Origin of the sequence: Kitasatospora sp. NPDC001527, from assembly GCF_040298605.1 — a bacterium.
Classification (GTDB): Bacteria; Actinomycetota; Actinomycetes; order Streptomycetales; family Streptomycetaceae; genus Kitasatospora.
In genome coordinates, this window is record NZ_JBEPAM010000001.1 from 56,028 (window position 1) to 113,473 (window position 57,446).

Below are 57,446 nucleotides of genomic sequence, written 5' to 3' on the forward strand. Positions count from 1 at the left end.
CGCGGCCGGGGCCGAGGTGCCGGCGGCGGTGTCGGGTGCGCGGCCGCTGCGGGTGCTGATGGACGCCTTCTCGGACGGCGTCCACCTGCGCAACGACCTGTTCTCGTACCAGCGCGAGGTCGAGGACGAGGGCGAACTCAGCAACGGCGTCCTGGTGCTGGAGAAGTTCCTGGAGTGCACCACGCAGGAGGCGGCGGACGCCGTCAACGACCTGCTCACCTCGCGCCTCCAGCAGTTCGAGAGCACCGTGTTCACCGAGCTGCCGCAGCTGTTCGCGGACACCGGGCTGGACGCGGAGGGCTGCGCCCGGGTGCTGGCCTACGTCAAGGGCATGCAGGACTGGCAGGCCGGCGGGCACGAGTGGCACATGCGGTCCAGCCGGTACATGAACGGCGGCGGGGCGGCGGCGGGCACGGCCACCTGGTGGGACCCGTTCGCGATCGGCGGGGTGGGAACGTCGGCGCTGGACGTGCTGAAGCCGGGCGGGGCGCTGGACGGCCTCGCCGGCGAGCTGGGCTCGTTGAGCCGCTCCGGGCCGGTGACGCGGGCCTGGTCGCCGACGGTCGGGCAGTCGCCGGTGGCCGGGCTGCTGGAGGCGCTGCGGGCGGGGACGCCGGGGTCGGGTGCGTCGCTGGAGTCGCCCGGGACGGGCCTGATCGGCGGTTCGCGCGGGGACGTCGACCCCGGGGTGCGGCGGGCGCGCTCGCACGCGCACGTGCCGTTCCAGGCCGTCGGTCCGTCCCGGCTGCCGCGGTTCCGGCTGCCGTTCACGGTCGAGCTGAACCCCTGCCTGGAGGCCTCCCGGCTGCACACCCTCGCCTGGGCGGAACGGACGGGTCTGCTGACGGCCCGGCCGGACGACCCGACCGCGGGGGTGTGGACCGCCGAGAGCATGGCGGACTACGACCTCGCGCTCTGCGCGGCCGGCATCCACCCGGACGCCTCCGCCGACCAACTCGACCTCACCACCGACTGGTTGGCCTGGGGCACGTACGCGGACGACTACTTCCCGGTGGCGTTCGGCCGGACCGGCGACCTGGCCGGCGCCAAGGCGCAGAACGCGCGCTTCGGGCTGCTCATGCCGGTCGACGGCGAGCCGGCCGCGGAGCCGCTCACCGCACTGGAGCGCGGGCTGGCCGACCTGTGGGAGCGGACCGCCGGACCGATGACCGCCGAGGCGCGCGGGAAGCTGCGCGAGGCCGTCGAGACGATGACGCTGAGCTGGATCTGGGAGCTGCACAACCAGGTGCAGAACCGGATCCCGGATCCGGTCGACTACCTGGAGATGCGCCGCGCCACCTTCGGCTCCGACCTCACCATGAGCCTCTCCCGGCTGGCGCACGGGAACGCCGTGCCGCCGGAGGTCTACGCGAGCGGGCCGATGCGATCGCTGGAGAACGCGGCCGCCGACTTCGCCTGCCTGATGAACGACCTGTTCTCGTACCAGAAGGAGGTCGAGTTCGAGGGCGAGGTGCACAACGCCGCCCTGGTGGTGCAGAACTTCTTCGGCTGCGACTACCCGGCGGCGGTGCGGATCGTCGACGACCTGATGCACGCGCGGCTCGACCAGTTCCGGCACGTGGTGGCCGAGGAGTTCCCGGTGATGTTCGAGGACTTCGGGCTGGACGGGCCGGCCCGGGCGGTGCTCGCCGGGTACGTCAGGGAGCTGGAGAACTGGCTCGCGGGGATCCTGATCTGGCACGAGGGCTGCCGGCGGTACCGGGAGGAGGACCTGCTGCGGCACTTCGGGCGGGAGGCGGCCGGGGTGCCGGAGACCGTCGCGCGGGAGGCGGTCGAGCCGGGCGGCGGGGTGCTGGGCGCGCTGCTGGTGCGGCCGACCGGGCTGGGGACGTCGGCGGCCACGCCGGCGGGTGCGGTGACGGGCGTAGCCGGCTAGCGGGCGGGCAAGGGCGGCGGCGGTCCGTCGGGGGTTCCGGCCCCGACGGACCGCCCTCTCTGCGCGCGCGGACGGGTGGGGGACTGGCTAGGGTGGCGAACCGGGACAAAACGTCACACGAGAGGGCTTCGTCATGGCTGTGCTACCCGAGGGAACCCCCTGCTGGGCCGACGCGATGTTCGCCGACCTGGAGGGCGCGAAGGCGTTCTACGGCGAGGTGCTCGGCTGGACCTTCGGCGAGTCCTCCACCGAGTACGGCAACTACACCCAGGCGTACTCCGACGGGAAGGCGGTCGCCGCGATCGTCCCGCCGATGCCGAACCAGGAGGGCGAGGTGACCTCCGCCTGGTGCCTCTACCTCGCCTCGCCCGACGCCGCCGCCACCGCCGAGAAGATCCGCGGCAACGGCGGCGAGGTGCTGATGGGCCCGATGACGGTCGGCGAGTTCGGCTCGATGGTGATCGCCAAGGACCCGGCGGGCGTCGTCTTCGGCGTCTGGCAGGCCGGCACCCACGAGGGCTTCGAGAAGCAGGGCGCGTCCGGCGCGTACACCTGGGCCGAGATCGTCACCCGCGACGGGGCCGCCGCGGATGCCTTCTTCCCCGCCGTCTTCCCGTACACGGTGAAGCGGATGGACTCCGGGGAGGTCGACTACAAGATCTTCGACGTCCGGGAGCAGCCGGTGCTCGGCCGGATGCAGGCGGGCCCGGGCGACCTGCCGCCCCAGGCGCCCAACTACGTCAGCGTGTACTTCGCGGTGGACGACTGCGACGCGACGATCGCCAGGATCACCGAGCGGGGCGGGAAGCTCTACTTCGGCCCGATGGACAGCCCGTTCGGCCGGTTCGCGGCGGTCGGCGACCCGCAGGGGGCCGCGTTCGGCGTGATCGACCTCGGGAAGACGGCCGGCGAGATGCCGGCCCTGGCGGCGGAGTGAGCTCCGGCGGCGCCGTGCTCCACGGCGAACGGGCGGATCTGCTGCAGACGCTGGACAAGCACCGCGGCTTCCTGCGGTACACCGTCCGCGGCCTCAGCGACGAGCAGGCCGCCCGGCGCACCACACCCAGCGAGCTGTGCCTCGGCGGGCTGATCAAGCACGTCAGCGGGGTGGAGGCGCGCTGGATGCGGTTCGCCGTCGGCGGCGCGGCCGCGATGGAGGCCGCCGGGCCGGGCGGACCGGCCGAGTGGCAGGCGCAGTTCCGGATGACCGACGGCGAGACGCTGGCCGGGCTGCTCGCCGCCTACGAGCGGGTGGCCGCCGAGACGGACGCGCTGGTGGCGAGCCTGCCGGACCTCGACCAGGAGCACGCGCTGCCGTCGGCGCCCTGGTTCGAGCCCGGCGCGGCCTGGTCGGTGCGGCGGGTGCTGCTGCACGTCATCGCCGAGACGGCGCAGCACGCCGGGCACGCCGACATCATCCGGGAGGCGCTGGACGGGGCGAAGACGATGGGGTGAGCGGGTGCGGGTGCGGGACCCGGGGGGCTGCCGAGGGGGCGGGGCCTCAGAGTGTGACGCCGAGGAGGTCGCGCAGGGCGCGTTCGCCGTCCGGCGTCACCCGCAGGGCGCGGCCGGTGCCGATCCGCTCGACCCAGGAGCGGTCCAGCGCCGTCCGGAAGAGCACCGCGCCGAACGCGCCGCCCAGGTGGCTGCGCCGCTCCGTCCAGTCCAGGCAGGTGCGGACCACCGGGCGCCCGCCCGGGCGTCCGGCCCGCGCCGGAAGTTCCGCGCCCAGCTCGGCCAGCCAGGACCGGCCGCGCCCGGTGAGGGCCGGGCCGTCCTCGTCCGCCACCAGGCCGCGGGCGAGGGCGGCGTCGCGGACGGCCACGCCCAGGCGCCCGGCCAGGTGGTCGTAGCAGGTGCGGGCGCGGGCCTCGGCGCTCATCCGGGTGGCCTCGCGCAGCGAGCCGGGGGCGGGGGAGGAGCGGCCGGCGGACTCGGCCGGGACCGGGAAGGACGCCAGGTCCTCGATCAGGGTGGCGACCTCCGGGCCGGCCAGCCGGACGTACCGGTGGCGGCCCTGGCGCTCCTCGGCCAGCAGGCCTGCGGCGATCAGCCGGGAGAGCTGCTCGCTCGCCGTGGACGGCGCCACCCGCGCGTGGCGGGCCAGCTCACCGGCGGTCCAGGCGCGGCCGTCGAGCAGGGCCGTGCAGAACGCGGCGCGGGTCGGGTCGGCGAGCAGACCGGCGAGGTGGGTGAGTGACATGCGTCCATGGTGCCGCGGACACGGTTCGGCGGGCGCCGAAACGTCCGGCTCCTAGCGTGGGGCCCATGGCCGATCCCACCACTCCCACCGTCACCGCCGGTCTCTCCTTCACCCGGCACGAGGACGTCACCGCCGCGCTCGCCGATCCGGCGCTGGTGCCGCCGCCCGCCGGGTCCGGGCCGGTCGGCGGCGTGGCCTGGCTGCGCGCCACCGTGGCCCGGTTCAGCGCGGGCGAGCGCCACGCCGCCCGGCGGGCGTTCGTCGAGGCGGACCTCGCCGGGCTCGATCCGCACGCGCTGCGGCTCGCGGCGGCGGCCGGGTTCGAGGCGGACGTGCGGGTGCGGGCGGTGCGCGTCCTCGCGCAGGCGCTCGGGCTCGCGGAGCCGGAGGAGGTGGCGCGGGCGGTCGGGGTGGTCGCCCGGGCGTACTTCGTGGAGCGGCCCGAGGACCCGGAGGCCGACGCGGCGGTGGCCTGGCTGCTGCCCCGGATGCTGCCGGGGAGCGAGGGGGCGGCGGACGCGGGGGATGCGGGGGACCTGGAACGCGCCGCCGGCCGGATCGGCCTGCTCGTCCAGGCCTGCGACGCCACCGCCACCCTGGTGGAGCACGCGCGCCGGGCGGGCGGGGCGGACCCGGTGGCCGGTGCGCTGCGGCACGACCCGCCGGTGCGGGTGATGCGCCGCCGCGCCGTCCGGGCGACCGCGGTGGGCGGGGTGGCCGTCCCGGCCGGGGCGGACGTGCTGCTCGACGTGGCCGCCGCCCAGGCCGGACGGCCCGACCTGCCGCCGCTGACCTTCGGCGCCGCGCCGAGGCTCTGCCCCGGCCGGACGCACGCGCTCGCCATCGCGGCGGGCATCCTGCACGGGGCCTCGCCCGTCGTGCGGGAGGCCGGGGCCGGGCCCGCCGGATCCGGACCGGTCGAGGACGCGCCGGTCGAGGACGTGCCGGTCACCGACGACCGGGACCCCGCCGGGCTGGTCCCCGCCATGGTCGAGCACGTCCTCGCCCTCGCCGCGACGTGGACCGGGTGGGACGGCCGCCCGGCCACCACCGACGGCCGCACGTACACCCCGCACAAGGCGATCCGCCGGGTCACCGACCATCTCCTCGACCACCTGGCGGAGTTGGAGGCGCGTCTGGCCGGCGAGCCGACCCAGCCCGACCACTGGCACGCCTCCGCCGCCACCACCCCCGCCGACCTGGCGCCGTTCACCGCGGCCGACCTGGACGAGGCCCGCAGCCGGCTCACCCGGCTGGCCCGGATCTGGTCCGTCCGCCTCGCCGCACTCACCCCGGACCAGCTGGACCGCACGCCCGACACCGCCTGGTCGTTCCGCCAACTCGCCTTCCACGTAGCCGAGTCCGCGTACTACGCGGATGCCGTCGGCGACCTCCGTCCGCACGGGAGGACCACCGCCCGATGAGCCCGATGAGCCCGATCGACCGTTCCCCGCTCGACACGCCGTTCGCCGCCCTGCACCGCCGCCCCGAGCCGCTGCTGCTCCCCAACGCCTGGGACCACGCCTCCGCCGCCGTCCTCGCCGAGCAGGGATTCGCCGCCGTCGGCACCACCAGCCTCGGCGTCGCGGCGGCGGCCGGGCTGCCCGACGGCGCCGCCGCCACCCGCGAGGAGACGCTCCGGCTGGCCCGCCGCCTCGGCCGCTCCGGGCGCTGCCTGCTCTCCGTCGACGTGGAGAACGGCTTCAGCGACGACCCGGACGAAGTCGCGGCGTTCGCCGTCGAGCTGGCGAGCGCGGGGGTCGCCGGCATCAACCTGGAGGACGGCCGCCCGGACGGCACGCTCACCCCGGCCGCCGTGCACGCCGCCAAGATCGGCGCGGTCAAGGCCGCCGCCCCGGACCTGTTCGTCAACGCCCGCACGGACACCCACTGGCTCGCCCTGCCCGATCCCGCGGAGGAGACCGACCGCCGCCTCGCCGCCTACCGGCGGGCGGGTGCGGACGGCCTGTTCGTCCCCGGCCTGAGCGACCCGGCCGCCATCGCGCGGCTCTGCGCGGGCCTGGACCTCCCGCTGAACATCCTGTACAGCCCGACCGGCCCTGCCCTGCCCGACCTCGCGGCGCTGGGCGTCGCCCGGGTCAGCCTCGGCTCCTACCTCTACCGCACCGCGCTCGCCGCCGCCGTCTCCACGGCCCTCGCCGTCCGCTCGGGCAGCCCGGCGCCGGCGGCTTCCACCGGCACCCCCGGGTACGCCACCGTCCGGGCGCTGTACGCCGACGGGCGGTGAGCGGGGGAGCCAGGGGGTGAGCGGGAGCCGGGCGCGGACCGGGACGGGGCGCCGGCGTCAGCCGTTCGTCAGGTAGCGGCGGCCGGGGATCTGCTCGAAGATCAGGTTGGTCCTGGTCTGCGCCACCGCCGGGTGGGTGGTGAGGTGGTCCACCACGAAGTCGCGCAGTTCCTCCGGGCCGGCCACACCGACGTGCAGCAGGTAGTCGTCCGACCCGGCCATGTGGAACACGGCGAGGACGCCCGGCAGGTCGGGCGCGCTGCTCCGGAAGCTCTCGTTCTGCTCGCGGGTGTGCGCCCGGAGCCGGACCGAGATCATCGCCTGCAGCGGCAGCCCGATCGCGGCCGGGTCTATCTCGGTGCGGAAGGCGCGGATGATGCCGCGTTCGCGCAGCGCGCGCACCCGGGCCAGACAGGTCGAGGGGGCGATGCCCACGGCCTCGGCGAGCGCGTTGTTCGGCGTGCGGGCGTTCTCGGCGAGGACCCGCAGGATCGCGCGGTCGGTGTCGTCGATGGGCGCCCGGTGGGCCTGCGGAAAATTCGGCACACCGGCCAGGGTCCCGGACCGTGCCGCAGATCCGCAAGGCGGGAGCGGGTGAATCCGAATCTTCTGCGGAAGACTTTCGCCCGGGCGGTGGAAAGTTCCATGCTGGCGGGCGAGCGGCCCCGGGCCGACCCGTCCCAGCCGACCCCGCCCAGCGAATCCGGAGCGCCGCCCCCATGAGCCCCACCACCGTCCGAGCCGCTCACGGCCGCGCCCACGTCGACGTCGACGCGGAGCCGGAGCACGGGGACTTCGCGATACCCGCCGAGGGGCTCACCGACGGCGAGCGGCTGCGCGCGCTCGACCGGATGGACGGCTACCTGACGCGCAAGCGCCGGCACCTGGTCGGCTACCAGGCCACCCAGGAACTCGCGGGCAGCGCCCTCGACCTCGCCCGCTTCATGCTGAGCAACATCAACAACCTCGGCGACCCGTTCCAGAGCGGCGGCTACAAGCCCAACACCAAGACCGTCGAGCGCGCCGTGCTCGACTACTACGCGCGCCTGTGGCACGCCGGGCGCCCGTACGACCCGGCCGACCCCGAGTCCTACTGGGGCTACATGCTCTCGATGGGCTCGACCGAGGGCAACATGTACGCCCTCTGGAACGCCCGCGACTACCTGACCCGCCCCGGTGCGCCCCGCCCGGTGGCGTTCTACTCGGAGGACACCCACTACTCCTTCGCCAAGGCCGTGCGGGTGCTGGGCGTCGACACCTTCCACGCGGTGGGCACGGCGGACTACCCCGGCGAGTGCCCGCTCGGCGGCGACTGGCCCGCCGAGGTGCCCTCGCTGCCCGGGCCGTCCGGCCACTCCTGGGACGGCCCCGGCGCCGTCGACGTGGACGCGCTGGCGGTGCTGGTGGAGTTCTTCGCGGCCAAGGGCCACCCGGTCTTCGTCAACTTCAACCTCGGCAGCACCTTCAAGGGCGCCCACGACGACGTCCGCGGCGCCTGCGAGCGGCTGCTGCCGGTCTTCGAACGGCACGGGCTGCTGCCGTCCGCCGGGAGCGCCGAGCGCCGGGGCTTCTGGATCCACGTGGACGGGGCGCTCGGCGCCGGTTACGCGCCGTTCCTGCGGATGGCCGCCGACGACCCGGCGGCGTACGGCTGGGCACCGGAACCCGGCGCCGTCCCCGCGGAGTTCGACTTCGGCCTCACCCTGCCGAGCCGGGCGTCCGGGGACGTCGACCCCGTCGCCTCGATCGCGATGAGCGGCCACAAGTGGGCCGGCGTGCCGTGGCCGTGCGGCGTCTTCATGACGAAGGCCAAGTACCAGCTCGAACCGCCGACCCAGCCCGAGTACATCGGCGCGCCGGACAGCACCTTCGCCGGATCCCGCAACGGCTTCTCCCCGCTGGTCCTCTGGGACCACCTGTCCCGGCACTCCTACCGGGACCAGGTCGACCGGATCCGCCGCTCCCAGGAGCTGGCCGGCTACCTGGACCGCCGGCTCCACGAACTGGAGGAGGAGACCGGCGCCGCCCTCCGGCCCGCCCGCACGCCCGGCGCGATCACCGTGCGCTTCCGCAAGCCCGGTGAAGCGCTGGTCGCCAAGTGGTCACTGTCCTGCGAGAACGTCCTCACCACCCCCGGCGACCCGACGACCCTGCGCGGCTACGCCCACGTCTTCCTGATGCCCTCCGTCGACCGCGCCAAGCTGGACGCCCTCCTGGCCGACCTCGCCCACGACCCGGTCGCCCTCACCGCCCCCGCCTGACCGGCGTTCCCGGCCCGGGGAAATTCGGTGGCAGGCCGGTGGTGGGGTTGGTTACGCTCGCCGCTCCGTTTGTTCGCGTCTGCTGTGGGCCGTTCGTGCCCGCCGAGAGGGTGTCTTGATGTCCCGGACCGCGCCGAGTGCGCCTCGCCACACTGTCTGACGGATCGTCGTCGGGGCCGCTCGGCCTGCTCTTGCTGTCATCGTTGACCTCCAGCAAGGAGCACCCCGGGTGTCCAGCACCAACACCACCAGCAACACCCTGAAGACCGCCACGTTCGCCTGCGCGTGGTGCGGTCTGACCGTGTCCGCGTTCGCCGTCGACGGTGCGCGGCGCAACCACTGTCCGTCCTGTCTGCACTCGCGGCACGTCACCGACCACGTCGAGGGCGGGCCGAGCGGGTGCCACGGGCGGATGTCGCCGATCGCCATCGCCGTGCTGCGCACCGGAGACTGGATGGTCGTCCACCGCTGCGTACGGTGCGACGAGTTGACGTCCAATCCGGTCTGCGCGGACGACAACCAGCTCATCCTGATGCGCATCGCCGTCCGGCCGCTGGCCCAGCCGCCGTTCCCGCTCGAAGCGTTCGGTTCGCTCTGAACCGCCCGGTGGGAGAGGAGGGCGAACCGTGCCACGACAGAAGAAACGCGATGACCACCGCCGGCGCCGGCAGCGGCCCAAGGACGTGCTGCACGCCCGGGGCGGGCACCGGGCGAACGACTTCCGGTGCGTCGGCTGCCGGTTGGACGTCCCCGTGGACGCCCCCGGGACGGCGCACCGCAACCACTGCCCGAACTGCCTGGCCAGCCTTCACGTCGACCGCCGGATCCCCGGCGACCGGGCCGCCGACTGCCGCGGCCGGATGGAGGCCCTGGGCATGTCCGTCCGCGCGGACGGCGAGTGGCTGATCGTCCACCAGTGCCTGTCCTGCGGTGAGTTGAGCACCAATCGGATCGCCGGCGACGACAATCCGGTGCCGCTGCTGAGGCTCGCCCTCAAGCCGCTGCGGGACGCGGGCTTCGCCCGTCGCACCCTGCTCAACCTGTAGGACCGCCGGGGGAGCGGCCGGAGGGAGGGAGGCGGGCCGGGGCAGGGAGCGGGGTACCGGGGCCGGGACGCGGCGGGAGCCGGGTCCTCCTGCCGTCGGGCGATGCCGGGCAGGGGGCCCGCTCCCTAGGGTCAGGAGCGTGATCACGGCGGTCCGCCCGCCCGGCGGGCACCGCCGTCACCTCACGCTTCCTCCCCCTTCCGCGCCCTCGTCGCGCCGTACCCAAGGAGTTTCCGCATGTCCGCTCGCCCCTCCCGCCACCCCCTGGGCGGCCGTGCCGCCGCCGTCACGGGCATGCCGCCGCGGCGCGCCCTCGCCCTGCTGCTCGCGACGGCCGCCGCGCTCGGCGTGGCCGGCACGGTCCCCGCCGCGGCGGCGCCGTCCGCCGGCCCGAAGGACGGTGTGCGGGCCGGACTCGAGCGGCTGGTGGAGGAGGACCGCTACCCGGCCGCGATGGCCGCGGTCACGGGATCCGACGGGCGCACCCGCGGCTACACCGCCGGCGTCGCCGACCTGCGCACCGGGGCGAAGGTGCCGGTGGACGGTCAGGTGCGGGCGGGCAGCAACACCAAGACCTTCGCCGCCGTGGTCGTCCTGCAGCTGGTCGGCGAGGGCAAGGTCGAACTCGACGCCCCGATCGACCGCTACCTGCCCGGCCTGGTCCGCGGCGAGGGCATCGACGGCCGGGTCATCACGGTGCGCCAGCTGCTCCAGCACACCAGCGGGCTGCCCAACTTCACCGACGACATATTCGACGCCGTCTTCGGCGAGGGACGCCACCGCTACTACCAGCCCCGCGAGCTGCTCGACATGGCGCTCTCCCACAAGGCGCTCTTCGCGCCCGGCACCGACTGGTCCTACAGCAACACCAACTACGTCCTGGCCGGTCTGCTGGTCGAGAAGGTCACCGGTCGCCCGCTCGCCGAGCAGCTGACCAAGCGGGTGATCGACCGCATCGGGCTGCGGCACACCTACTTCCCCGGAGTGGGCGACGAGAGCATCCGCGAGCCCCACCCCCACGGGTACGCGGCCGGGCCGGACGGGTCGCTCGCCGACGTCACCGAGCTGGACCCCTCCTGGGCCTGGGCCGCCGGGCAGCTGATCTCCACGCCGGGCGACCTGAACCGCTTCTTCTCCGCCCTGATGGGCGGCAAGCTGCTCAAGCCCGCCCAGCTCGCCGAGATGCGCACCACGGTGAAGATCCCGGAGGGCCCCGGCGTGTCGAAGGGCGAGGAGTACGGGCTCGGGCTCATCCTCCGGCCGCTGAGCTGCGGCAAGGTCGCCTGGGGGCACGGCGGCGCCACGCCGGGCTTCCACACCCTCCCGGGGGTGACCGAGGACGGCCGCGCCGTCACCATCGCCGTCACCGCGAACCTGGCGCCCTCCCCGCAGGGGTTCGAGCACGCCCAGGCGTTGTTCGACGAGACCCTCTGCGCGAAGCGGTGACCGGGCCCTAACCCCTCCCGCCGGCCTGGTCGCCGCCCCCCGTACGGGCGGTGACCAGGCCGGTCTCGTAGGCCGCGATGACCGCCTGCGCCCGGTCGCGGACGTCGAGCTTCCCGAACAGGCCGGTGATGTGGTTCTTCACCGTGGACTGGCTGATGTCCATGGCCCGGGCGATCCCGGCGTTGTCGAGGCCGGTGGCCATCAGCCGCCACACCTCCACCTCCCGGGGCGTGAGATCCCCCGCCGTGACGGCGGGCGGCGGCTGCGCGGCCCCGAGCGGCGCCCGGACGTAGGCGGAGATCAGCCGGGTGAGCAGGCGCGGGGCGACCACCGCCTCCCCGGTGTGGACGGTACGGATCGCCGCGCCCAGGTCCTCCGGCGAGACGTCCTTGGGGAGGAACCCGTACGCGCCGGCGCGCAGCGCGGCCACCACGTACTCGTCCATGTCGAAGGTGCTGAGCGCGAGGACCCTGCACCCGGGCAGGGTGCGGGCCAGCTGCTCGGTCGCGGCGACCCCGTCCAGGACCGGCATCCGGATGTCCATCACCACGACGTCCGGGCGCAGCCGGTGGGCGAGCGCGACGGCCTGCTCGCCGTCCTCGGCCTCGCCCACCACCTCGAAGGACGGGTCCGGCGAGAGGATCAGCGACAGGCCGCGCCGCACCAGCGGCTGGTCGTCCACGACGAGGATCCGGATCACCGGGGCTTCGGCGCTCATCGGTACGCCTCCCCGCGCTGGACGGCCGCCTCGGCGTCCTCCTCCGGGGCCAGCGGCAGTTCGGCCCGCACGGCGAAGCCGCCCTGCGGCCCCGGCCCGGTCTCCAGGGTGCCGCCGTGCAGGGCGACCCGCTCGCGCATGCCGACCAGGCCGTACCCGCCCCGGTCCCCGGCCGCGGGCCCGGTGCCCTGGGAGGGGACGACGCCCGCGCCGTCGTCCCGCACCTCGACGGTGACCCCGTCCGGGCGGTACGTCAGCCGGACGGTCGCCCGGGCCGGGCCCGCGTACTTGCGGGCGTTGGTCAGGGCCTCCTGGACGATCCGGAACACGGTCAGGCCGACGGTCGGCGGCAGCGGGCGCCGGGCCCCGTGGACGTCGAGACCGGTCGGCAGCCCGGCCCGGCAGGACTCGTCGACCAGCCGGTCGAGGTCCTCCGCCCCGGGCTGGGGCGGGGTCGGGCCGGCGTCCGGTTCGTCACCGGCGCGCAGCACGTTCAGCAGCTGGCGCATCTCGCGCAGCGCCAGCCGCCCGGAGGACTCCAGGGTGACCAGGGCGTCGCGGACCACCTCGGGGTTCGCGAGGTTGGCGCGGGCGCCGCCGGCCATCAGCTGCATGGTGGTGATGTGGTGGGCCACGATGTCGTGCAACTCCCGTGCGATGCGGCGGCGTTCCTCGGCCACCGCGCGGTCGGCCAGCAGCTTGCGGTTGGCGGCCACCTCGCGCTGCCAGCGGGCGACCGCGAGGCCTGCACCGGCCACCAGCGCCGCGGAGAAGGGCGCGGCGATGATCCCCTCCCAGGTCGGAACCCGGAAGTGGCTCTGGCTCAGCGCCGTCGCCACCGCCGTCGCCAGGGTGGCGGCCGCCGTCACCAGGGGGCTGCGGTGCCGGGCGACCGAGTACACGGCCACCATCAGGACGGCGCCGAAGTGGGTGCCCATCGGGGCCAGCAGGTCGATCGCGCCCTCGAACACCAGGACGGCGGCGAGCGCCCACACCGGACGGTGGCGCCGGGCGAGCAGCGGCAGGCCCGAGAGCACGACGAGGACGAAGCCCGGCACGTTCACGGCGCGGGTGCCGTTCACCTCGTTGAACAGCAGGTAGGCGACCAGGTCGAGGGTGCCGGCGCCGACGGCCACCAGCGCGTCGGCCTGGGTCCACGGCGGGCCGCCCGTGCCGCCGGCCGCGGTGCTCCGCGGCGTATCGGCCACGTCGTTCCGTGGCGCGTCGTCCACGGCTTCCCCGGGGCGCTGACGCCCGTCCATCCCTGTCCTCCCGGCCGACCAGCGCTGATGCCCTCATTCTGGCACCGGCCCGGCCCGCCCCGGATGCTCCCTCCGGCCGAGGCCGGGCGGGCGGACCAGGAGCAGGGTCCCGGTCGCGGCCCACCGGGGGGACCGGGGGCCCCGGCGCGGATCGTCCGCTGCCCGGACGCCCGGCACCCCCTCCACCTGATGGTCTGGAGACCGGCCGGGAACCCCCGGCGACAAGGCCGAAGCTCGCGACCATCCGCCGGAGGGCACCGTGATCCGCGCACTGACCGGATTCTCCACCAGACACGCGTGGAAGGTCATCGCCCTCTGGGCGGTGCTGGGCCTGGCACTGGCCGGGCTGAGCCCGATGCTGCTGGGCCGGGTCACCGAGGCCCAGACCGGCGACTTCCTGCCGAAGAGCTACGACTCGGCCGCCGCGCTGCGGATCGCCGAGGAGCGGTTCGGGGTGAAGCCCGACGCCACCACGGTCACCGTGCTGGTCGCCCGCACCGACGGCAAGGCGCTGAGCGCCGCCGACCAGCAGCGGATCGAGGCCGAGGCGGCGGAGCTCGGCAAGCGCCGGGTCGTCATGCCCAGGAAGGACGACGAGCCGGCCTTCCTCAAGCCCGACCGCTCGCAGACCCCTCGGGTGGCCCCCGCGATGACGGCGCCCGACCGGAGCTTCGAGCTGCTCTCCGTCGAACTGACCGGCAGCGCCGTGGACGAGGGCGTCCAGGAGGTCTACCGGACCTTCCGGGACTCCGCCCGCGCGCAGTTCGCCGGCGCCGGGATGCGCACCGGGTTCACCGGCGGCCTGGCCGAGGCCGCCGACAGCGCGGACGACAACCGGACCGCCGCCGTCGTCGGCAGCAGTCTGGTCACCGGGCTGATCGTCCTGCTCAACGTGCTGGTGTTCCGCAGCGTGCTCGCGGCCGTGCTGCCGCTGCTCGCGGTCGCCCTGATCGGCGGCGTGGCCACCGGAGCGGTGGCCGGCGCCGCGGAGCTCACCGGTCTCCGGCTGGACGTCTCCACCCCGGGCCTGATCTCCGTGGTGCTGCTCGGCATCGGCGTCGACTACCTGCTGTTCCTGCTCTTCCGGTTCCGCGAGCACCTGCGCGCCCGCCCCGACCAGCCCGCCCGCGAGGCGGCCGCCGAGGTGTCCGGCCGGGTCGGCACCGCGATCACCTCCGCCGCGCTGACCATCGTGGCCGCCTTCGCCACCCTGGGCGTGGCGACCTTCGGCCAGTTCCGCTCGCTCGGCCCGGCGATCGCCGTCGCCGTCCTGGTCATGCTGCTGGGCAGCCTCACCCTGATGCCGGCCCTGCTCGCCGCCTGCGGCCGCAAGATGTTCTGGCCCTCCCGCAGCCTGCGCCGGGAACCGCGCGGGGGCGTGGCCGCCCGCTACGGCGCGTTCGTCGCCCGCCGCCCGCTGGCCCTGCTGCTCGGCTCCGTCGCGCTGCTCGGCGCCCTGGCCGCCGGGATGACCGGGGTCCGGATGGACTACGGCCAGGGCGGTGACTCCGGGACGGCGGCCTCCGCCACCGCCGCGGAGATCTCCCGGGCCCTGCCGGCCGGCGTGTCCGACCCGACCACCGTCTACGTCACGGCCGACGGCGGCGGCACCCTCGACACCGCCCGGCTCGACGGCCTCTCCCGCGCCCTCGCCGAGGTGGAGGGCGTCGGCCAGGTGGCCGGCACCGTCCTGAACCAGGACCGCCGCGCCGCCCGGATCGACCTCTTCCTCACCGCCGACCCGCAGAGCGCACGGGCGCGCGAGCTGGCGTCCGGCCCGGTGCGAGCCGCCGTCGCCGCCCACACGCCCGCCGGGACGAGCGCCCACGTCGGCGGCACGGCGGCGGTCTTCGCCGACGTCTCGGCCGCCGTCGACCACGACCTGACGATCGTCTTCCCGGTCGCCGCCGTCCTCATCGCCCTGATCCTGCTGCTCCTGCTGCGCAGCGTGCTCGCCCCGGTGGTCCTGATGCTCTCCGTCGGGCTCGGCTTCGCCGCCACCCTCGGCGCCGCCACCCTGCTGTTCCAGCACGTGCTGGACGAGCCCGGCGTCAGCTTCACCCTGCCGCTGGTGCTGTTCCTGTTCGTCGTCGCGCTGGGCACCGACTACAACATCCTCATCACCGACCGGATCCGCGAGGAGATGCACCGGCCCGGCCCGGCCCGCGCCGCCGTGGCCCGCGCCGTCCGCCACACCACGCCCGCCGTCGCCACCGCGGGCCTGGTCCTGGCCGGCTCCTTCGCCAGCCTCGCCACCACCCCCGGCAGCGAGCAGATCGCCTTCTCCCTGACGCTCGGCATCCTGCTCTCCGCCGGCGTCCTCTCGCTCGCCGTGGTCCCGGCCCTGGCCACCCTCCTCGGCCGCGCCCTCTGGTGGCCGCTGCGCCCCGCCCCCGCCCCCGCCCCGACTCCGGACCCGGACCCGCACCGGCCCCGCGTCCTCATCCCCTGAGCCCCCGACCACCCCGCCCCCAGACCGGCGCCCGCCTGCCCAGGGCGCCCACGGAAGGCCCGGCCCCCACCCCGAGGGCCGGGCCTTCCGGCCTCGGCGGTGGTTGTCGGACCCACTGCCGACGCCCGGGGTCCGGAGGAGGGGTGGCTACGCGGGCATCACCCCGTGGATGCGGGAGAGGGTGAACACGCGTTCGTCGTCGCGCAGGTGGCACCAGGCGCGGAGGTGGGGGGTGTCCAGTTCCAGGCGGCTGAGGGTGCGGACGGTCTCGTTGCCCGTGGCGGCGACGTACTCGACGGTGATCGGCTGTCCGGTGTCGACGGCGTGGGCCAGTTGGCGGACGTCGGTGAAGGTCAGGTTGCGCGCGGCGCGGGCGATGACCTCCTCGGTGTCGCTGGCGCAGGGGCGGCCGTCCCCGGGGTCGGGCTCCAGGGCTTCGGACGGGGCTGCCAGCAACCGGGTGGCGAGAGCGGTCAGATCGGTGGGGGCGCCCTGGGGAGGCCGTCGGGCTTCGGGGCGGCGCGGGGACGGGACCGGGTGCTTCGCCCGGTGCCGCCGGACCCGCTCGACGCGGACCGAGCCGTCGGGCTTCTCGGTGACCGGCCAGACCAGCGCGTGATCGGCCAACGCCCGCAGCACCGCGTCGAACCGGCGCGCACGGTCCCCGTCCGTCGCGCCGAGGACACCGGCCAGGACGTCCCGGGTGGTGGGCGCCAGCGCGGCGACCGCCTCCGCCACCTGGACCTCGGGCAAGGTGAGCAGCGGGAGGACCGGCGCGACCGACCCGGGGCGCTGAAGCCGGTCCGCCAACTCGCCGACCGACTGCGGCTCCGGATCCACCGCGGCATCCGGCCGCGCCGCCAGGACCCGCACCAACTGGGGCGTGTCGACACCACGCAGCCATGCGGCGAGAGCCGAGCCGCTCGTCTTGCCGATGGGAACCACCTCGCCACCCGGAGCGGACGCCGCTCCACACCCGAAACGGCCGGGCCTCAAGCATCGCGCATCGAGGACGCCCCGCGTGCCACACCGCGGGGAACAACCGCAGCCCGGGCCTTCTGCCGGGTCGGTCAGGCGCCGCCCACGGCGGAGTCCATCAGCCGGCTCTCCCAGGCCCAGGCGGCGATCTCGACGCGGTTGCGCACACCGAGCTTGTTCTGGATGGCCGTCAGATGGCTCTTGACGGTGCTCACCGTGATGAAGAGGGCGGCGGCGATCTCCTGGTTGGTGCGGCCCCGCGCGATGGACCGGATCACCTCCGTCTCTCGGGCCGAGAGCGGCTGGGCGGGCCGGGCGGCGGTCGCCGGACGGGTGGGGGCGAGGCCGCGGAGCAGGCGCAGGGTGATCGCCGGGGAGATCAGCGCGTCCCCGGCGTGTGCGGCGCGGACGGCCTCGACGAGCAGCGCGGGGGCGGCGCCCTTGAGGACGAAGCCGACCGCCCCGGCGCGCAGCGCGCCGTGGACGTACTCGTCCAGGTCGAAGGTGGTGACGACGACCACCCGCAGCGGCTCGGCCACGGCGGGACCGGACAGCGCGCGGGTGACGTCGATGCCGTCCAGGCCGGGCATCCGGATGTCGACCAGGCACACGTCCGGCCTTAGCCTGCGCGCCAGTTGGACCGCCTCGGCGCCGTCGGCGGCCTCGCCGACCACGGTGATGTCGTCCTGGTCCTCCAGGATGAGCCGCAGACCGCTGCGGATCATCGCCTGGTCGTCGGCGAGCAGGACGCGGATGGTCAACGGGCCGCCCTTCCCGGGACGGGCAGGGTGGCGCAGACCGACCACCCGGTGTCCCGGCCGGGGCCGGCGGACAGGTGCCCGCCGAGCACCTCGACCCGCTCGCGCATGCCGATCAGGCCGAAGCCGCGGTGCTCCCGTGGCGCGGGGCCGGCCGGGGCGTCGTCGGTGACCGTGACGGTGAGCGCGCCCGGCCCGTGGACGACGTCGACGGCGGCGGTGCGGGCGTGCGCGGCGTGGCGGGCGATGTTGGTCAGCGCCTCCTGGACGATCCGGTGCACGGTGGTGGCCACCTCGGGCGGCCAGGGCGCGGGATCGGCGGGCAACCGCAGGCTCACCACCGGGCCGTGGCCATCGAACCTCCGCACCAGCTCGGCCAGTTGATCCGGGCCGGGCGCCATGGCGGCCGTGCCGGCGGCGTCCTCGGTGTCGCGCAGCAGGCCGACCACCCGGCGCATCGCGGCCAGCGCCTCGCCGCCGGCGTCCTCGATGCCGGCGAGGGTGGCGTCCAGGCTCTCCGCGGCGTCCGGGCTCTCCGCGGCGTCCGGGCTCCCCGGTCGGCGCCGGGCGACGATCCGGGCGGCCTGCGTCTGGACGACCATGCCGGTGACGTGGTGAGCGACCATGTCGTGCAACTCCCTTGCCAGCGTTAGACGTTCCTCCCGGCGGACCGCCTCGGCGGCCAGCCGGCGGCGGTGGTCCAGGAGGCGCAGGCCGAGCCCGGCACCGAGCGCGACGACCCAGACCTCGATCCCCACCCGGAACGGGGTGCCCGGCGCCTCGACGGTCAGCAGGCCGGCCGTCATCAGCGCGAGGCCCGCCAGCGCGACGGCCGCCGCCCGTCGCCGGGCGAGCGTCCGGACGGCGGAGCCACCGAGGACGAGCAGCCCCAGGACCGCGGCGGCCCCGGGCTCGCCGGGCAGCTGGGCGACCCGGGCGACCACCGCCGCCGCGCCCGCCACCAGCAGCCCGAGGGCAGCCGCCCGGCCCCGGTTCCGTTCGCGGCCGAGCGCGATCGCGCACACGACGGCGCCGACCACCGCGTCGAAGGCCCAGACCCGGCCCTGGGCCGCGTACTGGGCCGCCATGACGACCAGGACCAGGGCGAACAGCAGCCCCAGCACCGTGTTGACCAGCACCGCCGGACGTTTCACCGAACTCACCCGGCCCACGCTAGGCGATCACCGCCGGCCCCGGACCAGCCGAAAGTACGACTCGGGGCCGCGCGGACCGTACCTTCGGCCGCTGCGGGCGGCCGGCGCGGAGCCGCAGGCTGGGGCCCATGGTCGATCTCATCCCCGTTGATCTCGTCCCCGTTGACCTCGTCCCCGTTGACCTCGTCTCCGCACCCACGCTGCTCGCCGCCGCGGCGGCGCAGGCCGAGCGGACCGAGCGGAGCCCGCTGCTCTACGCCTGGTGGGCGCTGAACCTGGCCGTCCTGATCGCGGTCGGCTACGGCGTGTACCGCGTCGTCCGGTCGTCGCGCGCGAAGCGCGCCACCCGGCGCGGCTGACCGGGGGAGCGTCATGACACCGGTACTAGAAGCCGTGAAGCTGGGCAAGCGGTACGGCCGCCACCACGCGCTCACCGACGTCGACCTGAACGTCCCGCCCGGCCGGGTGATCGGACTGGTCGGACCGAACGGCGCCGGCAAGTCCACCCTGCTGCAACTGGCCTGCGGGCTGATCGCACCCAGCTCGGGCACCATCCGCGTGCTGGGAGCGGCACCCGCCGCGGGCCCCGCCCACCTGGCCAGGGTCGGCTTCGTCGCCCAGGACACGCCCGTCTACGCCGACCTGTCCGTCGCCGACCACCTGCGGATGGGCGCCCGGCTCAACCCCCGCTGGGACCAGGCGCTCGCCCGGCGCCGGCTCGCCCGGAGCGACCTCGACCCCCGGCAGAAGGCCGGCCGGCTGTCCGGCGGCCAGCGCGCCCAGCTCGCCCTGACCCTCGCGGCGGCCAAACGGCCCGAGCTGCTGATCCTCGACGAGCCCGCCGCGGCCCTGGATCCGCTGGCCCGGCAGGCGTTCCTGGAGCACCTGACGGAGTCCGTCGCCGAACTCGGCGCCGCCGCCGTCCTCTCCTCCCACGCCCTCTCGGACGTGCGGCGGGTGTGCGACCACGTGATCGTGCTGGCCGGCTCCCGCGTCCTGGTGGCCGGTGACGTCACGGACCTGCTCGCGGGCCACGTCCGGGTGACCGCCCGGCACGCGGACCTGGCGCGGCTGCCCGGCGGCGCCGAGATCGTCCGGTACACCGACGGTGCTTCCGGCGGTGCTTCCGGCGGTGCTCCCGGCGGTGCTCCCGGCGGCGGCGCTCCCGACGAAGGAACCGCCGTCGTCCGCACCGACCGCGCGCTGCCGTCCGACGGCCCCTGGACCACCGCGGACATCGGCCTTGAGGAGGTGGTCCTCGCCCACCTCGGCAGGGCGGCCGGCTCCACCACCCCGGCCGGCTCCACCACCCCGACCCCGGCGGAGGCGCACCGATGATCTGGATGACCTGGCGCCAGTTCCGGGCGCAGGCCCTCGTGGGCCTCGGCGCACTCGTCCTCGTGGCCGGCTGGCTGCTCGTGCTCGGCCTGCGGATCCACGGCGCGTACGCCGACACCCTCGCCCACTGCGCCGCGCGCGAGGCCTGCACGGGACCGCTCGGCGCCTTCGCCGACCGCTACGGCCTCCAGGTGGACCTGCTCGGCTACCTGCTGCTCGCCGTGCCCGGCGCCGTCGGCGTGTTCTGGGGCGCGCCCCTGGTCGCCCGGGAGCTGGAGGCCGGCACCCACCGCCTGGTGTGGAACCAGAGCGTGACCCGGGGCCGGTGGCTCGCGGCCAAGCTCGGACTGGTCGGGCTGCTGAGCGTGGCCGCCACCGGGCTGTACAGCCTGCTGCTCACCTGGGCGGCCGGGCCGGTCACCGACATCCTCGACAACCGCTTCGAGCCGGCCGTCTTCGCCTCCCGCAACCTCGCCCCGCTCGGCTACGCCGCCTTCGCCTTCGTGCTGGGCGCGACCCTGGGCCTGTTCCTGCGCCGCGCCGTGCCCGCGATGGCCGCCACGCTGGTGGTCTTCGCCGCGCTCCAGATCGCCGTCCCCGCCCTGGTCCGCCCGCACTACGAGGCGCCGACCCGCACCTCGGTGCCGCTCACCGCCGATCTCATCGGCCGGCTGACGAAGATCGGCACCTACGGCGACATCGGCGGCCTGCGCGTCCCCGGCGGCCCCTGGGTCGTCGAGACCAGCCCGATCCTCGACACCGCGGGCCAGGAGGTCGGCCGCACCGCCTGGTTCCAGGACTGCATGGACCACAGCCCGCTCGCCGAGCTGCCCGCCTGCCTGGCCGCGCGCGACATCCACGTCGAGATCGCCGAGCACCCCGCCGACCGCTACTGGACCTTCCAGTCCCTGGAAACGGCCCTCTACACCGCCCTGACGGCCACCCTGGCCGCCACCGCCCTCCGCCGTATCCGCCGCCACCCGGCCTGACCGGCCCCGGCCTGAGCACCCACGGCCCCGGGTGCCGTCCGGGCCGGTCCGCCCCGGGCCGGTATCCCCCAGGCCGCTACCCCTCAGGCCGGGTAGACGATCGTGCCCAGCGGCGGGCAGGGGGCGAGCGTGCCCCCGGCTCCGGGGCGTTCGACGAAGGCCCGGGCCTCGGCGGCCCGTTGGCGGCGGGTGTCCAGCTCGTCGGCGTACCAGGCGTCGCGCATGGCGCGGGGGTGGTCCCAGGTGCCGTCGATGAGGTCGAGGCTGGTGTTGCCGGCGCTGCGCTGGAACTCGGCCCTCAGGGCGGTCTGCTGGAGCGCGGTCTGGACCGCGGCGAGATCGATCCGGGTGATCAGGACGCCGGGGGTGTGCGGTTCGCGGGTCGGCATCGGGGCCTGCGGGAGCGGGGACACCCCGGTGTCGAGGCGGCCGATGTTGTCGACGGTCGCGTCCTGGGCCTCCCGCACCATGGTGTGCATCTCCCGGTGCAGCCAGAAGAACTCGTCGAGGTCCGCCTGGGTGACGCGCATGCGCTGGTACAGGGCCTGGAAGCGGGGAGCCTGGTGCAGCGGCCGCACGGGGGCGACGTGGAGTGCCACGCAGTCGTTGAAGCCGGCCGCCACGGCGGCCTCGAGGTGGAGGATCGCCAGGTCCGCCTGCCCGCGGGTGACGGCCAGGTCGGCGAGGCCCGCGTGGCCCGCGGCGGCGAGCCAGGTGCCGTCGGGGCCGAGCGCCGCGGCGCGCGCGACGACGTCCTGGAAGCCCGCGGCGACGTCGGTGGCGCCGTTGGTCAGCTGCGTCACCAGCAGTTCGTGCAAGCGGGCGATCAGCGAGTTGACGGTGTCGGCCATGGTTCTCCTCGGACCTGGGAGGTGAAGAGGGAAAGCGGTGATGAGATGGTGTCGGTTCGCTGGCGAGGACGGGTGGACGGGGTGCGCGGTTCCCCGCCGGCGGGCGGTGGCTCAGCCCTTCTTCCGCAGCACGATGTACTCCTCCGGCTTGCCCAGGTCCTTGCTGTAGTGGAGCGTGCCGTCCGGCTGCACCGTGATCAGGCGGTAGATCGACCGGTTGGCGGTGCATTCGGCACCGGGTGAGGAGGCGACCTCGCGGGACGCGTAGGAGGCCCGCTCCTCGCTGGCCTCGCTGAGCGTCCACTTGCCCTCGCACCAGATGCCGGTGGCCAATGTATCGGCGCGGATCGTGCTCTTCTCCTCGCTCTTCTTCGACTGGACGATGGTGAGGATGACGGTGGTGACGTTCCCGTTGTCGGCCTTGATCTCGCCGGTCCACGTCCCGAGGTACTTCGCGGGGACGATGCCCCGATCCGCCCGCAGCCACCCGTTCACCAGGTATCCGCCGCCGCCCAGGAGCAGGACGGCGACCAGGACGGCCGCCGCCACGCCGTACCTCCGCCGCCTGCGCGGCGGCTGCGGGTGCGGCCCGTGGCCGGGGACCGTGGTCGGCGGGCCGTAACCCGGCGGGGGCGGCCCGAACCCGGGCGCGCCGGGGGCCCCGTACGTCGTGGGTGTCCAGGACGCGGCGGCGCCCGGCACACCCGGCACGCTCGGCACGCCCGTCGCCGCTTCGGCCGCTCGCGCCGCCCTCGCGGCTTCGGCGACCGTCGTCCCCTCCCGGGCCTCCCGCTCGCCCTCCAGGTCCAGCAGCCGCACGGCGCCGCGCCCGACCGCCGCCGCGAGCGCCGCCGGCAGCCAGTCCCCGCGCCCCAGTCGGGCGGCGTCCGCGCCGTCACCGTCCGCGCCGTCACCGTCCAGCCGTTCCCGCAGCCGGCCGGGCGTCGGACGGGCGGTTGGGTCCTTGGCCAGGCAGTCGCGGACGAGGGAGTGCAGTGGGCCGGCCAGCCCGGAGAGGTCGGGCTCCTCGTGCAGCACCCGGTAGAGCAGGACGGGCGCGCTCACCCCGGAGCCGAACGGCATCCTGCCCGTCGCCGCGTACGCGAGCACCGCGCCGACCGAGAAGACGTCGCTGGCCGGCCCGGCGGGCAGCCCGTTCGCCTGCTCCGGCGACATGAAGCCCGGCGAGCCGAACACGTGCCCGGACCGGGTGAGCACGGTGGTGGCGTCCAGCGCGCGGGCGATGCCGAAGTCGATCAGCCGCGGCCCGTCCAGGGTCAGCAGCACGTTGGACGGCTTGACGTCCCGGTGCACCAGCCCGAGGCCGTGCACATGGGCGAGCGCCTCGGCGAGCCCGGCCCCGAGGGTGCGCACGGCCGGCTCGGGCAGCGGCCCGAACTCCCGCACCGCGTCGGTGAGCGCGGGCCCGGCGATGTAGCCGGTGGCCACCCAGAGGTCCCCGCCCTCGGTGTCCGCGTCCAGGACCGGCGCCGTCCAGGCACCGCCGACCCGCCGGGCGGCCGCCACCTCGTGCCGGAACCGCGCCCGGAACTCGGGGTTCTCGGCCAGCTCACGACGGACCACCTTGACGGCGACGGTCCGCCCGCCCCCCGTCCGGCCGAGGTAGACCCGGCCCATCCCGCCCGCCCCGAGCCGCCGCAGCAACCGGTACTCGCCCACCTGTCGCGGATCGTCCGCCGCCAGCGGCTCCATGGCCCGCTCCCCTCACCGCCCGGCGCGGCCCTCCCCGCCTCCCGGATCCGGAGCCGACGCTATCGGTCCGGGCCCACCCATGGGACGGGATCATGGTCACAGAATGATCGTCAGATCACCGCAACCCCCTCGGCACTGGTCGATGTCCCGTCGGCCGCCCAGCCGCCCAGCCGCCCAGCCGCCCAGCCGCCCTCCACCCGCGCCCCGCGGCCCGAGACCGGGGGACGACGAACGACGAAGGCCCGGACCGCGTCGTGCGGTCCGGGCCTTCTGCCGGCGGAGGATGTGAGGAGAACTGCGGCGCAGCGGTTCGTCGGAGGGGCTCCGAGCGGTGCTGGACGGGAGTGAAGGCAACCGGAACGGCGACCAGGTCGTAGCCGGGATCGCGTTGCAGCCGTCTCGGTCGGGTGCTGTGCGGAACGGTCAGCCGGCGAAGCCCGGGACCACCAGGCCGGACTCGTACGCGATCACCACGGCATGGGTCCGGTTCTGCGCGCCGAGCTTGGTCAGCACGTTCCCGACGTGGGTCTTGACCGTCTCCAGGCTCACCGTGAGGGACTCCGCGATCTCCGGATTGGAGAGCCCGGTGGCCATCAGGCGCAGCACCTCCTCCTCCCGGCCGGTCAGGGCGGCCCGCGGCAGGGCCTCGGCGGAGCCCAGCGGGCGGGCGGCGACCATGCGGCCCAACGCGGCCGGGAAGAGGACCGCTTCGCCCGCCGCCACCACCCGGACCGCCTCGGCGATCTGGCGGACCGGGAGGCGCTTGAGGACGAAGCCGCTGGCGCCCGCGCTGAGGGCGGCGGTGACGTAGCCGTCGTTCTCGAAGGTGGTGATCACCACGACCTTCGGCGAGTCGGCCGCTTCGGCCAGCAGTTGGCGGGTGGCCTCGATCCCGTTGCGACGCGGCATCCGGACGTCCATCAGGACCACGTCCGGCCGCAGGCTCTGCGCCCGTTCGACCGCCTCGACGCCGTCGGCGGCCTCGCCGACCACCGTGATCCCCGGCTGTGCGGCGAGCAGCATGCGCAGGCCGCTGCGGGTCACCTCGTCGTCGTCCGCGATCAGGAGGGTGACGCCGGAGTCGGTGACGGCGGGGTCGGTGACGGCGGGGACGGCCATGCCTTCGCCCGCGTCGGATCCACTCACGCCGAGACCCGTACCGGCAGCCGGACGGCCAGCCGCCAGTGCTGCGTCCCGTCCGGGCCGGCCTGGAACTCACCGTGCAGCAGCCGGACGCGCTCGGCCAGTCCGGGCAGACCGTGGCCGGAGGTCGGGAAGGCGCCCGGCCCCGTCCGTGCCCCGGTCCGGTTGACCACCGTGAGATCCAGTCCGTCCGGCCCGGCCGCCACCCGGACTTCGATCGGGCCGCCCGCCCCGTGGCGCAGCGCGTTCGTCAGCCCCTCCTGGAGGATCCGGTACGCCGCCCGGGAGAGCGTCCCCTGCACCTGCGCCAGCTCGCCCGACAGGACCGGTTCCACCGTCGCCCCCGCGTGCCGCAGCCGGTCCAACAGCTCGGGGAGGTCGGCCAGGGTCCGGGCCGGCGCCGTTCCCGACTGCTCCTCGCGCAGCACTCCGAGCACGTAGTCCAGGTCCTCCAGCGCGGCCCGGGCCGACTCCTCGATGCTGCGCATGGCGGCCCGCGCCGCCACCGGGTCGGCGGAGAGCATCTCGCCCGCCACCGCCGCCTGGATGGTGGCCGCCGTCAGCGTGTGCCCGATCGAGTCGTGCAACTCGTGAGCGATCCGGTTGCGTTCGGCCAGCAGCAGCTCCCGCTCGGCCGCCAGCGCGAGCCGCTCGGCCGCCGACGGGCCCAGCAGCCGCGGCGCCGACCACCGCAGGGCCTTCGTCACCAGTACGCAGACGGCCACCGCCAGCAGGATGCACACGGCCGCCATCACCCAGCTCCACCCGCCCGACACCCGGACCGACGTGCCGAACAGACTCGCCCGCGCCTCGCCGCCGAGCCAGTTCCCGGGCAGGGAGAGGCCCATGATGAACAGCACCGCGCTCGCCAGCGCTCCCGTCCACCCGACGGCCACGTGCAGCACCAGCCAGACCGGGGTCCGCCAGCGGTCGAGGCCGAGTGCGCCAGAGGTCCGGCGACCGGCCACCGGGTTCGGCAGCGGCACCCGCAGCAGCCGGCGGGCGGACACCACCAGCGCGCGCCGTACGGGGCGCGCCAGTCCGACCACGCCGACCAGCACCGCCCAGATCAGCAGGACCAGGACGATCTGCACGCTCTCCGGAGCGGAGCGCCACGACAGCGCCGGCAACAGGGCGAGAGGCAGCAGCGGAAGGCTCGCCAGCGCGCCGCAATAGGCGAACAGCACGCCCGAATACGTGGAGCCGCGCAGCAGCGGCCGGATTCCCCTGATCATGGTCGCCAGTATCGCCGGGTGGCCCACCGGCAGCCTCCCCCGATCGGGGGAGCGACTTCTCCCGCCTTCCCGCGATGCGGTCAGCGGGCCCCGGAAGCCAGGATCGTGCCCAGACCAAACGATTCCCAGGAGTTGACTGATGCGTGCTCAGATCCGGCAGGGCTCTCGTTCCTCGACCCGGCAGCAGGGCGGCAGGCGGCGGCGAGCCGTGTCGGCCGCCGCCGGGGTGGCCATCGGCGTCATGACGCTGGGCGCCCTCGCCCCGCCCGCCGCCTCCGCCTTCGGTTCCGCGGCCGCCTCCCGTTCCGCGGCCGCCTCCACTGCTGCCGCCGCCGCCAGGCCGGACGCCGTCCAGCAGGCCCTGAACACGCTGGTGCGCGACGACGGGATGCCCGCCGCGCTGGCGAGCGTCCAGGACCGGAACGGCCGCACCCGCACCTACACCGCAGGAGTCGGCGACCTGACCACCGGCTCGAAGGTGCCCAGGGACGGCCAGGTACGGATCGGCAGCAACACCAAGGCGTTCACGGCGGTCGTGGTCCTGCAACTGGTCGGCGAAGGGAAGATCGGCCTCGACGCCACCGTCGACACCTACCTGCCCGGCCTCGTCCGCGGCGAGGGGATCGACGGGCGCCGCATCACCGTCCGCCAGCTCCTCCAGCACACCAGCGGACTCCCCGAGTACGGCATCCACGTCGACGACGACGAGATCAGGAACCGGTACTTCGAGCCCCGCGAGCTGCTCGACATCGCCCTCCGGTACAAGGCCGACGCGGAGCCGGGGACGACCTGGGGGTACAGCAACACCAACTACGTCCTGGCCGGCCTGATAGTCCAGAAGGTCACCGGCCGCCCCCTCGCCGAGGAGATGGACCGGCGCATCATCAAGCGCATCGGGCTGCGCCACACCTACTTCCCCGCCCCCGGCGAGATGACCATCCGGGAGCCGCACCCCCAGGGCTACCACCGCAACCCGGCGGACGGACCGCTGCGCGACTTCACGGAGATGGATCCCTCCGCAGGCTGGGCCGCAGGCCAGTTGATCTCCACCAACTCCGACCTCAACCGCTTCTTCACCGCGCTCCTCGCCGGTCACCTCCTCCCGGCGGACCAGCTCGCCGAGATGCGCACGACCGTCCCCGCCGGGACCTCGGGCCTCCGCTACGGGCTGGGGCTCACGAGCAGGCCGCTGTCGTGCGGCGGCGTCTACTGGGGCCACGGCGGCGACATCGCGGGGTACGAGACCCGGGGCGGTGTCACCGACGACGGCCGCGCCGCCAACGTCGCGGTCACCACCATCCCGACGGACGAGGCGGCCGCGCAGCACGTGAAGGACGCCGTGGACAGGGCCCTGTGCGGCTGAGGCACGCCACCCCCCGGGCCCGGCTCGCCGGGCCCGGGCGACCCGGACGAAGATCCGGCAGTTCCCGGGGAGTTGACTCATGCGTGGACGGACACGGCAAGGCCTTCGGCCGGTGACGGGTCCTGTCCGCCGAAACCGCGCTGACCACCGGCGCTATGACGCCGGGCGTCCTGTCGGAGCCCCAGGCCTTCGCCGCCGGGATGAAACCAGCCACGGCCGGGGTGCGGGACAGGCCGGCGGGCGACGGCGGGGCTGAGCCCGCGCCGGGTGAAGAAGCATATGCCGGCGATATGCCGTGCTGCTTAGGCTCCAGGGATGCGCGTGTTGATCGTGGAGGACGAGCCCTACCTGGCCGAAGCCGTCCGGGACGGTCTCCGGCTGGAAGCGATCGCCGCCGACATCGCCGGCGACGGCGACTCCGCTCTGGAACTGCTCGGCGTCAACTCCTACGACCTCGCCGTCCTGGACCGCGACGTCCCCGGTCCCTCCGGCGACGAGATCGCCCGACGAATCGTCGCCTCCGGCAGCGGCATCCCGATCCTCATGCTCACCGCTGCCGACCGGATCGACGACAAGGCGTCCGGGTTCGCGCTCGGCGCCGATGACTACCTCACCAAACCGTTCGAGCTCCGGGAACTCGTCATGCGGCTGCGGGCGCTGGACCGCAGACGCGCGCACGCCCGACCCCCGGTCAGCGAGATCGCGGGCCTGCGGCTGGACCCCTTCCGCCGGCAGGTCTTCCGCGACGGAGGCTACGTCGCGCTCACACGGAAACAGTTCGCCGTGCTCGAAGTCCTCGTCGCCGCCGAAGGCGGTGTCGTCAGCGCCGAAGAACTCCTGGAGCGGGCCTGGGACGCCAACGCCGACCCCTTCACCAACGCCGTCCGCATCACCGTCTCCGGCCTGCGCAAACGACTCGGCGAACCATGGCTCGTCGCCACGGTGCCCGGCGTCGGCTACCGAATCGACACCGGCACGGACACCCCTCACCCCCCGCAGCACTCGTGAACAGGCGCCCAGGGCTCAGCGCCCGCCTGAAACTCACCATCAGCTACGCCGGATTCCTCCTCATCGCCGGCACTCTCCTGCTGGCCGTGGTGTGGGTGTTCCTGCTGCGCTACGTACCCGACAGCCCCCGGGGCCTTCTCGGCGTCGCACCCAACCGCTACCTCCTCGTGCGCAGGTTCGCCCCCGCCGCGGCCATGGCACTGGCCTTCCTGCTGGCGTTCGGCCTCCTGGGAGGATGGATCCTCGCCGGCCGGATGCTCGCACCACTCACACGGATCGCGGCCGCGGCACGGACGGCCGCGAACGGATCACTGTCCCACCGGGTCCGCATGCGAGGTCCCCGGGACGAATTCCGCGAACTCGCCGACGTGTTCGACCTCATGCTGGAACAACTCGAATCCCACGTCACCGAGCAGCAACGCTTCGCCGCGAACGCCTCCCACGAACTGCGCACCCCGCTGGCGATCTCGAAGACGCTCCTCGACCTCGCCCGCAACGACCCCACGCGGGACCAGGGCGAACTCATCGAGCGCCTCCACACCGTCAACACGCGGGCGATCGACCTCACCGAGGCTCTCCTGCTGCTCAGCCGCGCCGACCGCAAGAGCTTCACCCGCGAGCCCGTCGACCTGTCCCTCGTCGCCGAAGAAGCCACCGAAACGCTGCTTCCCCTCGCCGAGAAGCGCCGGATCACGCTCGACGTCACCGGCGAGAAGGCGCAGACCCACGGCTCCGCGGCGCTCATTCTGCGGATGGTGACCAACCTCGTCCAGAACGCCGTCGTCCACAACCTCCCCTCCGGCGGCACGGTAGCGGTCCACACCGAATCGCAGCACGACGCGAGCGTGCTGCGGGTCGAGAACACCGGCCCTCCGCTCCTGCCGGAACTGGTACCGACCCTCACCGAACCCTTCCGACGCGGAACAGAACGCACGCGCAGCGACGAACACGTCGGGGTCGGCCTCGGGCTGGCCATCGTGCACAGCATCGTCCGAGCACACGACGGGACCATCGACCTCGAACCCCGCCCCACCGGCGGCCTCCTCGTCACGATTCGACTTCCCGGCACGCCGCAGGCATCGTCCCCGAGCAGCTCCTAGACCTTCCGGTGGATGCGCGTGCCGCCGCCGCGGTTGTTCACCGGCGAGTCGTTCGGCACCTGCCGCAACCGGGCTGTCGCGATCACCGGCGGAGCGGCAGGACCAGCGCACTGGCGGCCTGCTCCGGCTCCTGATGCCGGGGAATCGGCGTATCGCGGGCGTATGGAAAGTCGCATACGCCACCGCAACGGTCCTCCGTCTTCAGTGGAGGTACGAGGACCGCATGGGTGGGTGACCGGTTGCCGACAGTGGCCGCCGGCAGACCTCCACCGGTCGATGTGTCGATCAGGAAAGGGCCGTGACCATGGACCCGGATTCCGTAGGTGGTATCAATCGGCGGCGACTGCTCGGGTGGGGAGGGCTGGCGGCCGCCGGCGCGGTGGCGGCTGGCGGCGCGGTGGCGGCCGGCGCGCCGCCGGCGGGCGCCCGGCCCGGCCACGCCGACCAGGCCTCAGCCGACTCCGAGATCCCGCCGGCCACCCGTCCCGGCGGAGCCTACGACCAGTACGTGGCGAAGCTGGCCGCCGAGGGGAGGTTCTCCGGCGTGGTGCTGCTGTCGCACCGGGGCCGGACGGTGCTGTCCCGCAGCTACGGCATGGCCGACAGGGAGAAGGGGATCCGCAATCACGAAGGCATCGCGTTCAGCCTCAGCTCGGCGGGCAAGCCGTTCGGCGCGGCGGCCGTCCTGCAGCTGGCACAGCAGGGCAAGCTGAGCCTGTCGGACACGGTGGGCACCCACCTGAAGGGCTACGCCAAGGACATCGCCGAGCAGGTGACCATCCACCACCTGCTCTCCGGAACCTCGGGGCTGAGCACCCCGGATGAGGACGTGCAACGCATCTTCCAGAGCCGGGAGGAGGTGCACGAGTACTACGAGCGGTGGGTCCGGCAGTCCACGCTGGTGGCTGCCCCCGGCACTCGCATCAGCCACTCCGGCGCCGATGTCGGCATCCCCGCGTCGATCGTGGAGGCCGTGAGCGGCAAGACGTACTGGGACTACGTGCAGGAGAACATCTTCGGGCGCTGCGGCATGACCGGCTCGGCGTTCCGCACCAGGCAGGAGTGGCTCACCGACGAGCACATCGCGCACCCGTACATGACGCTGGCCGACGGAAGCCAGGTGGACGCGGTCCGCCATCTGGACAAGGGCAGCCCGTCCCCGGACGTACTCGGCAAGAACCCGGGCCGCGCCTTCATCGACGCCCCCGGGGACGGCGGCTTCGCCACCGCGCCGGATCTGGTCCGGTTCGCGCACGCGCTGGGCGACGGCACGGTGCTCCACCGGCCCTGGGCCGAGTTGCTCACCGGGGCCAAGATCCCCCACAGCGGCTCGTCGTTCGGGGCCTACGACATGCCGGTCCGTATCGTCAACGGCCAGTGGGTGTTCGGCCGCGGCGGTGGCAACCCCGGTGTCAGCGCCAATTGGAACATCTACCCGCACACCGGCTGGGTCGGCGTCGTCCTCGGCAACTGCGACGGCCTGCCGCTGCAGGAGATCACCGGCCGCGAGATGCGGGCCGTCACCGGAGCTTCGCCCGGCGACGGGGGCGGCGGCTGAAACGGTCCGGCGGCAGCCACGGAGAGAAGCGACCTCCCCCGGCCCGGTGAGCCGCGCCAAGGCCCAAGGAACCGGCCGGGCACAGAATGAGACGACGAAGGCCCCGACCGCTGGGCGGTCGGGGCCTTCGTGCTGCCATGGCTGGCAGAGGCGGAGGATACGAGATTCGAACTCGTGAGGGGTTGCCCCCAACACGCTTTCCAAATGTTCGTCCGGCCGTTCGGGAGTGAACGTAGGTGTTCTGACCTGGGGCGGAGTGGTCCAGCCGCTGAGCTGAGGACGACGCTGAACGGAGGCGAATGCAACCAGAACTGCAACCGAAGCAGTGGGTGCCACGTGTCGAACCGGGCTCCGAAGGGCGGAGCTCGGAGGCGGGTGGGTAGAAGCTTCGAGGGTACATGTACATCTGCTACATTTGTGACATGAGTGAACCGGTGATCGCATCCATGGCCGAGGTTCGCAGTCACTTGGCGGACGTCCTCGACCGGGCCCGTCGGGACGAGACCCCGACGATCATTACTCGGCGCGGCAAGCAGGAAGCCGTCGTGATCGACATCCTTGAGTACCGGCGTCTGAGCCGGCTGGCTGAGCAGGCCGAGGAGTCCTGGCTGAACCAGTTGGCCGACGAGGCGGAATCCGAAGGCGCCGAAGGTTCGGTCTCGCTCGAAGAGATGGCCGCCCTGCTCCGTGCCCACCACGCCTGATCTCCATGGGCTACGTGACGCGGTTCACCCCGCACGCGCAACGGGACATGCTCAAGATCCCGCGCCCCGACGCTCTGCGGATCCTCCATCGCCTGAGCGAACTCCAGAAGGGCTTGGACGTGGGCGACACAGCGGCCTTCGACATCAAGGCTCTTCAGGGGCACAGCTCGCGGTGGCGTCTCAGGGTCGGCGACTACCGCGTCGTGTACACGATTGAGGACGGCCAGCTGATCGTGTGGGTAATGGCTGCCGGAAACCGCCGCGACGTGTACCGCGGCCTGTAGGTGCTGCGGCGCCGATCATCCACGACGCTCGGGCCGGTGGGGCGCCACTGCCAGTGGCGCCTCCTCCGCTCCAAGGCATGAGAGTTGGCCGTTGAGACTGCGGATGAGACTGTGAACGACGAAGGCCCGGACCGCGATGCGGTCCGGGCCTTCTGCCGGCGGAGGATACGAGATTCGAACTCGTGAGGGGTTGCCCCCAACACGCTTTCCAATTCTCCCGAACGGCGTCTGCCGGGGTTCGCACCCGTCTTGACCTGCGGCAGAACGAACCGCTGGACGGTGGCTGGACCCGGTTGGACGGGGGTGAATGAGACCAAAACTGAGACCAGAGCTGTTGTTCAGCCTGCGTTGATTGCTCGCCTACCGATGCAGCGCCAGCACACCGCTCAGGGCGCCGGCGGCGGATCCCACCAGGATGAGCAGCCGACGAGGACAGCGCTGCATGGTTAGGACTTGTCCGGTCGATCATGTGACTATCACCCGCCGTGCTCGTTGGTCCGGGCATGGGGCGGGGAGCCGGAGGCGCCCGCTGAGATGGCGGTGGCGGGACGCCGGGGTGCGTCTCTCGGATAGCCGGGAGGAGGTGATCATGCGGCGGGTCCGGCAGGTGAACGCGGACATCGGAGGGGCCTACCCGGGGTTCCCCCGGGTAGGCCCCTCCGGCGACTTCCGCACCCTGCTACTGGCGTGCCGTTCCCAACGTTGCCGGCCGGGTCCGTAGCAGTGCGCGCACCGGCAGGCCCGTCGAGCCGAGGCAGAGCAGCACGGTACCGACGGCCAGTGGCAGGGCGAGCATCGGCGGCACGTGGGGGGCGGAGCCGGCCACGCCCCGGGTGACGGGTACCAGCGTGAGCCCGGCGATCGACGCGCCGACCGCGAGCCCGGTCACGGCCACCAGCAGCGCCTCCCAGCGCATCATGTGGCGTACCTGGCGCCGGGTGGTGCCGGCCAGCCGGAGCAGCGCGACCTCGCGGCGCCGGTCGATCACCGTCATGACCAGGGTGTTGGCGGCGCTGACGGCGGCGAACCCGCCGAGCACGGCCGCCATCACGGTGTTGGCCCAGCCGCTGAGTTCCAGGTCCTTGTCGGCCTGGGCGACGAACCCGGCCCGGTCGGTCACGGCCGTCCCGGGCAGCGCGCCCAGACTGGCGGCCAGGGCCGGGCGGTCGGCGCCCGGCGCGGCGGCGACCAGCACCTGGCTGTCGTAGGCGGCGGTGACGTGCGAGGCGACCGCGGCCCGGGGCAGCAGCGCCTGGCCGACGCCCAGCCCTCGCTCGTACACCGCGACCACCGCGGGCCGGACCGCGGTGCCGTCGCCGAGCCACAGCGGCACCCGGTCGCCGACCTTCGCGCCGAGTGCGCCGGACAGGGTTGTGCTCAGCGCGATCGTGTCAGGGGCGCGGCCGAGGTCGGCGAGGGCACCTGTGCGCACGTCGAGGTCGAGCACCTTCGGCAGCCGGGCCGGGTCGCCGCCCACGCCGAGGGCGGGGGCGGAGCTCAGCATGTCGCCGCTCTCGTAGACCACACCGGTGCGCAGCAGGCCGATGGCGGTGTCCACACCGGGCACCCGGGCGGCCGTCTCCGCGGTTGCGGCGGGCAGGCCGGGGCCGGTGGTGGTGATCACGTGGTCGGCGGTGACGCCGGCCTTGACGTTCTCGCCGGTGGTGTGGCGCACGGTGCTCTGGAGGATCAGCAGGGTGCCGCAGAAGGCGGTGACCAGAACGATGGGGGTGATCGCGGAGGCCAGTCTGCGGGCGTTGGCGCGGGCGTTGTCGGCGGCGAGCGAGCCGGGCGCGCCGCCGGCCCGCAGCGGGGCGCCGAGCAGCGCGGCGGCTGCGGCGGCGAGCCGGGGACCGAGCAGGGCGACGGTCACCATGAAGCACATGACCACACCGAGCGCGGTCTGGGCGGCCTTCTCGCCGTCCAGGGCGTTGGCGACGACGGCGGCCGTGCAGCCGCCGGCGGCGAAGAGCACGCCGAGGACGGTGCGCACCTTGCCGGGGCGGGGTGCTTCGACGGCGGCGTCGCCGAGTGCCTGGGCGGCCCGCATCCGGGAGGGGCGGCGGGCGGCCAGGAAGCCGGCGGTCAGCGCGGCGAGGGTGCACAGGAGCACGGCGGCGAGCATCGGCAGCGGGCCGATGTCGAGACGGACGTCCGCGGGTACGGCGCCGCGGTCGGCCAGCTGGCCGAACCACCAGCGGGCGAGGGCCAGTCCGGGCAGGATGCCGAGCGCGGCGGCGAGGGGCGCTACCAGCATCGCCTCGGTGGCGATGGTGCGGCGGATCTGGCGTGGGGTGGCGCCGATGGCGCGCAGCAGCGCGAATTCGCGGGCGCGCTGGCCCGTGGCGAGGGCGATGGTGCTCATCACCACGAACACGGCGGTCATGGTGGCGTAGCCGCCGAAGGTGCCGCCGAGGGCCGTCAGCATGCTGCGGGCACTGCTGAGGGCGGGGCGTTCGACGGTGCCCCGGTCGTCCCCGGTGAAGGTCCTGGCGTCGCCGCCGAGGGCCCGGCGGACCTGGGCCGCCAGTTCGGTGGTGGGAACGCCTTCGCGGGGTTGCACGGCGATGGCGTCGATGCGGCCGGGATGGCCGGAAAGGCGGTCGGCGGTGGTGTCGGCGAACCAGGCGGTGGGGCCGCTCCGCTGGGCGGCGGCCAGACCGGAGATCCGGTAGTGCGCGGTGCCGCCGGGCGCGGTGAGCGCGAGGCTCGCGCCGGGTGCGAGATGGGCGGCACGCGCCGTGTCGGTGTCCAGCACTATCTCGTTCGCGCCGGGTGCGCGGCCCTCGACCAGCTTGTCGCCGGGTCCGGCGATCCCGAGTGCGGCGAAGCCCCGGCCGGTCATGGCCGGTGTCCTCTCCCCAGCGGGCAGCGGGAAGGCCGTGTCGGGGCGGGCCGCCGCGACCGCGGGCAGGGCGGTCAGCCGGCCGACCAACGCGGCGTCAGTGCGGGCCCGTTCCGGGGTGGCCTGCTCCTGGGTCTCGGTCTCCCCACCGGTCTTGCGCTCGATCTTGACCGCCTGGTCGGCTGTGACCACCACGGGGGCGGCAGCGTACCGTTCGGGCTTCAGGCTCGCGGTCAGGCCGGTCTGCAGCAGCGTCCCGCAGGCCACCACCACGGCGGCGCCCAGCAGCAGGGCGACCAGGGTTCCCACGAAGGACCCGGGCCGGAAGCGCACCGAGGCGCGGGCGAGTCCGTTCGTCATGCCGCCGCTCCCACCGGGTGGGCGGTCAGCGCGATCATCCGGTCCGCGACGGTCTGCGGGGTCGGGTACGGCAGGTCGTCCGCGATCGCTCCGCCGGCCAGGAACAGCACCCGGTCGGCGAAGGAGGCGGCCACCGGGTCGTGGGTCACCATGACCACGGTCGCGCCGAGCGAGTCCACGGCCTGCCGCAGCAGGCCCAGTACCTCGTGCGCGGTGGTGGTGTCCAGCGCGCCGGTCGGCTCGTCGGCGAACACCACGTCCGGGTGAGTGATCAGCGCGCGGGCGATCGCCACCCGCTGCTGCTGGCCGCCGGACAGCTGTCCCGGGCGGCGCGACGCGTGCTCGCCCAGGCCCACCCGCGTGAGCAGTTCCCGCGCCCTGGCCCGGTCCTGGCGCTTCCCGGCGAGGCGCTGCGGGAGCAGCACGTTCTGCTCGACGCTCAGCGAGGGCAGCAGGTTGAAGGACTGGAAGACGAAGCCGATGCGGGAGCGGCGCAGCTTGGTGAGCCGGTCCTCGCCCAGGGTGGTGATGTCCTCGCCGCCGAGCCGGACCTGTCCCTCGTCCGGGCGGTCCAGGCCCGCCGCGCACTGCAGGAAGGTGGACTTGCCGGAGCCGGAAGGGCCCATGACGGCGGTGAAGCTGCCGCGGGCGAGCGCCAGGTCGATCCCGCGCAGCGCGTGCACCGTCGCCGCGCCGCTTCCGTAAACCCGGCGCACACCCCGCAGTTCGATCGCGGGCTCCGCGGCCGGGGCCCCGAGGCGCGGGGCCGAGCCGTACGGGTGCGCGGTGAACGGGGCTGCGGTGAACGGGGCCGTTCCGGGCCCGTCGGTCCTGTGGTCTCGGTGGCGTGCCATGCAGGGGTCTTCCTTCGGTTCTGCGGCGCTCGTTGTCAACGTCCTCAAACCTAGGAAGCACGGACCGCGCGGACCATGCAGGCCACCGGCGGAACGGAGGTGGGGTTATCCCCCCATTCCCCGGCGGCGGGAAACCGCAGGTGGGAGGTCCGGCGCTTGGCGAGGACGGGTACGCGAAGCCGGACCGTCCACGGCTGCCGGCGGTCGCGGTCGGCGTCCGCTTCGCCGCGAACGTGGTGGCGAAGCGGCCGCCGACCGCTGCACGACCCGCAAAGAGCCTTCTGACGCAGGCTGGTGCGGGGCAAAGAAGGAGACGCGGCAGGTTGGCAGCCGGGCCCAGTCCGCCGGCGGCGACAGCAGCGAACCCGGTCCTCTTGAACGCGCTCGGCCCGACCACGGGCCGCGCCCACCGTCCGACCGTGGCGGCCGAGGACGGCCCTGCCGGTCCATGAGGCGGCCACCGAAGCGAAGAGCTGACGACCGACCAGACACGCTGTATCGGCGTCTCGACGCACCACTGGCGGATGAAGGCCTATCGGCCGGGCCGCCCTTGCAGGCTGCTGCACCAAGGGCCCTTCTGCGCCGCGTACGGCCGCGCGGTCCCGGAGCCGCTCGAACACCGCCCATCCCTCTTCTCCCACCACCGGCTCGCAGTCCAGCCCCGTTCCCGCTGGCACTGGTCCCGAGCCTCCTGCTCGATCCCGGGGAAGGCCGCCGTGAGGCCAGCGCCCCAGCGCGAGCGCAGTAGCACCCGGCCTCCGGGCTGTGCGCCAGGGCCGACTCTGCCGCCGTTCCCCAAACCGCGGTACCTCTCGGAGACAGGCGATTGCGGAGCTACGGGTGACTTCAGGGAGAAGCCGGCCGGGTACGGCGGCCGACGGGGGCCCACCAGTCGCCGGTAGCCGCTCGACTCCAGCCAAGCGACCTGCTTGAGGCCCGTTCACGACCAGGAGCGGGATCCTACCACCCCGCCCGTCGGCGGGTGAGGCAAACCCCCGGGCCGATCGGGGGGTGCAGCGGATGGTGCGAGGAACTCCCGGGCGGCGAGGGTTGGGGCCATGATCACACGCAAGCTCCTGCTCGCCGCTCTGCTTGTCCCGCTCGGTGCCACCCTGGCTGTCGCTCCGGCCGCCTCCGCCGCCGCTCCGACCGCCGCGTCCGCGGCGTCGGCCTCACCCGACGCCGTCGCGTTCCGCTCCCCCGAAGCCGCCCTCGACCGGGTGGCACACCCACTGCGCACCACCGAACCCCGCGGCAACGTCGCCGATCTGCGCCCGTTCGGCACGATGGTCGGCGGCGCCACCGTGGTGGGCGTGGGCGAGGCCACCCACAGCTCGCACGAGTTCGTCACCCTCAAGCACCGGATGCTGCGGTACCTGGTCGAGGAGAAGGGTTTCCGCACCTTCGCCCTCGAAGCCGCCTGGAGCAGCGGACTGCGGATCGACGCCTACCTCACCCGGGGCGAGGGCGATCTGAAGCAGATCATGGACGAGGAGTTCCAGGGCACCTACCGGTGGTGGAACAACGCCGAGTACCGCGACCTGCTCCAGTGGGCGCGCTCCTACAACATCCAGCACCCCGGTGACCCCGTCCGCTTCGTCGGCGACGACAACGGCTTCGCCGGCCCGCAGCTGTACGACACGGTGAACACGTTCGCGGCCGCGTCCAGCCCCGAACTCGCCGCGCAGATCACCGAGCTGTACCAAGGACTGCGGCCCACCATCAACGCCGAGACCTACGTCAACGACTACCTCGCGAAGCCGCTCGCCGAGCGCGAGGCGATCGCCGAGCGGACCGGCCGTGCGGTGGACCTGCTCAAGCAGCACCCCGGTGCCGACCCCGACGCCCATGCCTGGGCCGTGCAGCACGCCGGCGCGATCCACCAGATGACCACCCTCTACGCCTTCGACTGGGACGACCCCCGGGACGTCCCCGGCGCCATGCGCTACCGCGACCGCGTCATGGCGGACAACATCGCCTGGTGGCAGCAGCGCACCGGCAGCAAGATCATGATCTCCGCCCACAACAGCCACACCGCCCTCAAGACCTACGCCCCCGCCAGCCACCCCCACGTCCAGGGCGAGTTCCTGCGCGAGCAACTGGGCACCGGCTACCTGAGCGTGGGCCTCACCTTCAACCAGGGCACGTTCAACGCCTTCAACCACGACGGCGCCCCGCAGCGCTTCACCGCCGCACCCGCCGCCCCCGGCACCGCCGAACACACCCTCGACAAGGTCCGCCACCGCGACTACGTCGTCGACCTGCGCAACACCCCAGCCCCCGCCCGCGCCTGGCTCGCCGAACCCCACACCATCAAGAACATCGGCGCCACCTACCCCGGCATCGCCGACGCCCCCCAGATCCGCCTCACCCAGACCCACGACGTCCTCATCCACCTCCAGCAGGTCCAGGCGGCCAACATGCTCAACTAGGACTTGCCCGCCCGATCATGTGACGCGTTGTGGCCGGTGGCGGGACCATCGGCAGGTGATCGACGGGATACCGCACCGGGTGCGGACCGGCGTGCAGTGGCGCGACCTTCCCGAGCGGTTCGGAGCATGGAAGACGGTCTACGAACGCCACCGGCTGTGGTCAGCCGACGGGACCTGGGAGCGCCTGCTCCAGCAGGTCCAGGCGGAAGCGGACGCGGCCGGCGACATCGACTGGGACATCTCGGTCGACTCCACCGTCGTGCGCGCCCACCAGCACGCGGCCGGCGCCCGCACCGACCCGCCGCCGGCCCTCGCGTCAAAGGGGGCTGGGCCAGGAGAACACCAGGACGAGACACCGTGGCGGAGCCTCGCCGCCCGCATGGCGGAGGTGGTGCTGGAGGAGAGAACCTGGGCCGCTCGCGCGGCGGGCAGCCCAGAAGTAGTCGTGCCAGTTGGTCTCTGTGACATAGCCGTCGTCGGTCTGTGGAAGTCGAGCCGGCGCACCGCGCAGAGAAGGGCGCTGCGGTTTGGGCCAGGATCCGCTGACCGTCACCCAGCTCGTCCATGACCGTTCCCCCCTTTGCTGAACTGGCCAAGCACGTTGTTGGACCGCTGCGCATTGTGCCAAGCCCCCCGCATGTCATGTCGGGCTTTTGCGGCTCGGTGTGCGAAGGAGGCGGCCGGGCCGAGGTGGCTCGCGACAGGGCGGTCACCATGGATGCCGATTCGCACGGCACCAGCTGGCTCTGTTGCTGCTGGTGGGCTCGGCTCGGAGTCCCGAGTGGACGCCCGGCAGGCGGGGCGGGGCCCAGAATCGCAACTGAGACCAGGAACGACGTTGGCCCCGACCGCAGAAGCGGTCGGGGCCAACGTTTGCCCAGATGGGCGAGGCGGAGGATACGAGATTCGAACTCGTGAGGGGTTGCCCCCAACACGCTTTCCAAGCGTGCGCCCTAGGCCTCTAGGCGAATCCTCCGAGGGAGAGCTTAGTACATGTTTCGGGGTGGTCGCGACCACGTATGTCGCAGGTGGGCGGAGGGGGTGGCCTGCGGATGCGGGGGTGGGGGTGGTGGTGGAGGGGTGGGGTCGGGATCCGGTACTGTGGGGGGCAGCCCCTCGTGTGGCGTTATCTCTCTGAACCCCCCCAGGGCCGGAAGGCAGCAAGGGTAGGAGGGCTCTGGCGGGTGCGCGAGGGGTCTTTGCGTTCCCGGGGCAGGGGATCGGGGCTTGGGGTCGAGGGACGACGCGTTTGTCGGTCCGTCCCGATATCGTCGGTGGTGTGTCCCTAGCCCTGTACCGCCGCTACCGCCCCGAGACCTTCGCGGAGGTCATCGGGCAGGAGCACGTGACCGCTCCGCTCCAGCAGGCCCTGCGCAACAACAGGGTCAACCACGCGTACCTGTTCAGCGGCCCGCGCGGCTGCGGCAAGACGACGAGCGCGCGCATCCTGGCCCGCTGTCTGAACTGCGAGCAGGGGCCGACGCCGACGCCGTGCGGCGAGTGCCAGTCCTGCCGGGACCTCGCCACGGGCGGGCCCGGGTCGATCGACGTGATCGAGATCGACGCGGCCTCGCACGGTGGTGTGGACGACGCGCGCGAGCTGCGGGAGCGGGCGTTCTTCGCGCCGGTGCACAGCCGGTACAAGATCTTCATCCTGGACGAGGCGCACATGGTGACCTCGGCCGGCTTCAACGCGCTGCTGAAGGTGGTGGAGGAGCCGCCGGAGCACCTCAAGTTCATCTTCGCGACCACCGAGCCGGAGAAGGTGATCGGGACGATCCGGTCCCGGACGCACCACTACCCGTTCCGGCTGGTGCCGCCCGGAACGCTGCGCGACTACCTGGCGGAGGTCTGCGGCCGGGAGGGGATCCAGGTCGAGGACACGGTGTTCCCGCTGGTGGTGCGGGCCGGTGCCGGCTCGGTGCGTGACTCGATGTCGGTGATGGACCAGCTGCTGGCCGGTGCGGGCGAGGGCGGCGTCACCTACCAGATGGCCACCGCGCTGCTCGGGTACACGGACTCGGCGCTGCTGGACGAGGTGGTTGACGCGTTCGCCGCGCACGACGGGGCGACGGTGTTCCAGGTGATCGACCGGGTGGTCGAGGGCGGGCACGACCCGCGGCGGTTCGTCACGGACCTGCTGGAGCGGCTGCGCGACCTGGTGATCCTCGCCACAGTGCCGGACGCGGGGGAGAAGGGCCTGATCGACGCCCCGGCGGACCGGGTCGCGGTGATGCAGGCGCAGGCGGACGCCTTCGGGGCGGCCGAGCTGAGCCGGGCGGCGGACATCGTCAACACCGGGCTGACGGAGATGCGCGGCAACGCGGCGCCCCGGCTGCAGCTGGAGCTGATCTGCGCCCGGGTGATGCTTCCGGGCGCGTACAGCGACGAGCTGTCGCTGCAGGCGCGGCTGGACAAGCTGGAGCGCAGGGCCGCGGCGGGCGGGCTGGCCGGTGGAATTGCTGGTGGGATGGCGGCGGTCGCTCCGGCAGCGGCTCCGCCGGTGATGCCGGCCGCTCCGGTGGCGCAGGTGGCACCGCAGGTGCAGCAGCAGGTGCCGCAGCCGGCGGCTCCCGTGCACCCGGCGCCCGCGCCCGCGCAGCCGGCCGGGCCGGCGCCCGGGGCCTGGCCGATCAAGCGGAGCTTCCCGCCCGCCGGCGAGCCGGTCGAGGCCGCGCCCGCCCCGGCGGCGCCGGTCCCCGTCGCGGCGCCCTCGCCCGTCCCTGCCCCCGCACCCGCCCCCGCGCCCGTTCCGGCCGCGGCGCCCGGCGGGCAGCCGTCGGCGGCGGCGCAGCAGGGCGCGGCGCAGGTGCGGCAGCTGTGGCCCCAGATCCTGGAGGCGGTGAAGAACCGGCGCCGGTTCACCTGGATCCTGCTCAGCCAGAACGGCCAGGTGGCCGGGTTCGACGGCAGCGTGCTCCAGGTCTCGTTCATCAACGCGGGCGCCCGCGACAGCTTCGTCAGCAGCAACAGCGACGACGTGCTGCGCTCCGCGCTGGCCGACGCGCTCGGCGTGGACTGGCGGATCGAGTGCATCGTGGACCCGTCCGGCGGTGCCGGTGCCGGTGCCGGTGGCGGGTCCGGTGGCGGCAGCGCGGGCGGCTACGGCGGTGGCGGTGGCGGGGGCGGCTGGGGTGCCCCACCGGCGCGCCCGGCGGCATCCGCGCCCCCAGTGCAGCCCCCCGCTCCGGCGCCCGCGGCCGTGCCCGCACCGCAGCCGCAGCCGCAGGCGGCGCCGGTCGCACCGGTGCCCCCGCCCGTCCAGGCTCCGCCCCCGGCGGCCCCGGCGCATCCCGTGCGGGCCGTGGCTCCGGAGGACGACATCCCGGAGGAGGACGACCCCGACCTCAACGAGGACGCGTTCTCCGGTCAGGAGCTGATCATCCGCGAGCTGGGCGCCACGGTGCTGGAGGAGATCCGGCACGGTGGGAACTGACCGGCACGTAGGCTCGTCGAGGACGTACCAGAGGACGTAGCAGGCGCAGGACGAACGCAAGGAGTGAGCCGTGTTTCCCGGTGGTGGCCAGCCCAACATGCAGGCGCTGCTCAAGCAGGCGCAGAAGATGCAGCAGGACCTCGCCCAGGCGCAGCAGGAGCTGGCCGAGGCGAAGGTGACCGGTTCGGCGGGCGGCGGCCTCGTCGAGGCGACGGTGACCGGTGCCGGGGAACTGGTGGCGCTGACCATCGCCCCGGCCGCCGTGGACCCGGAGGACACCGAGACGCTGGCGGACCTGGTGCTGGCGGCCGTCCGGGACGCCAACCAGACCGCGCAGAAGATGCAGGCCGAGCGGATGGGCCCGCTGACCCAGGGCCTCGGCGGCGGGATCCCGGGCCTGCCGTTCTGAGAACGGCGGAACGGTCCGGGGGACGCCGGGCCGTGACGGTCCGGAGTTCAACCGATGGACCTGTGTGATTTATGCGGGAGTCGGGCGTCGGGCGGTGTGCCCGGCGTCCGATTCGTTGGATGATGGCACCGGAGCACCCCCGTGCGGGTGCCACCGGTCCAACCCGAGGGAAGGCGCGACGTTGTACGAGGGCGTGGTTCAGGACCTGATCGACGAACTGGGCAGGCTGCCCGGCGTCGGGCCCAAGAGCGCGCAGCGGATCGCCTTCCACGTCCTGCAGGCCGACCCCGTCGACGTCCGCCGGCTGGCGCACGCGCTGCTGGAGGTCAAGGACAAGGTCCGGTTCTGCGCCGTCTGCGGCAACGTCGCGGAGGCCGAGCAGTGCCGGGTCTGTCTCGACCCGCGCCGTGACCTCGCGGTCATCTGCGTCGTCGAGGAGCCCAAGGACGTCGTCGCCATCGAGCGCACCCGGGAGTTCCGCGGCCGCTACCACGTGCTGGGCGGCGCGATCAGCCCGATCGAGGGCGTCGGCCCGGACGACCTGCGGATCCGGGAGCTGCTGGCGCGGCTCGCCGACGGCACGGTCACCGAGCTGATCCTGGCCACCGACCCCAATCTGGAGGGGGAGGCGACCGCCACCTACCTGGCCCGGCTCTGCAAGCCGATGGGCCTGAAGGTGACCCGCCTGGCGAGCGGCCTGCCCGTCGGCGGGGATCTGGAGTACGCGGACGAGGTCACGCTCGGCCGCGCCTTCGAAGGGAGACGACTGCTCGATGTCTGACCGGACGACCAACCAGCAGCCCCACACGCCCCACCAGGCCGGACCGGAGCAGGACCGGCGCACCGCCCAGGACGCCGGGCACGCCCCGCACACCCACGGGCACGGCTCGGAGCCGGACGACTTCGCGGTGCAGATCGCGGACTCGGTGGAGAGCTTCGTGCTCTCGGTGACCGAGGTCGCCAAGGGTGACGAGCCCGGCAGCGCCGTCTCGCTCCTCCTGCTGGAGGTCTCGCAGCTGCTGCTGGCCGGCGGCCGGCTGGGCGCGATCGAGGACGTCGTCCCCGAGGACCGCTTCGAGCCCGACGCCGGACCGGAGCCGGACGGCGAGCAACTGCGCGAGCGCCTGGCCGAGCTGCTCGCGCCGATCGACGTCTACCACGAGGTCTTCGACCCGTACGGGCCGCCGGAGAAGCCGAACGCCTTCCGGATCTCGGACGACCTGGCCGGGGTGGTGGGCGAGCTGCAGCACGGGCTCACCCACTACCGCGAGGGCCGGGTCAGCGAGGCGCTCTGGTGGTGGCAGTTCTCGTACCTGTCGAACTGGGGCACCACCTGCACGGCCGTCCTGCGGGCGCTGCAGTCGCTGATCGCGCACGTTCGGCTGGACAGCCCGATCGGGGCGGCGCCGGACGGCGCTGACACCGACAACGACGGGCTCACCGACGAGCAGCTGGAGCAGCAGGCCGGCGACCTGATGGCGGCGGAGCTGGGCCTGGGCCGGTAGTCCGGAGCGGCGGCCGGTGCCCCCCCTCCGCGATGGTGGGCGGGCGGAGTCCGGACCCCGCGCGGTGGCGGGCGGCGGACTGTGACGGAAGCCTCACCCGCGCGCGCGGAGCGGAAAACCCCGGGGCTGTCATCCGTTCGTCCGCCGATTCTTCGGAACGGCGGGGGTCCGCCAGCAGACCTGCCGGTGGGACCGCCCGCACCCCCGCTCACCTGCTGAAACGTGTGTCTCATCATATGGAAAGCGGAGGTCGTAGGACCCCCGCTCGGTAGACTGGCGCCGACCGCACAACCCCCGCCACCCGGGGGTGCGGGGGCCGATCGCCCCCGAAGACGACACAAGTCGAGGAGCGCACGTGGGCCTTGTCGTGCAGAAGTACGGCGGCTCATCCGTTGCGGATGCCGAGGGCATCAAGCGCGTGGCCCGTCGAATCGTTGATGCCAAGAAGGCCGGCCATGAGGTCGTCGTCGTGGTGTCCGCGATGGGCGACACGACGGACGAGCTCATCGAACTCGCGGAGCAGGTGTCACCTCTCCCCGCCGGCCGCGAGTTCGACATGCTGCTGACCGCTGGAGAGCGCATCTCCATGGCGCTGCTGGCCATGGCGATCAAATCCCTGGGCCACGAGGCGCAGTCGTTCACAGGCAGCCAGGCCGGTGTCATCACCGACTCCGTCCACAACAAGGCGCGCATCATCGACGTGACGCCCGGCCGCATCCGCACCGCCCTGGACGAGGGCAACATCGCGATCGTGGCCGGCTTCCAGGGTGTCTCGCAGTCGAGCAAGGACATCACCACGCTCGGCCGCGGCGGCTCGGACACCACCGCGGTCGCCCTCGCCGCCGCCCTCAAGGCGGAGGTCTGCGAGATCTACACCGACGTGGACGGCGTCTTCACCGCCGATCCGCGCGTGGTGAAGAAGGCCCGAAAGATCGACTGGATCGCCTACGAGGACATGCTGGAGCTGGCCTCGTCCGGTTCCAAGGTGCTGCTCGACCGCTGTGTGGAGTACGCGCGCCGCTACAACATCCCGATTCACGTACGCTCGTCCTTCTCGGGCCTCCCCGGGACGATCGTCAGCAACGACAACCCGAACCAGCCCGAAGGGGGCGAGATGGAGCAGGCCATCATCTCCGGAGTCGCCCATGACACGTCCGAGGCGAAGGTCACGGTCGTCGGCGTGCCCGACAAGCCGGGCGAGGCGGCGCGCATCTTCCGTGCCATCGCGGACGCCGAGATCAACATCGACATGGTCGTGCAGAACGTCTCGGCGGCCTCGACCGGCCTGACGGACATCTCCTTCACCCTGCCGAAGACCGAGGGCCAGAAGGCCATCGACGCGCTCGACCGGGTCAGGGACGGCATCGGCTACGAGTCGCTCCGCTACGACGACGCGATCGGCAAGATCTCGCTGGTCGGCGCGGGCATGCGCTCCAACCCGGGCGTCACCGCGACGTTCTTCGAGGCGCTCTCCGCGGCCGGCGTCAACATCGAGCTGATCTCCACCTCGGAGATCCGCATCTCGGTGGTCACCCGCGCCGAGGATGTCAACGCGGCCGTCCAGGCCGTCCACACCGCCTTCGGGCTGGACAGCGAGACGGACGAGGCCGTCGTCTACGGAGGCACCGGGCGATGACCCGGCGGCCGAACCTCGCCGTCGTCGGCGCCACCGGCGCGGTCGGCGAGGTGCTCCTCGGCCTGCTCTCCCTCCGCCAGGACATCTGGGGCGAGATCCGTCTCGTCGCCTCCCCGCGCTCGGCCGGCCGCAAGGCGGTCGTGCGCGGGGAGCCAGTCGAGGTGCTCCCGCTCACGGAAGAGGTCTTCGACGGGATCGACGTCGCGCTGTTCGACGTTCCCGAGGAGATCGCCGCCCGCTGGGCGCCGATCGCGGCCGCCAAGGGCGTCGTGGTGGTCGACAACTCCGGCGCGTTCCGCCTGGACGACGCCGTTCCGCTGGTGGTGCCCGAGGTCAACGCGGCGGCCGCCCGGATGCGCTCGCGCGGCATCGTGGCCAGCCCCGACTCCACCACGCTGACCATGCTCGCGGCGATCGGCGCGCTGCACGCCGAGTACGGGCTGGAATCGCTGGTCGTCGCCTCCTACCAGGCCGCCTCCGGGCTCGGCCGGGCCGGCGCGGACGCGCTGCGCACGCAGCTCGCCCAGGTGGCCGGCACCGACGTCGGCGAGCAGACCGGCGACCTGCGCGCGGTGATCGCCGACCACGGACCGTTCGCCGCCCCGCTCGCGCTCAACGCGGTGCCCTGGACCGGCGTGCTGACGGACGGCGGCTGGTCGTCCGAGGAGCGCACGGTGCGCGACGAGTCCCGCAAGATCCTCGGCCTGCCCCGGCTGAAGGTCTCCGCCACCTGCGTGCGGATCCCGGTGGTGCGCACCCACGCGCTCGCCGTGCACGCGGTGTTCGAGCGCGAGGTCACCCAGGAGCATGCCCGGGAGCTGCTGGCGGAGGCCCCCGGGGTGCTGCTGTACGACGACCCGGCGGCGGGGGAGTTCCCCACACCGAACGACGCGGTCGGGACGGACCCGGTGTGGGCCGGGCGGGTGCGGCGGGCGCTGGACGACCCGAACGCGCTGGACCTCTTCCTCTGCGGGGACAACCTGCGCCGCGGCGCGGCGCTGAACGCGCTTCGGATCGCGGAGCTGGTGGCTGCGGAGGGCGTGTTCTAGAGCCGGTGCCCGGGCCCGTCCCGGGGCGCTTTGCCTCGGGCCTTCCGGGGTGCGCTGCCTCGCGCTTCCGGGGCGCGTCGCAGGGTGGGGGCGGGGCCCGGGGGAGCTGTTTCGCGCGAGGTGTGAGGGCGGTGGCCCGGCTCTGCGCGGGATGTTCGCCGACTGCGCGAGGAATCCTCGCCGAATCCTCTGGAGGGGCCTTCGGCCGATGCGGGAGAATATCCGCCGGGCTGGGCAACCATGACAGGGGATCGAGTGTCCAACGGGCGTGGCGAACGTGATGGTGGGGGCAGGGGCGGGCATCTCGGCGGCAGCCGCGGTGACGTTCCCGTCGCGTGTCCAGTGGCCTGCGGATAGGCCGGAAGATAACCAGATGACGGCAGTCGCACCCGGCGCCGCGGATTCCGGCGCCGGTACCGCCGGTACCGCCGCCGGGACCAGCGAGGATCTGCTCACCGAGACCTATCAGGCGCACTACCGCTCCCTGCTGAGGCTGGCAGCCCTGCTCCTCGACGACCTGTCGAGCTGTGAGGACGTCGTCCAGGAGGCCTTCATCCGGGTGCACGCCGCCCGGCGGCGGGTGCGCGAACCGGAGAAGACGCTGGCCTACCTGCGGCAGACCGTGGTCAACCTGTCCCGCTCGACGCTGCGGCGCAGGATCCTCGGCCTGCGACTGCTGCAGAAGCCGATGCCTGACATGGCCAGTGCAGAGGAAGGCGCCTACGATGCGCTGGAGCGCGACCAGTTGAAGGTCGCGCTGCGGGGTCTGCAACGCCGTCAGCGGGAGGTTCTGGTGCTGCGCTACTTCGTGGACATGACGGAGGCGCAGGTGGCGGAGACGCTGGGCATCTCGCTGGGTTCGGTGAAGGCGTACGGCTCACGAGGGCTCGCCGCGCTGCGGGTCCAGATGGAGGCCGGGCATGGCTGAGAACGATCGCACGGGCGCCGGCGGAGGTGCTCCTGGTGGCGGGGGCGCTCCGCGTGATGGGGGTGCTCCGCATGGTGAGGGCGCTCCGCGTGCGGGGGAGGATCCCCAGGAGCGCGAGGAGCGGCTGGTCCGGGAGCTGATGCAGCGGGCCGTGGCCGACGTGCGGCCCGCGCCCGGCGGCCTGCAGCACATCCGGCGCGCGGTGCCGCGGCGGCGGGCCGTCCGGCGCGGGGCGTGGACGGGGGCCGCCGCCGTGGCCGCGGCCGCCACCTTCCTGCTGCCGGCCCTGCACACCGCGGACCACCTCGGCCTGTCCGGCGGCCCCGGTTCGCCCGGTACCGCGAGCGGGAGCGCCTCCGCGACCGTCGCGGGCACCGTTCCCGGGGGCGTCACCGGCTCGCCCGACCTGCCGGCGGCCGCCGTCACCGGGGTGCCGGTCGCGCCGGGCAGCCCGTCCGGCACCGTCGACGGCTCGCCGAGCGTCGGCCCCAGCACCACCCGCCCCGCGCCCGGCACCTTCGCGCCGTCCACCGCCACGACCACCGGCGGGACCAACGCCCCGGTGGCGGCGCTGTGCACGCGCTCGGACCTCGGGCAGGGCACCGCGCACATCGGTGCCGCGGACGCCGAGGGGCGGATCTACGGCTCCTTCACCGTGACCAACGTCTCCGGGCGCAGCTGCCAGCTGGGCGGTCCCGGTTCGGTCACCGTCACCGGTGTCGCGGCGGCGGACGCCGGACGGATCCGGATCGCCTTCCACACCGCCGGCGATCCGGCGACCGACCTGCCCGCACCCGGACCCTCGTCCGGCCCCGCGACGGGGAAGGACGCGGGGAGCGACGGAGCCGTCCTCGCGCCCCGGGCCGGGTACCGGGTGGACTTCGCCTGGATCCCGGACCCGACCGGCTGCTCCGTCCCCGGCGGGACGGCCTCGCCCAGCGCGTCCGCCGGCACCGGGCAGCCGGGCACGTCCGGCGGCGGTACGACGGGGGGCGGTGGTCCGGCCGGTCCCGGTGGTACGGCGAGCGGCGGCCCGGGGACGGGTCCGGGCGCGGTGCCGGGGGCGGGCGGTGGTGCCGGTACCGGTGGTGCCGTATCCGGCTCCGGCGCCGGCTCCGATGGTGAGGCGAGCGGCTCGGGAACGGGCGGGACCTCCGGCGGGGGCTCGGCGGGTTCGGGCGGCGGCGCGGCGGGCGGGCCCCAGACGGGTGGCCCGGCGACGGCGGCGGGCGGTACCGGCGAGGTGCCCGGGGCGGTCCCGGGAGCCGAGCCCACCGGGGAGCCGACGGCGGTGCCGCGGCCGACCACGACGACGACGGGCGCGCCCACCGGTGCGCCGAGCCCGTCGGCCACCCCGACGCCGGGCCCGAGCAAGCCCTCGGCGAGCGTCACGGTGGTGTACACCCCGGCGCCGGGCAACCCGGCCGCCGCGAGTGTCGTCCTGCCCGGTGCCTGTGCGGGCACGGTCTACCGGACGACGCCGCAGTTCCTCCCCACCGACGCCCCGGCGTCCGCCCCCAGCACCTCCCCGTCCTCGGCCGGGTGACCTGCGGCCGGGTGACCTGCGGCCGGGGGCCGCGCGGCGTGCTCGCGCACAGGAAGTCGGCGGGTCCGACTTCCTGCTCCGGAGCGGGGGCGGGCGGCGGCGGGCGGGGCGGTGGAATATGTAGACCGGTCTACTGAAGGTGGGCTTAGTAGGTAGACCGGTCGACATATTCAGTCCTGGACAGGGCGGGGCCAGAGCGTGGCGGGAGTAGGAAGTCGGCGGGTTCGACTTTCCACTCCGGTGGTTGGGTGCGGGGGAGGGGGCTATGCAGACCGGTCTGCATATTCGGGGCTGGGTCCGCTGGGTCGGCGGGGGGGGGGGTGCGCCGGGAGTGGGAAGTCGGCCGGTCCGACTTCCCACTCCAAGTGGCGTCCGCGACGGCCCGGCCCGAATCGGTAGACCGGTCTGCCTATTCCGTGGGGCGGGAGGAGTCGGTGGTGGGCGCGCGGGGGCCCTGGGGGCGGGCGGGGTGTGAAGAGTGGTTACCGTGGGGGGTGTGTACCGGTTCCTCCTCACCCCGCGCTGGCTGAGCGGCACCGCGCTGGCCGTGGCGGCCGTCGCGGTGTGCGTCTTGCTCGGCTCCTGGCAGCTCGGCCGGTTCGAGGACCGGGTCTCCTCGCACCAGGAGATCAGCCGGGCGGTGGCCGACGGCGGCGCCCCGCGGCCGCTCGACGAACTGCTCGCGGCCGATCGCCCGCAGGTCACCACCGACACGGTCGGCCGTGCCGTGACCATCACCGGCAGCTTCGACCAGGAGCACCAACTGCTCGTCCCCAACCGCGTGCTGGACGGCAGGCAGGGCTACTACGTGCTCACCCCGCTGCGCACCGCCGACGGCCGGACCGCCGCGGTCGTCCGCGGCTGGGCCGCCGGTGCGCCCCCGGCGGGCGGGGCCGCCGCCGGCAGCCCCGTGGCGGCCGCGCCGACCGGTGAGGTGACCGTGACCGGTCGCCTCCAGGCCGGCGAGACCAGCGGCAGCGGCGGCGCCGTGGCCGGCGGCCTCCCGGACGGGCAGCTCGGCACGATCAACCGGGCCGCCCTCGTCAACAAGCTCGCGCTGGACGGCTGGTACGACGGCTGGGTCGCCGCCGACGCCGCGCCGGACGGCCTCACCCCCGTGCCGACCGTGCAGCCGCAGGGCGGCGACGGCCTCTCCCTGCGCGCGTTCCAGAACCTCGGCTACACGCTGGAGTGGTTCGTCTTCGGCGGCTTCGTGGTGTTCATGTGGTTCCGCCTGCTGCGCCGCGAGGCGGAGGCGGAGCAGGACCGGGCCCTCGGGCTGGACCCGGTCCTGGACTGACGGCGCCGGACCGGCGGCGGCCCGCCGATCAGCGGGTCGGCTTCACCGGCGGCACGGCCGGCTTGGCCGGAACGGTCGGCTTGGTCGGGACGACCGGCGCGGACGGTGCCGGCACGGCGGGCGAGGGCACGGCGGGCGACGGCGCACCGCCCGACGGCGCACCGGCCGACGGCGCGCCGGACAGCGACGCGCTGGGCGACGGCGAGACCGTCGGCGGCGGGTAGTCGCACCTGCGGCTGCTGTTGCTGCCGTTGCTGCCGTTGCGGTCCGAGTTGTACGTGTCGCTGTGGTGCCGCGTCGTACGGCCGCTCTTCGAGCCCTTGGACCCCTTGGATCCCGAGGACCCCTTCGACCCGCTCGACCCCCCGCCCGACTTGGCGAGCACGACCACGTCGCCGTCCGCCACCGTGGTGCGGAACGCCGCCTTCACCACCGTGGAGGTGGCCGTCGGCGCCGATGACGGCGACACCGACACCGACGGCGGCACCGACACCGACACCGACGGCGACGCCGTCACCGAAGGCGAGGAGGCCGGCGGGCAGGCCGCGCTCCCCCCGCCGTCGTCGTCCTGACCCGAGCAGCCGGTGAGCACCAGCACCCCGGCCACCCCGGCCCCCACGATCGTCAACAGGCGCCTCACCCGTACCCCCCGTACCGACTGCTCGACTACTCCGTGTCCGCCTGATTCTCGCCCACCGCCGCGCCGCCGAGGTGCCGGCGGACGAAGTCGATCTCCAGCCGCAGCTGCTTGATCCGCTCGTCCACGACCAGCGACCCGTGTCCGGCGTCGTACCGGTACACCTCGTGCGGCTTGCCGAGCCGCTCCAGCCGCTCGACGTAGTTGTCGATCTGCCGGATCGGGCACCGCGGGTCGTTCACCCCGGCGCTGATGTACACCGGCACCCGCACCCGCTCGACGTACGTCAGCGGCGAGGACGCCGTCCAGCGCTCGGGCACCTCCTCGGGCGTGCCGCCGAACAGCGTGCGGTCGATCGCCTTCAGCGCCTCCATCTCGTCGTCGTACGCCGTCAGGTAGTCCGCGACGGGCACGGCGGCGACGCCGAGGCTCCACAGCTCCGGCTGCGTCCCGAGCCCGAGCAGCGTCAGGTAGCCGCCCCAGGAGCCGCCGGATAGCACCAGCCGCTCCGGATCGGCCAGCCCGCTCGCCACCGCCCACGCGCGCACGGCGGCGATGTCCTCCAGCTCGATCAGCCCGACCCGCTCGCGCAGCGCGTCCGTCCAGGCCTGGCCGTAGCCGGTGGAGCCGCGGTAGTTGACCCGGACCACCGCGTAGCCGTGGTCCAGCCAGGCGGCCGGTCCGGCGGCGAAGGAGTCGCTGTCGTGGTGGGTCGGGCCGCCGTGGACCTCGAACACGGTCGGGAACGGCCCGTCGCCCGCCCCGGCGGGCCGCTGGACCAGCGCGTGCACCCGCCCGCCGGGCCCGTCCACCCACACGTCCTCGACCGGCACCGAGCCGGGCGGGACGGCGCCGGGCGCGCGCAGCACCACGGTGCCGGCGGTGGACCGCACGGCGGACGGCTCGGCGGCGGAGGACCAGAGGAACTCCACGGTGCCGTCCGGCCGCGGGGTCGCGCCGCCGACGGTGCCGCGCGGGGTGTCCAGGCGGGTGAGCACGTGCTCGTCCAGGGAGTACGAGAACAGCTCGCTGCGCGCCTCGTACTCGTGCTCGATCAGCAGGGTGCGGGCGTCGGGCCGCCACTGGGCGGAGAGGTCGCCGGGCAGCTCGCGGCCCTGCTCGTCGCGGAGCACCAGCGCGGTCTCCTCACCGGTCTCGACGTCCCAGATCATCGGCTCCCAGCGGCCGGTGCGCTGGTGGGCGACCAGCAGCCGGGTGTCGCCGTCGAGCGGCGCGAAGCCCAGGCAGGCCACCCCGCGCGGCTCGTCGCTGCCGGTGACCTCGTCCAGCTCGGCGACGGTGACGACCTCGGCGGCGCCACCGTTGCCGTCTCCACCGGTGCCGTCGCCACCGCCCGCTGGCAGCCGCACGACGCGGATCGCGCCGTGCATGGCGTCACCGTGCTCGGTGTGGTCGATGGCCAGCAGCGTCCCGTCGTGGCTGAGGTCACCGACGCCGCCGTACTCGGCGTGCCGGTAGATCTCGACGGCCTCGGCCGCGCCGGGGCGGCGCAGGTGCAGGGTGGTGCCGCCGTCGTCGGTGGAGCGGCCGACCACCACGGTGCCGTCCCGGCCCAGGGCCAGGCCCGCCTCGTAGGACGGGGCGAGTCCGGGGACGGCCTCCTCGTCCGGGCCCTCGGCGCCCTCGGGCCGGCCGGTGAAGGGCTGGCGGCGCCAGATGCCGAACTCGTCGCCGTCGCTGTCGTCGAACCACCAGATCCAGGCGCCGTCGGGGGACAGCTCGGCGTCGGTGGTGCCGTTGGGGCGGTCGGTGACCTGCCGGTGGGTGTCGGTGGCGCGGTCCCACGCGTAGACCTCGTAGGCGCCGCTGGCGTTGGACACGTACAGCGCCCGGTCGGGGGCGTCCTCCGCCCAGTCCGGCAGGGAGACCCGTGCCGCCCTGAACCGCTGCTCCCACGCCGGTACGGCGCTCTTCTCCTCGCTCATCCACCCATCCAACCCGATCGGGGGGAGGAAACGGAACGGGAGGGCGGAACCCGAAGGGGAGGGGAGGAACACACCGCGGCCCTCCCCTCCCCCGCCCCTCCCCTCCCGCCCGGGGGCTCACCCCGTCCGGCGGGGCAGCAGCTGGACCAGGCCCGCCAGCAGCACCTCCAGCACCGCCAGCGCCGCGAGGCTGCGCCCGAACGCGCCGGCCGGGTCGTCGGCGGCGTAGTAGAGGATGCCGATCAGCGCGACCCCGAGCGCCCCGGCCACCTGCTGCACGGTGGCCACCAGACCCGCCGCCGAGCCGGCCAGCCGCGGTGCCACGCCCGCCAGCACCACCGACGTCACCGGGGCGACCACCAGGCCCATCCCCAGCCCGTCCACGAACAGGCCGGGCGCCAGCCACCAGACGCTGCCGGTGGAACCGGCGGTGTGCACCGCGAGGCCGAGCAGGCCCAGACCGGCGGTCATCAGCAGCCCGCCGAGCGCGATCGTCTGCCGGCCCAGCCGGGCGGCGACGCGGTGCGCGGTGGTGGAGGTCACCAGGTAGCCGAGGCCGATCGCGGTGAAGACCAGGCCCGCGCCGAGCGCGTCCAGGCCGCGGCCGGGCTGCAGGTAGAGGGCGAGCACCAGGAAGAACGAGGCCTGGCCGAGCCAGAAGGCCAGCTGGGCGAGCAGGCCGGTGGTGAACGCCCGGTCGGCGAACAGCCGGGTGTCGACCAGCGGCGAGCCGCCCGCCCGCCCGCCGCGGTGCTGGTGGACGGCGAACAGGACGAGCAGCGCCGCCGCGCCGCCCAGGCAGAGCCAGGTCCACGGCGGCCAGCCGGCCTCCGGGCCCTGGATCAGCGGCAGCACCAGCCCGGTCAGCGCGACGGTGACCAGTGCGACGCCCACCGGGTCCAGGCCCGGGCGGTGCGGGGCGCGGGACTCGGGCAGGCAGCGCCGCACCAGCGCCAGCGCGGCGAGGCCGACCGGCAGGTTGAGCAGGAAGCAGCTGCGCCAGTCCAGGCCGAACAGGTCGGCGCGGATCAGGACCCCGCCGATCAGCTGCCCGAAGACGGCGCCGAGGCCCATGGTCAGCCCGTACATCGCGAACGCCCGGGCCTGCGCCGCGCCGCTGTACGCCGTCCGCAGGATCGCCAGCACCTGCGGGCCCATCAGCGCCGCCGCCAGCCCCTGGGCGATCCGGGCGACGACCAGCGTGCCCGCCGTCGGGGCCAGGCCGCAGGCCGCCGAGGCCAGGGTGAAGAAGGCCAGGCCGAGCCCGAACGTCCGGCGCCGGCCGTAGCGGTCGCCGAGCCGGCCGGCGGTGATCAGCCCGGCGGCGAGGGCGAGGCCGAAGCCGGCGACCACCCACTGGACGGCGGCGGGCCCGGCTCTCAGATCGGTCTGGAGGGAGGGTATGGCGACGTTGACGACGAAGACGTCGAGGGCGGTCATGAAGGTCGCGGTCAGCAGGACCGGCAGCAGACCGCGCGGGGCGGTGGCGCCGGCGGTGGTCGCGGAGGCGGTCGGGCGGGCGGTGAGCGTGCCGGACAAGGCTTCTTCCCTCCTGGGGTGTCGGGGACGGGGCGGGCGGTGGGGCGCCCGCCCCGGCGGTCGATGGGTCGGCAGGACGGCTCAGGCGCTCGGGACGCGGTCGAGGAAGCCGTACACCGAGGCGATCCGCCCCGCCGCGTCGGCGACCAGCACGTCGAAGCCGATGACCAGCGGCTCCTCGCCGGCCGGGCCGAGGTTCCACGTGAAACGTGCGATGTCGTGGTGGGCGTCGACCGGGCCGAGGGTGAACACCAGCCCGGGGAACTGCGCCTGCGCGGCGCCGATCAGGGCGTCGACGCCCGCGCGGCCGGTGACGGCGGCCAGCGGGTCGGTGTAGCTGCCGTCCTCGGCCCAGGCGTCGTCGACCAGCTTGCGGCGGGCGGCCGGGTCGGTCTCGTTCCAGGCGGCCAGGTAGCGGGCGGCGAGCTGCCGGAGGTCGGTCGACTGGGTGGCGGTCATCGTCTTCTCCCTTGTCCTGCTGGGTGGTTGAGCGGGTCGTTCCCGCTGGTCGAAAAGGTACGGACGGCGGCCGGCGGGCGAATCCGTCACGGATGGGTAGGGCGTACGTACGTCGCCGCCAGTAGGGTCGGGGCAGCGGGAGGGAGACCGGGGTGCTGTACGGGCGGGAACGGGAGCGGGCCGCCGTCGACGCGCTGCTCGACGGGGCGCGGGACGGTCGCAGCGGCGTCCTGGTGCTGCGCGGCGAGCCGGGGATCGGCAAGACGGCGCTGCTGGAGTACGCGGTGTCGGCGGCCGGGGACGGCGTCCGGGTGATCAGGGCGACCGGGGTCGAGTACGAGGCCGAACTCCCCTTCGCGGGGCTGAGCCTGCTGCTGGCCTCCGGTCTGGACCGGCTGGACGCGCTGCCCGGGCCGCAACGGCGGTCGCTGGAGGGCGCGTTCGGGCTCGGGGAAGCGCCCGGTGGCGCGGACCGGCTGCTCACCGGACTGGCCGTGCTCGGCCTGCTCGCCGAACTCGCCTCCGACCGGCCGCTGTTGTGCGTCGTCGACGACGTCCACTGGCTCGACCGTTCCTCGCTGGACGCGCTGCTGATCGCGGCCCGCCGGCTCCAGGCCGAGGGCGTCGCCCTGCTGCTCGCCGCCCGGGACGCGGGCGCCGGCGCGGAGCCGCTGCCGCTCGCGGGACTCCCGGAGCTTCGGCTGACCGGGCTCGCCGAGCCGGACGCCGTCCGCCTGCTCGACGACCGGCTGCTCGGCGGCCGATCGCTCGGCGTCCGCCTGCCCGACGTCCGGCTGCCCGCCGTCCGGCTGCCCGATGCCCGTCTGCCCGATGTCCGCCTGCCCGACGACCGCGCGGGCGCGGCGCTCACCGGACCGGCCCGCCGGCGGCTGCTCGACGAGGCGGCCGGAAATCCGCTCGCCCTCGTCGAACTCCCCCTGGCCGAAACGGAGTCCGGGAGCGGCGGACTCGCCCTGACCAGCCGGCTGCAGATCGCCTTCCACGGCCAGGTCACCGGCCTGCCGCCGGCGACCCAGACCCTGCTCCTGGTCGCCGCCGCCGAGGAGAACGGCGAGGCGGACGTCGTGCTGGCCGCCGCGACGGCCCTCGGCGTGGACGCCGGGGCGGCGCTGGCGCCCGCCGAACAGGCCGGGCTGGTGGCCGTCGGCGCCGACCGGCGGCTCGCCTTCCGGCACCCGCTGCTGCGCGCCGCCCTCCTCCAACGGGCGCCCCTGCAGCAGCGGTTGGCCGTCCACCGGGCGATCGGCGAGGCCCTGGAGGACGGCGACCGGCGCACCTGGCACCTCGCGCTCGCCGCCACCGCGCCCGACGCCGGCCTCGCCGACGCGCTGGAGCGCACCGCGCAACGGGCCGAGGCGCGCGGCGCCCACGGCGGCGCGGCGGCCGCGTACGAGCGCGCCGCCGGGCTCACCCCGGACCGCGACGGCGCCACCCGCCGACTGGTGCTCGCCGCCGAAGCGGCCACCGAGGAGGGCAAGTTGGCGCAGGCCGAGGCGCTCGCCGAGCGGGCCGGGGCGCGCACCGACGACGTCTTCGCGCACGCCCTGCTCGACCAGGTCCGGGCGGTCGCCCACTTCTGGCGCGGCGCCTACCCGGCCGCGTACCGGCTGCTGCTGGACGCTGCCGCCACCGACATCGAGCCCGCGCACGCGGCGCGGATGCTGCTCCAGGCCTTCCACGCCGCCTGGTACGTCGGCGAGGAGCCGGTGGCGACCGTGCTCGACCGGCTGGCCGTCCTCCCGCTCGGCCCCGACGAGCCGCTCGCCCCGCTGGCCCGGGCCCTGCCGGCCGCCGTGCTGCCCGCGCTGGGGCGTCCCGCCGGGCCCGCGCCCGACGTGCGGAGGACCGCCGAGGCGGCGCGGAAGGCGGGGGCGGAGAGCCCGGTCGACCTGGTGCAGCTGTGCGGCGCGGCGCTCGTCCTCGGGCGGGACCACGAGACGCTGGAACTGGCCGCGGAACTCGCCGCCGAGGCACGGGCCAAGGGGACGGTCGGGGTGCTCCCCACGCTCCAGTTCTTCCTGGCCGAGGCCGAGCTGTTCCACGGACGGCACCGGGACGCCGAGGTCACGGCGACGGAGGGGTTCGCGCTCGCCCGGGACACCGGGCAGCACCAGTGGACCAGCCAACTCGCGGCCATCCTGGCCTGCTTGGCCGCCCTCGGCGGGGCGGAGGAACGGTGCGCGGAACTCGCCGCCGAGGCGCTCGCCCCAGGTTCGTCCGCGCCGGCCGCCGGCGCGCCGTGGGCGCAGTGGGCACTCGCCCTGCTGGACCTCGGCCGGGGCCGCGCGGCCGCCGCCGCCGACCGGCTGCACACGCTCACCACCGGGCCCTACCGGCACCACGTGGGCGCGACCCGGGCGGTGCCCGACCTCGTCGAGGCGGCCGTCCGGCTGGGCGAGCCGCGGCGGGCGGCCGGGCCGTACGAGCGCTTCGCACGCTGGGCGGCCGCGGCGGGCACGCCCTGGGCGCAGGCGCTGCGGCTGCGCTGCCGGGCGCTGCTGGGCCCCGACGAGTCGGCCGAGTCCGCGTACCGGGCGGCCCTCGACCTGCACGAGGGCACCCACCGCCCGTTCGAGCAGGCACGGACGGCGCTGCTGTACGGCGAGTGGCTGCGGCGCGAGCGCCGGCGTACGGACGCCCGGCCGCACCTCACCGCCGCCCTGGAGACCTTCGAACGGCTCGGCGCCGCGCCGTGGGCGGACCGCGCCCGCACCGAACTGACCGCCACCGGCACCGCCGCCCCGACCGCTCCGGCAGGGGCGCTCACGGTCCTCACCCCCCAGGAACTGCAGATCGCCCGGCTGGCCGCGCAGGGGCTCAGCAACCGGGACATCG

48 protein-coding genes, 1 tRNA gene, 1 other RNA gene and 1 pseudogene (2 of these 51 cut by a window edge) are annotated in these 57,446 nt (G+C 74.3%); 34 read left to right on the forward strand and 17 right to left on the reverse strand.

Going from position 1 to position 57,446, the window contains the following annotated elements; all coding sequences use genetic code 11:
• The 3 genes from ABT238_RS00265 to ABT238_RS00275 all read left to right on the forward strand — a co-directional run.
• On the forward strand, positions 1 to 1,897 hold the 3' portion of the coding sequence (locus tag ABT238_RS00265; protein ID WP_350558900.1) for a terpene synthase family protein. 593 nt of this gene lie to the left of the window's left edge; the window shows 1,897 of its 2,490 coding nt (coding positions 594–2,490); its start codon lies off the left edge, out of view; it ends in the stop codon at positions 1,895 to 1,897.
• 133 nt (positions 1,898 to 2,030) lie between these two features.
• The gene (locus tag ABT238_RS00270) at positions 2,031 to 2,834 is read left to right on the forward strand and encodes a VOC family protein (protein WP_350754947.1); all 804 of its coding nucleotides are present in this window, start codon (positions 2,031 to 2,033) and stop codon (positions 2,832 to 2,834) included.
• A complete protein-coding gene (locus ABT238_RS00275; protein WP_350558894.1) occupies positions 2,831 to 3,352 on the forward strand; it encodes a DinB family protein in 522 nt (173 codons plus the stop codon). The genes ABT238_RS00270 and ABT238_RS00275 overlap by 4 nt, the downstream gene beginning before the upstream one ends.
• A gap of 46 nt (positions 3,353 to 3,398) precedes the next feature.
• Here ABT238_RS00275 and ABT238_RS00280 read toward each other — a convergent pair whose 3' ends face one another.
• The gene (locus ABT238_RS00280; protein WP_350754949.1) at positions 3,399 to 4,100 is read right to left on the reverse strand and encodes an ArsR/SmtB family transcription factor; all 702 of its coding nucleotides are present in this window, start codon (positions 4,098 to 4,100) and stop codon (positions 3,399 to 3,401) included.
• Positions 4,101 to 4,165: 65 nt separating this feature from the next.
• Between ABT238_RS00280 and ABT238_RS00285 the strand changes: the two genes are divergently transcribed.
• Complete coding sequence (locus tag ABT238_RS00285; RefSeq protein ID WP_350754951.1) at positions 4,166 to 5,524, forward strand: cytochrome P450 family protein; 1,359 nt, start codon at positions 4,166 to 4,168, stop codon at positions 5,522 to 5,524.
• Complete coding sequence (locus ABT238_RS00290; protein ID WP_350754954.1) at positions 5,521 to 6,348, forward strand: isocitrate lyase/PEP mutase family protein; 828 nt, start codon at positions 5,521 to 5,523, stop codon at positions 6,346 to 6,348. Before ABT238_RS00285 ends, ABT238_RS00290 begins: the two co-directional genes overlap by 4 nt.
• A 57-nt stretch (positions 6,349 to 6,405) precedes the next feature.
• On the opposite strand, the gene ABT238_RS00295 is transcribed toward ABT238_RS00290, so the two are convergent.
• Entirely contained in the window at positions 6,406 to 6,894 is a 489-nt protein-coding gene (locus ABT238_RS00295) for an Lrp/AsnC family transcriptional regulator (RefSeq protein WP_350558882.1), read from the reverse strand.
• A 173-nt stretch (positions 6,895 to 7,067) separates the two neighbouring features.
• Between ABT238_RS00295 and ABT238_RS00300 the strand changes: the two genes are divergently transcribed.
• The 4 genes from ABT238_RS00300 to ABT238_RS00315 all read left to right on the forward strand — a co-directional run bounded on the left by ABT238_RS00300 (position 7,068) and on the right by ABT238_RS00315 (position 11,101).
• Positions 7,068 to 8,609, forward strand: a complete 1,542-nt coding sequence (locus ABT238_RS00300; RefSeq protein WP_350754956.1) for a PLP-dependent aminotransferase family protein — start codon at positions 7,068 to 7,070, stop codon at positions 8,607 to 8,609.
• A 229-nt stretch (positions 8,610 to 8,838) separates the two neighbouring features.
• Positions 8,839 to 9,207, forward strand: coding sequence for an RNHCP domain-containing protein (locus ABT238_RS00305; protein ID WP_350558876.1), 369 nt, complete (start codon positions 8,839 to 8,841; stop codon positions 9,205 to 9,207).
• Positions 9,208 to 9,235: 28 nt separating this feature from the next.
• Positions 9,236 to 9,655, forward strand: coding sequence for an RNHCP domain-containing protein (locus tag ABT238_RS00310; protein ID WP_350558873.1), 420 nt, complete (start codon positions 9,236 to 9,238; stop codon positions 9,653 to 9,655).
• A gap of 294 nt (positions 9,656 to 9,949) precedes the next feature.
• Positions 9,950 to 11,101 (forward strand): serine hydrolase domain-containing protein, encoded by a 1,152-nt coding sequence (locus ABT238_RS00315; protein WP_350755218.1) that lies wholly within the window; start codon positions 9,950 to 9,952, stop codon positions 11,099 to 11,101.
• A 7-nt stretch (positions 11,102 to 11,108) separates the two neighbouring features.
• Here ABT238_RS00315 and ABT238_RS00320 read toward each other — a convergent pair whose 3' ends face one another.
• Both ABT238_RS00320 and ABT238_RS00325 read right to left on the reverse strand, forming a co-directional pair.
• Positions 11,109 to 11,819, reverse strand: a complete 711-nt coding sequence (locus tag ABT238_RS00320) for a response regulator (RefSeq protein ID WP_350754958.1) — start codon at positions 11,817 to 11,819, stop codon at positions 11,109 to 11,111.
• On the reverse strand, positions 11,816 to 13,027 hold the full coding sequence (locus ABT238_RS00325; protein ID WP_350754961.1) for a sensor histidine kinase: 1,212 nt from the start codon (positions 13,025 to 13,027) through the stop codon (positions 11,816 to 11,818). The genes ABT238_RS00320 and ABT238_RS00325 overlap by 4 nt, the downstream gene beginning before the upstream one ends.
• Positions 13,028 to 13,340: 313 nt before the next feature.
• Here ABT238_RS00325 and ABT238_RS00330 point away from each other — a divergent pair, with 313 nt between their 5' ends.
• Positions 13,341 to 15,533, forward strand: coding sequence for an MMPL family transporter (locus ABT238_RS00330; protein ID WP_350754963.1), 2,193 nt, complete (start codon positions 13,341 to 13,343; stop codon positions 15,531 to 15,533).
• Positions 15,534 to 15,680: 147 nt separating this feature from the next.
• On the opposite strand, the gene ABT238_RS00335 is transcribed toward ABT238_RS00330, so the two are convergent.
• The 3 genes from ABT238_RS00335 to ABT238_RS00345 form a co-directional block, all read right to left on the reverse strand.
• Complete coding sequence (locus ABT238_RS00335) at positions 15,681 to 16,373, reverse strand: WYL domain-containing protein (RefSeq protein ID WP_350754966.1); 693 nt, start codon at positions 16,371 to 16,373, stop codon at positions 15,681 to 15,683.
• A gap of 230 nt (positions 16,374 to 16,603) precedes the next feature.
• Positions 16,604 to 17,272 (reverse strand): response regulator, encoded by a 669-nt coding sequence (locus ABT238_RS00340; RefSeq protein ID WP_350754969.1) that lies wholly within the window; start codon positions 17,270 to 17,272, stop codon positions 16,604 to 16,606.
• On the reverse strand, positions 17,269 to 18,432 hold the full coding sequence (locus tag ABT238_RS00345; RefSeq protein WP_350754971.1) for a sensor histidine kinase: 1,164 nt from the start codon (positions 18,430 to 18,432) through the stop codon (positions 17,269 to 17,271). Before ABT238_RS00345 ends, ABT238_RS00340 begins: the two co-directional genes overlap by 4 nt.
• 119 nt (positions 18,433 to 18,551) lie before the next feature.
• On the opposite strand from ABT238_RS00345, the gene ABT238_RS00350 reads away from it, so the two are divergent.
• From ABT238_RS00350 to ABT238_RS00360, 3 genes are read left to right on the forward strand one after another with little or no spacing between them, the layout of a single operon-like run.
• Positions 18,552 to 18,782 carry a hypothetical protein gene (locus ABT238_RS00350; RefSeq protein WP_350754973.1) on the forward strand — a complete coding sequence of 77 codons (231 nt, stop codon included), beginning with the start codon at positions 18,552 to 18,554 and terminating at the stop codon, positions 18,780 to 18,782.
• Between the two features lie 13 nt (positions 18,783 to 18,795).
• Complete coding sequence (locus ABT238_RS00355) at positions 18,796 to 19,761, forward strand: ABC transporter ATP-binding protein (protein ID WP_350754976.1); 966 nt, start codon at positions 18,796 to 18,798, stop codon at positions 19,759 to 19,761.
• Positions 19,758 to 20,750 carry an ABC-2 membrane transporter-related protein gene (locus ABT238_RS00360; protein WP_350754978.1) on the forward strand — a complete coding sequence of 331 codons (993 nt, stop codon included), beginning with the start codon at positions 19,758 to 19,760 and terminating at the stop codon, positions 20,748 to 20,750. Before ABT238_RS00355 ends, ABT238_RS00360 begins: the two co-directional genes overlap by 4 nt.
• Positions 20,751 to 20,833: 83 nt before the next feature.
• Here the strand turns inward: ABT238_RS00360 and ABT238_RS00365 are convergent, their stop codons facing one another.
• The 4 genes from ABT238_RS00365 to ABT238_RS00380 all read right to left on the reverse strand — a co-directional run bounded on the left by ABT238_RS00365 (position 20,834) and on the right by ABT238_RS00380 (position 25,692).
• A complete protein-coding gene (locus ABT238_RS00365) occupies positions 20,834 to 21,601 on the reverse strand; it encodes a hypothetical protein (RefSeq protein ID WP_350558843.1) in 768 nt (255 codons plus the stop codon).
• A 111-nt stretch (positions 21,602 to 21,712) separates the two neighbouring features.
• Positions 21,713 to 23,314: a serine/threonine-protein kinase gene (locus tag ABT238_RS00370; protein ID WP_350754980.1), complete on the reverse strand. Its 1,602-nt coding sequence runs from the start codon at positions 23,312 to 23,314 to the stop codon at positions 21,713 to 21,715.
• A 423-nt stretch (positions 23,315 to 23,737) separates the two neighbouring features.
• Positions 23,738 to 24,433, reverse strand: a complete 696-nt coding sequence (locus ABT238_RS00375; protein WP_350755220.1) for a response regulator transcription factor — start codon at positions 24,431 to 24,433, stop codon at positions 23,738 to 23,740.
• A gap of 23 nt (positions 24,434 to 24,456) precedes the next feature.
• A complete protein-coding gene (locus tag ABT238_RS00380) occupies positions 24,457 to 25,692 on the reverse strand; it encodes a sensor histidine kinase (protein ID WP_350754983.1) in 1,236 nt (411 codons plus the stop codon).
• Between the two features lie 139 nt (positions 25,693 to 25,831).
• On the opposite strand from ABT238_RS00380, the gene ABT238_RS00385 reads away from it, so the two are divergent.
• From ABT238_RS00385 to ABT238_RS00410, 6 genes are all read left to right on the forward strand, one after another.
• Entirely contained in the window at positions 25,832 to 27,055 is a 1,224-nt protein-coding gene (locus tag ABT238_RS00385) for a serine hydrolase domain-containing protein (RefSeq protein ID WP_350754985.1), read from the forward strand.
• A 315-nt stretch (positions 27,056 to 27,370) separates the two neighbouring features.
• Entirely contained in the window at positions 27,371 to 28,063 is a 693-nt protein-coding gene (locus ABT238_RS00390) for a response regulator transcription factor (protein WP_350754987.1), read from the forward strand.
• A complete protein-coding gene (locus ABT238_RS00395; protein WP_350754989.1) occupies positions 28,060 to 29,163 on the forward strand; it encodes a sensor histidine kinase in 1,104 nt (367 codons plus the stop codon). The genes ABT238_RS00390 and ABT238_RS00395 overlap by 4 nt, the downstream gene beginning before the upstream one ends.
• Before the next feature lie 304 nt (positions 29,164 to 29,467).
• On the forward strand, positions 29,468 to 30,721 hold the full coding sequence (locus ABT238_RS00400; RefSeq protein WP_350755222.1) for a serine hydrolase domain-containing protein: 1,254 nt from the start codon (positions 29,468 to 29,470) through the stop codon (positions 30,719 to 30,721).
• 422 nt (positions 30,722 to 31,143) lie between these two features.
• Positions 31,144 to 31,425 (forward strand): type II toxin-antitoxin system Phd/YefM family antitoxin, encoded by a 282-nt coding sequence (locus ABT238_RS00405; protein ID WP_350754991.1) that lies wholly within the window; start codon positions 31,144 to 31,146, stop codon positions 31,423 to 31,425.
• A 5-nt stretch (positions 31,426 to 31,430) separates the two neighbouring features.
• Positions 31,431 to 31,709, forward strand: a complete 279-nt coding sequence (locus ABT238_RS00410; protein WP_350754993.1) for a type II toxin-antitoxin system RelE family toxin — start codon at positions 31,431 to 31,433, stop codon at positions 31,707 to 31,709.
• Between the two features lie 679 nt (positions 31,710 to 32,388).
• Here the strand turns inward: ABT238_RS00410 and ABT238_RS00415 are convergent.
• Both ABT238_RS00415 and ABT238_RS00420 read right to left on the reverse strand, forming a co-directional pair.
• Positions 32,389 to 34,914, reverse strand: a complete 2,526-nt coding sequence (locus tag ABT238_RS00415) for an ABC transporter permease (RefSeq protein ID WP_350754995.1) — start codon at positions 34,912 to 34,914, stop codon at positions 32,389 to 32,391.
• Positions 34,911 to 35,768 (reverse strand): ABC transporter ATP-binding protein, encoded by an 858-nt coding sequence (locus tag ABT238_RS00420; protein ID WP_350754997.1) that lies wholly within the window; start codon positions 35,766 to 35,768, stop codon positions 34,911 to 34,913. The genes ABT238_RS00415 and ABT238_RS00420 overlap by 4 nt, the downstream gene beginning before the upstream one ends.
• 1,058 nt (positions 35,769 to 36,826) lie before the next feature.
• Between ABT238_RS00420 and ABT238_RS00425 the strand changes: the two genes are divergently transcribed.
• The gene (locus tag ABT238_RS00425) at positions 36,827 to 38,200 is read left to right on the forward strand and encodes an erythromycin esterase family protein (RefSeq protein WP_350754999.1); all 1,374 of its coding nucleotides are present in this window, start codon (positions 36,827 to 36,829) and stop codon (positions 38,198 to 38,200) included.
• A 19-nt stretch (positions 38,201 to 38,219) separates the two neighbouring features.
• Positions 38,220 to 38,579, forward strand: a pseudogene (locus ABT238_RS00430) (transposase); the annotation flags it as partial.
• Between the two features lie 512 nt (positions 38,580 to 39,091).
• Here the strand turns inward: ABT238_RS00430 and ABT238_RS00435 are convergent.
• Positions 39,092 to 39,176: transfer RNA gene (locus ABT238_RS00435), tRNA-Ser, on the reverse strand.
• Between the two features lie 131 nt (positions 39,177 to 39,307).
• Between ABT238_RS00435 and ffs the strand changes: the two genes are divergently transcribed.
• The 12 genes from ffs to ABT238_RS00495 all read left to right on the forward strand — a co-directional run bounded on the left by ffs (position 39,308) and on the right by ABT238_RS00495 (position 50,581).
• An RNA gene (gene ffs, locus ABT238_RS00440) (signal recognition particle sRNA small type) lies at positions 39,308 to 39,404 on the forward strand.
• A gap of 75 nt (positions 39,405 to 39,479) precedes the next feature.
• Positions 39,480 to 41,636 carry a DNA polymerase III subunit gamma and tau gene (locus ABT238_RS00445; protein ID WP_350755001.1) on the forward strand — a complete coding sequence of 719 codons (2,157 nt, stop codon included), beginning with the start codon at positions 39,480 to 39,482 and terminating at the stop codon, positions 41,634 to 41,636.
• 70 nt (positions 41,637 to 41,706) lie between these two features.
• The gene (locus tag ABT238_RS00450) at positions 41,707 to 42,045 is read left to right on the forward strand and encodes a YbaB/EbfC family nucleoid-associated protein (protein WP_350558752.1); all 339 of its coding nucleotides are present in this window, start codon (positions 41,707 to 41,709) and stop codon (positions 42,043 to 42,045) included.
• Between the two features lie 181 nt (positions 42,046 to 42,226).
• Entirely contained in the window at positions 42,227 to 42,826 is a 600-nt protein-coding gene (gene recR / locus ABT238_RS00455; RefSeq protein ID WP_030392621.1) for a recombination mediator RecR, read from the forward strand.
• Positions 42,819 to 43,550: a DUF5063 domain-containing protein gene (locus tag ABT238_RS00460; RefSeq protein WP_350558748.1), complete on the forward strand. Its 732-nt coding sequence runs from the start codon at positions 42,819 to 42,821 to the stop codon at positions 43,548 to 43,550. The genes recR and ABT238_RS00460 overlap by 8 nt, the downstream gene beginning before the upstream one ends.
• A 355-nt stretch (positions 43,551 to 43,905) precedes the next feature.
• Positions 43,906 to 45,186, forward strand: coding sequence for an aspartate kinase (locus ABT238_RS00465; RefSeq protein WP_350558745.1), 1,281 nt, complete (start codon positions 43,906 to 43,908; stop codon positions 45,184 to 45,186).
• Entirely contained in the window at positions 45,183 to 46,235 is a 1,053-nt protein-coding gene (locus tag ABT238_RS00470; protein ID WP_350558742.1) for an aspartate-semialdehyde dehydrogenase, read from the forward strand. The genes ABT238_RS00465 and ABT238_RS00470 overlap by 4 nt, the downstream gene beginning before the upstream one ends.
• Positions 46,236 to 46,608: 373 nt before the next feature.
• The gene (locus tag ABT238_RS00475) at positions 46,609 to 47,163 is read left to right on the forward strand and encodes a SigE family RNA polymerase sigma factor (RefSeq protein WP_344345760.1); all 555 of its coding nucleotides are present in this window, start codon (positions 46,609 to 46,611) and stop codon (positions 47,161 to 47,163) included.
• The gene (locus ABT238_RS00480) at positions 47,156 to 48,709 is read left to right on the forward strand and encodes a hypothetical protein (protein ID WP_350755004.1); all 1,554 of its coding nucleotides are present in this window, start codon (positions 47,156 to 47,158) and stop codon (positions 48,707 to 48,709) included. Before ABT238_RS00475 ends, ABT238_RS00480 begins: the two co-directional genes overlap by 8 nt.
• Before the next feature lie 496 nt (positions 48,710 to 49,205).
• The gene (locus tag ABT238_RS00485; protein ID WP_350558736.1) at positions 49,206 to 50,009 is read left to right on the forward strand and encodes an SURF1 family protein; all 804 of its coding nucleotides are present in this window, start codon (positions 49,206 to 49,208) and stop codon (positions 50,007 to 50,009) included.
• Positions 50,010 to 50,089: 80 nt separating this feature from the next.
• Positions 50,090 to 50,233 (forward strand): hypothetical protein, encoded by a 144-nt coding sequence (locus tag ABT238_RS00490; protein ID WP_350755006.1) that lies wholly within the window; start codon positions 50,090 to 50,092, stop codon positions 50,231 to 50,233.
• A 96-nt stretch (positions 50,234 to 50,329) separates the two neighbouring features.
• Complete coding sequence (locus ABT238_RS00495; protein WP_350755008.1) at positions 50,330 to 50,581, forward strand: hypothetical protein; 252 nt, start codon at positions 50,330 to 50,332, stop codon at positions 50,579 to 50,581.
• Between the two features lie 94 nt (positions 50,582 to 50,675).
• On the opposite strand, the gene ABT238_RS00500 is transcribed toward ABT238_RS00495, so the two are convergent.
• From ABT238_RS00500 to ABT238_RS00510, 3 genes are all read right to left on the reverse strand, one after another.
• Positions 50,676 to 52,592 (reverse strand): S9 family peptidase, encoded by a 1,917-nt coding sequence (locus tag ABT238_RS00500; protein WP_350755010.1) that lies wholly within the window; start codon positions 52,590 to 52,592, stop codon positions 50,676 to 50,678.
• 117 nt (positions 52,593 to 52,709) lie between these two features.
• Complete coding sequence (locus tag ABT238_RS00505) at positions 52,710 to 54,131, reverse strand: MFS transporter (RefSeq protein WP_350755012.1); 1,422 nt, start codon at positions 54,129 to 54,131, stop codon at positions 52,710 to 52,712.
• 81 nt (positions 54,132 to 54,212) lie between these two features.
• Positions 54,213 to 54,590 (reverse strand): nuclear transport factor 2 family protein, encoded by a 378-nt coding sequence (locus ABT238_RS00510; RefSeq protein WP_350558721.1) that lies wholly within the window; start codon positions 54,588 to 54,590, stop codon positions 54,213 to 54,215.
• 152 nt (positions 54,591 to 54,742) lie between these two features.
• Between ABT238_RS00510 and ABT238_RS00515 the strand changes: the two genes are divergently transcribed.
• Positions 54,743 to 57,446: the 5' portion of a helix-turn-helix transcriptional regulator gene (locus ABT238_RS00515; protein WP_350755014.1), read on the forward strand. Its footprint extends 104 nt past the window's final position; only the first 2,704 of its 2,808 coding nucleotides appear in the window; the start codon lies at positions 54,743 to 54,745; its stop codon lies off the right edge, out of view.

Coding starts and splice junctions, on each gene's coding strand:
- ABT238_RS00400 (WP_350755222.1), top strand. CDS start 29,468: ATGGACCCGGATTCCGTAGGTGGTATCAATCGGCGGCGACTGCTCGGG.
- ABT238_RS00390 (WP_350754987.1), top strand. CDS start 27,371: ATGCGCGTGTTGATCGTGGAGGACGAGCCCTACCTGGCCGAAGCCGTC.
- ABT238_RS00280 (WP_350754949.1), bottom strand. CDS start 4,100: ATGTCACTCACCCACCTCGCCGGTCTGCTCGCCGACCCGACCCGCGCC.
- ABT238_RS00460 (WP_350558748.1), top strand. CDS start 42,819: ATGTCTGACCGGACGACCAACCAGCAGCCCCACACGCCCCACCAGGCC.
- ABT238_RS00480 (WP_350755004.1), top strand. CDS start 47,156: ATGGCTGAGAACGATCGCACGGGCGCCGGCGGAGGTGCTCCTGGTGGC.
- ABT238_RS00380 (WP_350754983.1), bottom strand. CDS start 25,692: ATGATCAGGGGAATCCGGCCGCTGCTGCGCGGCTCCACGTATTCGGGC.
- ABT238_RS00270 (WP_350754947.1), top strand. CDS start 2,031: ATGGCTGTGCTACCCGAGGGAACCCCCTGCTGGGCCGACGCGATGTTC.
- ABT238_RS00405 (WP_350754991.1), top strand. CDS start 31,144: ATGAGTGAACCGGTGATCGCATCCATGGCCGAGGTTCGCAGTCACTTG.
- ABT238_RS00425 (WP_350754999.1), top strand. CDS start 36,827: ATGATCACACGCAAGCTCCTGCTCGCCGCTCTGCTTGTCCCGCTCGGT.
- ABT238_RS00355 (WP_350754976.1), top strand. CDS start 18,796: ATGACACCGGTACTAGAAGCCGTGAAGCTGGGCAAGCGGTACGGCCGC.
- ABT238_RS00285 (WP_350754951.1), top strand. CDS start 4,166: ATGGCCGATCCCACCACTCCCACCGTCACCGCCGGTCTCTCCTTCACC.
- ABT238_RS00370 (WP_350754980.1), bottom strand. CDS start 23,314: ATGGAGCCGCTGGCGGCGGACGATCCGCGACAGGTGGGCGAGTACCGG.
- ABT238_RS00475 (WP_344345760.1), top strand. CDS start 46,609: ATGACGGCAGTCGCACCCGGCGCCGCGGATTCCGGCGCCGGTACCGCC.
- ABT238_RS00315 (WP_350755218.1), top strand. CDS start 9,950: ATGCCGCCGCGGCGCGCCCTCGCCCTGCTGCTCGCGACGGCCGCCGCG.
- ABT238_RS00470 (WP_350558742.1), top strand. CDS start 45,183: ATGACCCGGCGGCCGAACCTCGCCGTCGTCGGCGCCACCGGCGCGGTC.
- ABT238_RS00415 (WP_350754995.1), bottom strand. CDS start 34,914: ATGACGAACGGACTCGCCCGCGCCTCGGTGCGCTTCCGGCCCGGGTCC.
- ABT238_RS00375 (WP_350755220.1), bottom strand. CDS start 24,433: ATGGCCGTCCCCGCCGTCACCGACCCCGCCGTCACCGACTCCGGCGTC.
- ABT238_RS00365 (WP_350558843.1), bottom strand. CDS start 21,601: ATGGCCGACACCGTCAACTCGCTGATCGCCCGCTTGCACGAACTGCTG.
- ABT238_RS00350 (WP_350754973.1), top strand. CDS start 18,552: ATGGTCGATCTCATCCCCGTTGATCTCGTCCCCGTTGACCTCGTCCCC.
- ABT238_RS00420 (WP_350754997.1), bottom strand. CDS start 35,768: ATGGCACGCCACCGAGACCACAGGACCGACGGGCCCGGAACGGCCCCG.
- ABT238_RS00320 (WP_350754958.1), bottom strand. CDS start 11,819: ATGAGCGCCGAAGCCCCGGTGATCCGGATCCTCGTCGTGGACGACCAG.
- ABT238_RS00300 (WP_350754956.1), top strand. CDS start 7,068: ATGAGCCCCACCACCGTCCGAGCCGCTCACGGCCGCGCCCACGTCGAC.
- ABT238_RS00510 (WP_350558721.1), bottom strand. CDS start 54,590: ATGACCGCCACCCAGTCGACCGACCTCCGGCAGCTCGCCGCCCGCTAC.
- ABT238_RS00385 (WP_350754985.1), top strand. CDS start 25,832: ATGCGTGCTCAGATCCGGCAGGGCTCTCGTTCCTCGACCCGGCAGCAG.
- ABT238_RS00360 (WP_350754978.1), top strand. CDS start 19,758: ATGATCTGGATGACCTGGCGCCAGTTCCGGGCGCAGGCCCTCGTGGGC.
- ABT238_RS00290 (WP_350754954.1), top strand. CDS start 5,521: ATGAGCCCGATGAGCCCGATCGACCGTTCCCCGCTCGACACGCCGTTC.
- ABT238_RS00410 (WP_350754993.1), top strand. CDS start 31,431: ATGGGCTACGTGACGCGGTTCACCCCGCACGCGCAACGGGACATGCTC.
- ABT238_RS00500 (WP_350755010.1), bottom strand. CDS start 52,592: ATGAGCGAGGAGAAGAGCGCCGTACCGGCGTGGGAGCAGCGGTTCAGG.